Here is a 57,671-nt window from a genome sequence, read left to right as displayed (position 1 = left end):
TGGGCGGCGTCGTGAAGGTGAAGAACTGGTGCGCCTTGGCGATCACCCTCAGGAGGGCGGGCGCCGCCATGACGAAGCCGACCTTCCAGCCGGTGAGCGAGAAGATCTTGCCGGCGGAGCCGATCTTGACGGTGCGCTCGCGCATGCCCTCGAAGCTCATCAGCGGCCTGTGCGCGCGGCCATCGAACATCACATGCTCCCAGACCTCGTCGCAAATGGCGATGGCGTCGTGGCGCACGCAGAACTCGGCCAGCAGCGCCTGGTCCTCGTCGGAGAAACGCGCCGCCGCCGGATTGAGCGGGTTGTTGAACAGCACGACGCGTGTCCTCGGCGTGAAGGCCTCCTCCAGGGCCTCGCGCGTCAGGCGCCATTGCGGAGGCTTCAGAGTCACGAAGCGCGGGACGCCCCCGGCACGCAGCACCAGGGGGAGATAGGCGTCGTACATCGGCTGGAACAGGATGACCTCGTCCCCCGGCGAGACGACCGCCATCAGCGCGTCGGTGATGGCCTCCGTGGCGCCCGAGGTGATCATGACCTCGCCCTCGGCATCGAGGGACAGGCCCTGGAAGCGCTCGTAATGCGCCGCCACGGCCTGGCGCAGTTCCGGCAGGCCGAGCATGGGCGGATACTGGTTCCAGCCGGAGACCACCGCCTCCGCCGCCTTTTCCCGGACGTCCAGCGGCCCGGCTCCATCCGGAAATCCCTGGCCGAGATTGACGGCGCCGTGTTCCCGGGCGAGCCGGGACATGGTCTCGAAGACGCTGGTCTGGAGGTCGGCGAAGATCTTGTTCATGCGGAAGAGACGTCCTGACGGCTCGGAGACAAAATCCGGGAAGACAGCCCTCCTACGTCAGGCGCGCCCTGTTCCGCAAGCGCCGGGCGGAGCGAGCCCCGCCCGGATGACCGGCATCAATTGCCCATGAGGCATCAATTGCCCATGAGGCCCTTGGCATTGTCCGGCGTGATCGCCGTCGTCGCCACCGTCACCGTGGGCGAAACCGAGCTGGCGCAGTCGAGCAGGATGGACTTGGCCATCTCGATGGCCTCCTTGGCGCCTGTCGGATAGGTGAAGGTCGCGGCCCACTCGCCCTCCGCCACGGCGCGGATGCCGCCGGCCGGACCGGGCAGGCCGTCGGTGCCGATGATCTTGATCTGCCCTTCCTTGCCGGCCCCCTTGGCGGCGAGCCTGGCGCCGGCCGCCATCATGTCGTTGCTGGCATAGACCATCTTGATGTCGGGATGGGCCTGCAGCATGGCGGCGAAGGCGGTCTGCGCCTTGTCGGGCAGCCAGTCAGCCGCCTGCTCGGCCACGACCTCGATCTTGCCGTTGCCCTTCACGCCGTCCTTGAAGCCGTTGAGCCGCTCCACCGCGGGGGTCGAGCTCGGCAGGCCTTCCAGCACGGCGACCTGGCCGCCGTCCGGCAGCAGCTTCTCGGCCGTGTACTTGCCCGCCTCGAAGGCGATCTTGTAGTTGTCGCCGCCGATGAAGGCCGTGTAGTCCTTGCCGGGATCGCCGACCGTCTTGCGGTCGAGCTCGATGACGGGGATGCCCGCCTTCATGGCGCGCTGCACGGCCGGCGTCAGCGGCGAGGCCTCGAAGGGCGAGATCAGCAGGAGGTCGACCTTCTGGGTGATGAAATTGTCGACCTGCGAGGTCTGCGTGTTCACGTTGCCGGCGCCGTCGGCGATCTGCAGCGTGAACTGCGGCACGGCCTTGGCGGCGGCCGTCAGCTCGTCGTTGACATGCTGGCGATAGGGCTCGGCATTGTTGGCCTGCGAGAAGCCGATGACGAATTCGCCGTCCTTCGCACAGGCCTTGACGAGCGGGTCGGCGGCCTGCGCCGCGCCGGCCAGGGCGATGAGCGCACCGGCCATCAGCGCGCAGGATGCGGCTTGGGACAGGTGGAGTCCACGTCTTGCGGGCATAATGTTTCCTCCTTTTATGTCTTGTTGACTATCGATGAGGCAGTGCCTTGAAATTCGCCTTCTTCAACGCATCAGGCCCTCGCGGCGACGGACGAGGGACTGAAGAACGGCCGCGAGCACGATGATCGCGGCGGTAGCCAGGAGCTGCATGGCGGGCGTGATGTTGTTGAGCTGGAGGACGTTGGCGAGCGCCCCCAGCATGATCGTGCCGGCGACCGTGCCGACCAGCGAGCCCGAGCCGCCGAAGAGGCTGGTGCCGCCGATCACCACGGCGGCGATGGCGGTGAGCTCGTAGCCGGCCCCGTCATTGGCGCTGCCGAAATTGAACTGGCCTGCATGCACGATGCCGGCCAGGGCGGAGGAGAAGCCGGTGATCGCGTAGACGGCGATCTTCACGCCGGAGACCGGCACGCCGGACAGCCGCGCCGCCCGCTCGTTGCCGCCCACCGCGAAGACGTAGCGCCCGAAGCGCGTGGTGTTGAGCACCACGGTGGCGATGGCCGCGAACACCACGAAGACGATGGTGGCGACGGGAACCACGTTGTTGAAGAGGCGGTCCCCCAGGATCGAGAAGACCGGCGGCGCCAGGCCCGGCCCGTCGCCATAGGAAATGTTGATGTACTGGTTGCCCGACACCACCAGCGCGAGGCCGCGGGCCGCCTGCAGGCCGGCGAGCGTGACGATGAAGGCCTCGAGCCGGAAGCGGGTGGAGATGGCGCCCTGTATGGCCCCGAAGGCGATGCCCATCGCCAGCACGAGCAGGATGGTCGGCACCAGCCCGAAGCCGGAGTTGATCATCATGGTCGCCGTCACCACGCTCGACAGGCCGAGCAGCGCGCCGACGGACAGGTCGATGCCGGCGGTGATGATCACGAAGGTCATGCCGATGGCGATGATGCCGGTCTCGGAGACGGCGCGCACGATGTTGGCGATGTTGTCGGGGGCGAGGAAGAGGATCTGGCCGTGGCGGCGCGGCGAGAAGATGATGCCGCCGATCACCACCACGATCAGGCCGATCAGGCTCTGGAAGCGCACGATCAGCGCCAGGGGGTCGCGCCGCCCGGCAGGCTGAGCGCTCTGGCCGGGCTGGGCAGGAACCGTTGCTTTGGCGTCGGTCATGTCAATTCCCTGTATTGGCGGCGGCAAGCACCGTGTGCTCGTCGACGGAACCCTTGAACTCGGCGACGTCGCGGCCCTGCCGCAGCACGACGATGCGGTCGCACAGGCCGATCAGCTCGGGCATCTCGCTGGAGGCGACGAGGATGCCGAGCCCCTGGCGGGCGAGATCGCGCAGGCGCGCATAGATCTCGCCCTTGGCGCCGACGTCGACGCCGCGCGTCGGCTCGTCGAGCAGGAGCAGGCGCGGCTCGCCGAGGATCTCCTTGGCGAGCACCACCTTCTGCTGGTTGCCGCCCGAGAGGGCGCCCACGGCGATGGCGGGGTTGCGCGGGCGGATGTCGAACTGGCCGAACGCCTTCAGCACGGCGGCGGCCTCGCGCGCCGCCGAGGAGAAGCCGTTGGGCGAGACGCGCCGCAGGATGGACATCACGAGGTTGCGCCCCACGCCCATGCGCAGCATCAGGCCGCTGCCGCGCCTGTCGTCGGTGACGAAGGCGATGCCGGACCGGCGGGCGGCGCGGATCGATTCGAGCTTCACCGGCCGCCCCTCGATCTCCACCGTGCCCTCCCAGCGGCCGGCCAGGCCGGTGCCGTAGAGGGCCGAGAGCAATTCGGTGCGGCCGGCGCCCATCAGGCCGGCCAGGCCGACGATCTCGCCATGATGCACGTCCAGCGAGAGGTTCGTCGGCACCTGCCAGCCGGCGCGCTGGCGCCTGGGGCGGAAGCTGGCGTTCTCGAGATGAAGCAGGCGCGGCCCCACCCCCGTGCTGCGCGCGGGATAGAGTTCGTCGAGCGGCCGGCCGACCAGCAGGCGGACGAGCTCGGACTGCGGCGCGTCGGGCGCGGTCGTGCCGGCGACGAGGCCGTCCCGCATCACCGTGACGCGATGGGCGATCCGGGGCACCTCCTCCAGGCGGTGCGAGATGTAGACGATGCCGACCCCGCCGGCGCTCAGCCGGCGCATGATGGCGAACAGGCGCTCCACCTCGCCCGCCGTGAGGGCCGCCGTCGGCTCGTCCATGATCAGCACGCGCGAGGCGTAGGAGAGCGCCTTGACGATGGCGACCACCTGGCGCTGGCCGATGGAGAGATCGCCCACCAGTCGCTCCACGTCGATGTCGACGTCGATGTCGGCCAGCCGCTTGCGGGCCTCCTCCCGCATGGCCGCCTTGTCGAGGAAGCCGCCGGGCCTGGCGATCTCGCGTCCCAGGAAGAGGTTGGCGGCGACGTCGAGGCCCGGGACGAGGTCCAGCTCCTGGAAGATGGTGGCGATGCCCGCCGCCTGCGCCTCGCGCGGACTGGCGAAGCGCACCGGCCTTCCGTCGATGGCCATGCTGCCGGTGTCGGGCGCGTGCACGCCGGCCAGGACGCCCATGAGCGTCGACTTGCCCGCCCCGTTCTCGCCGAGGAGCGCGTGGATCTCGCCGGCCCGCAGCTCGAAATCGACGCCGCGCAGCGCCTGCACGCCCCCGAAATGCTTGGTGACGCCATTCATAGTCAGCAACGGCGTGCTCACTCACACCTCCCACGCAAAAAGCCTGTTTCGCCCCGGACCGATCGCCGGGGATCGCGAAATGCATCGACCGACAATGAGTTCAGCTTGATCGTCGGTTCCTCCCGGACGCATTTTGCCTTGGTGGGTACGACATCCGGCATCAGCACAGACAGAGCATCCCCAAAGATGACCTCTCCCGCCTTGCAGGTATTCATTTGCCTTCACGGCCCGTACAGCCTCGGAATGACGCAGCCAGATCTAGCTGCAGCACGAAGCGGCCCGGCCATGCGTGATCGTTTCTCCGGTGATTGCTCGGTCCTTGGGAGTTGTTCTTGGTTATGCGCCTTGTCGGCTGTTGCGGTTAATCTTGCACCACGCCGCGCTTCGCGCAATCCATTCTTTGCCTCGCCCTGCCGGCGTATGACGGGAGACACGGGGCTCGCCGCCGGGTAACGCCATCGCGGCCCGGCCTATTTGCGTTTTCCGGACGACCTCCTAGATAGAGGCCAGCATGAGTGAGGTCTCCATGAATTTCGACAACCAGTCCGGTCGCGACAGCGGCCCCCGTTCGCCGTTCCACGCCACCACGATCCTGATGGTCCGCAAGGGCGGCAAGGTGGTCATCGGGGGCGACGGGCAGGTCAGCCTCGGGCAGACGGTGATCAAGGGCAATGCGCGCAAGGTGCGCCGGCTCGGCAAGGGCGACGTCATCGCCGGCTTCGCGGGCGCCACGGCCGATGCCTTCACGCTGTTCGAGCGGCTGGAAGCCAAGCTGGAGCAGTATCCCGGCCAGCTCACACGCGCCTGCGTGGAACTCGCCAAGGACTGGCGCACCGACCGCTATCTGCGCCGGCTGGAGGCGATGATGCTGGTGGCCGACAGGCAGGTCGGCCTGGTGCTCACCGGCACCGGCGACGTGCTCGATCCCGAGGGCGGCGTGATGGCGATCGGCTCGGGCGGCAACTATGCCCTCGCCGCGGCGCGGGCGCTGATGGACACCGATACGGACGCCGAGGCGATCGTGCGCAAGGCCATGGCCATCGCGGCGGATATTTGTGTCTATACCAACCACAATCTGGTGATCGAGAGCATCGATCTCTGATAGGAGTGGGGCAACGCAACGAAACGCAGCGGCGCGCCCCCCATGTCTTTCGCAAGAACTCTCCCTTTCGCAAGAACCCTCCCTTTCGCAAGAACAATCTCCCTGGCGGGAATCGGCATTCCCCTTCTCCTGGCCGGGCTCTCCCTGGCGGGCTGCGCGCAGCAGAAGGAGGAGGTCTTCCCGACGACCAACCCGCTGCAGAAGAAATGCGAGGCGCAGGGCGTGCAGGCCGGCGATGCCATGACCGCCTGCATGCGGCGCGAGGCGGCCGTGGGCATGGGCACCACCGCCTGCGCCCGCAAGGGGCTGAAGGCCGGCACGGCCAGGGGCGATGCCTGCATCAAGAACGAGGCTGACTATGCCGAGGCCGAATCGCTGTGCCAGGCGGCGGGCCGCATCGCCAGCCAGGCCGACTACGATGCCTGCGTCGCCGAGAAGGCGCCCCAGGCCGTGGCGGCGAGGGCCGGCCGGTAGAGCCGAGGCGGGATCCGGCGGGGACGCATGAAGCCGATGCTGGACATCAGCGCGCAGCCCACGGCGACCAGGCTCCTGGTCCACGCCGTGGTGCTGCTCGCCACGCTGGTGCTGAGCGCCTTCTTCTGCTTCGGCCTGTTCGACCCGCCCTTCCCCATGGTGGTGTTCCAATGGGTGGGCTTCCTCGCCCTCGCCAAGCTGCTCTATTTCCTCATCGCCTACCCCCTGCTCGGCGGCTCCTTCGTTGATCCGCTGGAGGAGTTGTTCGAGAACGCGCGGCGGAAGTGAGGGGGCTATCGAGTCGGCGGGCATTGAGGCCTGTACCCGTCTATGTGGGAATTTGCCCCGGCGCGGCCTTCTCGGCACGCTGCTTCAAACGATCGCTAGCGCCCCATACCAGTCATTCGAGACATCGCTGTCAGTTCCTAAAACCAGACGTTCGCGACACGCAGTATTTGAAGTCGGCTTCGGGCCCAGGATTATCATGCGACCGTTTGCATGGGGTGCAAGGGGTCGCAAGTTCGAATCTTGTCACTCCGACCATTTTAAAATCAACGACTTAGCAAATGTTGTTTTGAAAAATAATCGTTCTTTTGAGGGTTTCTGCCACAAAAGCCCACCCCCATAAACCCGCGGAAATCCGCCATTCTCCGGCCTAATCCTTTTCGGTCTGTGGCGAGCTTGTGGCAGGTTTACCAAATCCGTAAACCGCTGCGTCGCTGAGCCCACCGGCAATGTTATCGCCGCACATGAGCGTCACAGCATTATGACGGCAAGGGATATTCGCGTGGCGGGAGCCTTGCCGTGGTAAAAATGCTATATTCCTAGTCCCATGCAAGAAACACCCGAAGTTCATGCGAACCAATGCCCTCTCCGGGCCGTGCATCGCCGATTGGGCGACCTGCACAGGCAATGGCACCAGGCCGAACAGGCCTATTTTGACCCTGATGCTTTTCGAGTCGCCATACAGACCGCGATCCAAACTTCTCGAACCGTCACGTTCATTCTTCAGAGTAATAAGCGCGCCATCCCTGAATTCGACGCATGGTACGGGCAGTGGCAGACACGATTTGCGAACATCCCGCTCATGCGTTGGATGGTGGATGCGAGGAACAAGATTGAGAAGCAAGGTGACCTTGAGGCACACAGTTTCGTTCGAGCGGAACTGGTGGCTTCGCATCTTGATGAGGGCCCCGTTATTGAGGTACCCGCTGAACTCACAGACGCCCCGCTGAAGCTTTTGAGGAGCATTCCCGACAGCGCTTTGGGAACGCATCTTAAAAAAGATGGCTTTCTACGGATTCAGCGGCGCTGGGTAGAAAACTCCCTGCCAGAATTCGAATTACTAGATGCTGTCGCCACGGCGTATGGGCATCTTTCCACCATGTTGTCCGACGCGCACAGGCAGATAGGATTGGAGGAACCCCTCACCATCGATGAGGAGACTGGTGAGGCCTATGACGCGGCTTCAATGGGTGGAAGGATGCCGTGCATGATCGGTCACAGCGACTTGCGAACGTTGGATATATGGCTTGCGACGGGCGAGAAGGTCAAAATAGAACTCGCTCGGACGTCAATTTCGCTGGAAGGCGCTATCGAATCTGCCAAGCGATATCCAATTGAGCCAAAGGAGATATTTGGGAATTCACCTGCCCCCGAAGAGCAACTGAAATCGCTATTTGCGGCTGCACGGACGATGTTTTTGAAGGATGGTTACCATGTGACCATCGCATTTTTGCTCAGAGGGGGGCGACCGGTTCAAACCATAGTACTTAATCCCGACGAGCATGGCGAAAAATATATAATGATGAGAAAAATCGCTCAGGAGGTCACCCGAAAAGGGGCTGAGGCGGTTATCATGTTGGGTGAGGTCTGGTCAGCGCCTTTTGATAGCGCTAACCCTTATCGTCGCGCGGCCGATTCTCCGGATCGGACTGAAGCCCTTCAAGGCACGCTTGTAAGTAAAGCTGGAGAACCACGCCAGCTCTTCGCACAAATTATAAGGAATAAAGATCTCGCAACATTGGGACAAACTGTTGAACGTGATGGAGGCGCTCAGTTTATGTTTGCGCCGATATACGAGGCTTGGGGAAAGCCCATTCCTTCAGAATGGTTTACCGCGAAGGAAATCACCGGAAGTGCGGATCGTGCACGGTGATCTATGACAAATCGGAAGGTCGTCTTCTCTATGTTAATGGGTCCAAAGACGTGGTTGCCCACGTCAACGACCTATTCTATTTTATCTCGGCCAACGCCTAGGCAGTTAAAAGCAACAATAAGCACTGAGGTCACATTGGTTCGAGATTTTTTCCTTCATCACTTAACAGACCGCGAATTTGAGGAGCTTGTAGTTTCAATTTCCAGCCATTGGCTTGGGGATGGAATTATTCCCTTTGCAGCGGGTCGTGACGGCGGTCGCGATGCACGTTTTCACGGCAGGGCGCAAACTTTTCCTAGTACGACAAAGCCTTGGGATGGGCATGTCGTCATTCAGGCCAAACACAGTGCAACACCAGGCTCTTCTTGCTCCGACTCGGACTTTCAGAGATATTTCGATACTAGTGAAAAGAGCGAGTGTAAAAAGGTCGAAAGATTAATCGAAGAAAACGTACTGGATTACTATTTGGTCTTCACAAATAGAAAGTTGACGGCTGGGTCCGACGAAAAAATCTTGAAGACGCTCCGAGGTTACTCACTTAAGGACGTTTCGGTTATCGGATTAGAAAAAATTGGTGAATTTCTCCGAAATCACCCCGAAGTCGCCAGGAAATTGCCGTCGCTGGAGTTCGCTCGCCCATTTGAATTCTCGCCAGATGACATGGTTGATGTGATCACTGCCGTTCATGATGCAATTAAAATGGACGGCTCCACGTTTTCGAGCGCTGACGATTTCGAAGCAGTAAACAAGAAAAAAGTGAAAAATAAAGTCAACCGGATGTCGGACGCTTATTATTCAAGCGTAATCGTCAACAAATATATGCCGCTTTTTGAACGATTGAAGCAGTTTCTTGAAAACGAAAGAAATAGAGAGTTTCGGGATATATATCATGATATTGCTGACGAATTACGTCAGAAAATAATCATGTTCAGGGATCGTTTCGAAAGCTTTGAGCAGATCATTATTTATCTCTATGACGAAATAAAAATTGCGCGGCCAGATCTTCGGGGCAAGCGTAGCTATGTGACGTTTTTGCTCTGCTACATGTACGATGATTGTGACATCGGTGAGCGGGAGGCGGTCGCGTGATCACCCCCAAAAAGCACCTCAATCTTGATACTTCTGTTCTACGTGTCGCAGCTTTGGCTCTGCGCGAAATTAAGCGGCGCCGGACAATCGAGTTTTCCCCGTTAAGGCAGAAAGTGAGCAAGTTGGCTGGGTCTGACGCCGACTTGGTGTTTTTGCCCGCGCTCAGCTTCCTCTATCTAATGGGTCGTATTGAGTATCACCCAAAAAATGACTCGTTTGAGTATACGGAGATCAGCTAATGCAACTGAGCCGTATTTATTCAAATAAGCCGAATATATTTACGCCGATTGATTTCAATTGCCGTGAAAGCTCCGACATCGTCAATGTTATTTATGGTGCAGTGACAGATAGCAAAGACGATAAGAAAGACTCTCACAATCTCGGTAAAACGACGTTAGTGCATCTAATCGATTTTTTATTTTTGAAAGATATCTCTAGTTCAAAACATTTTCTTGAAACCCACGCAGACCGTTTTGAAGGATTCCAGTTTTATCTCGAAATAGCTTTAAATTCGGGGGACTACCTGACAATCCGTCGGGGAGTCGGAGCGGATGGCACTATTTCGATCCACCGTCATGAGGACCGTTCGCTAGACCTAACGTCATTGCCAGCCGAGGATTGGAACCACCCCCAACTGAGCCGAAGTGCTGCCCTTGAATTGGTAGATGGCATTCTCGACCTTCGGATAATTCGGCCATATCCCTATCGTATGGCTCTTTCGTATTTTTTGCGCACGCAAGATGACTATAACGACGTGCTTCAGCTGCAGAAATTTGCTGTCGGCTCACACACCTATTGGAAGCCGTTTGTGATGACCTTGTTGGGTTTCGACGAAACACCGGTTAGTCGCAAATACCAGCTCGACAGCGAAATCACGGATCTCGAAGAAGACCGAGCCAAAAAGCAGGCAGAGCTGCAGGTTCAAGAGAGCGATCTCCTCCGCCTATCGGCCGAGATCCAAAATCTAAGAACCCAGCTTGAAGAGACAGAGGCGCAACTGAACCGATTTGAGTTCAGCGCAGAAGAAAAGCGCCTTACTAGCGAATTGGTTGACGGAATAGAAGCTAAAATATCTGATCTTAACGACGAATTATATAATATTAGAGTCGACATCAGAAATATTGATAGCTCGCTGGCAAACAAAATTGAATTTAAGATTAGTGAAGTTGATGAGATATTTAAGGAGAGTAAGTTATATCTCCCAGATCAGCTCAAAAAATCCTACCAAGATCTTATCGATTTCAATCGTCAGATAACAAATGAGCGCAACCGCACACTGAGACAGAGACGCAAAGAATTGGAGGTTGAGCAAGAGGAGTTGCGGAGTGAGCGTTCGTCCTTGGATCTTCGGCGGCAAGAATTTCAAACGATATTGCGCGGCTCCCAAACTCTTGAGAAATTTAAGGCGCTGCAGCGAAATCTGGCGGAACAGCGGGCGGAATTAACATATTTGGAAGGCCAGTTAGAACGGCTTAGCGCTATCGCCGACCTGGAAACGAAAATAAATGCGTTAAAACGAGATCGCAGCCAGATTGTCGATGAACTCAAGGCTCTAATAGCGAAAGGCACTATCCCGCGTGAAAGGATTGCCGCGAATTTCAACGCCTATTGCAAACGCGTCCTAGATCACGAGGGCCTGTTCTATGTAAGACAAAATTCCAATGGTAACGTGGAATTTCCGGTAGAGTTGAAGGAAAAAGGCACGACCCGCGCATCGAGGCAGTCCGAAGGTAAAAGTTATAAGCAGCTTCTTTGTGCGCTCTTTGATCTAGCCATGCTCAAAGCTTACGAGAATGCGCCCTTTTACCATTTCGTATATCATGATGGTATATTAGAGGGGCTTGATGATCGCAAAAAGAGAATTTTTCTTGAGCTAGTTCGTGAAGTAATAAGTTCCGGTAAGATACAATATATTCTGTCTGTTATCGACGCTGATGTACCCAGAGACGGGGAAGGCGAACGGATCGAGTTTTCTCCAGATGAAATTGTGCTTAGACTAAGCGATGGCGGCGACGAAGGCCGCCTATTCAAAATGCCCGAGTTTTGAGATTCAGCTCTGGGTGCCCCCCAAGAAATGCTGTTGAGCACGCTGGAGGCTATTCGCTGAAACGGCTTTGGTCATAAGCGCCTTGGTGCTTCGTAAAACCGACCCACTCTGAGAGATAAGAAATGCTGAAAGCGAGCGAGGAGGAAATTGAGGAGGTTCGAGAATACTTCGAGTGGCAAGCGCCCGATCTCGAAGTTACCTTTATGCAGAAGGTCTACTCAGAGGCTGTCGTTAATACCCGCCATGACGTATGGGATATCCACACCAATAAGGATCGCTGGTGGGTTATTACTGGTGGCACAAATCTTTATTCCCAGGAGCAGTTTCCGAATATGGACCTCGCTCTAACGTTCCATATTGGCCTTATGCTCCGCATTCCGCGTACCGCGCAACAACAAGAAGACGATCTGCGCATCATTCCATTCGGTCCCGTATTTCAGAAAATTGAGGATGCGGAAAGCGCAGTAACGCAAGCGCAAAACCTCGCCGATTATCAAGCCGTCGGTGTCCGCTGTCGCGAGGCGCTTATTGAGCTGATTGGTGTGGCGCAAGACTCTGCGGTGTGGACCGATTCACCACCGCAACGCGCCAATTTTCGCGCGTGGGCTGAGATCATTTTCAACGATCTTCTCCCCGGCGATACTAACAAAGAGCGTCGCGGAGCTATTAAGAGTGCACTTGATTCCGCATGGGCGTTTTCAAACTGGTTGACGCATTCAAAGTCCGCCACCTGGATCGACGCCGAAATGGCCCATTCGTTGATTCAGCATTCCATCGGTATGGCGACTTCTTTTATCATCCGCGAATTGCGCGGTGTACCCGACGAATGCCCCGACTGCGGCTTACCGCAACTTGAACCCGAGCAAGGCGAGCATTCAGGGGCACCCGGTATATTGTTCGAGCGACCCCGTTGCCCCAATTGCGGGTGGGTAGGCAAGCCGGTCCCAATCCTCGATACCGAAAATAAGCGACCCATCATCACGAGCGAGGGAGAACAATCCGACGAGCACGGCATCATGACAGTGCCGCTGCGAAGGATTCAAAAACCTGGCGAAGAATTTATTGAGCCGCTGAAAGACGCTGTAGTCGGAGCGCCGGAGCCCACCAGCTATTTCGCTTATGGATCGAACATGTCGGTCGCGCGGCTGCGCAGGCGAATGCCAAGTTGCAAGCCGCTCGGCATCGCTACGTTGCCAGGCCACGCTCTTCGGTTTCACAAACGAAGCTCGGACAAATCAGCCAAGTGCAATGCCTTTGCGGCTAGGAGTGAGGATCGCGTGATCGGCGTCCTGTTTAGCTTTGATCCGGCTGATCGAGCGAAGCTCGACAAGGCAGAAGGCATTGGGAAGGGCTACGAGCCTTCTATCGTGACTGTCGTCAATGACAAGGGTCGAAGGCGCAAAGTCCTTACCTACCTCGCGAGTCCCGACTACATTGATGAAACCCTTAAGCCATATAGTTGGTACAAGGATTTCGTTGTTGCTGGCAGCGAGGAACATGGGCTGCCTTCAGATTATATTAAAGAAAGCATCCGCTGTGTTGATGCAATCGAAGATCCTGACAAAACTCGGAATGACAAGCAGCGAGCGACACTCACGGGTGCGACGGAGAAAAAAGATGTGTCGAATTGAGAGCGCCAGCAAAAGAATGAATCCTCAAGCCTTGGTTTGGTATGTTCGGCGTGGTTTGAAATGCGTATAACGCAAGAACAGCGCGACGCCTGGGCGGCGAATACAGCAAAAAGCCCGTTCAATCTCTGGCTCGACACTTTTGTCAAAGCGGACGGCGCTCTCAACCTCGACGTACTTTTTGATATGGCGAGAAAGTACGGTTTCGAGCGCCCGGAACGTTATCAGCATTTGAACCCCGGCCAACAACGAATGATCCTCGGCAATATCCTCAGAAAGTTAGTGCCGGAAAGCGTGTACGTTGCAACCAGCCAGTCAGAGGTTACGAATTCTCGACAAATTAAAGCGGTTAGACCGGATTTCATCCGGAACGCCTCGGTGCGTGATTTACTGTTGATGCAGGCTGAGACTATAAATGAGCTGAGAGACCGGAAAATCGTCCGTACGTCAAACTCGCCGCTAGGCGATTATGCCGAGCTGCTATTCGCAACTGCGTTTGGACTTGAACTTCAGAGCAACTCATCCAGTAGCTATGACGCCCAGGATGCGGAAGAAAAGCGCTATCAGATCAAGGCTCGACGGGTAACATCTTGGAACGCGTCCCGTCAGCTTAGTGCAATCCGCCGCTTGCCAGACGCCCGTTTCGACATCCTTGCGGCGGTGTTGTTCGACGAGGCCTTTCGCGTCACGAAAGCCGCGCTTATTCCGCATTCAGTCGTATTGGCCGAAGCGAAACGGGTGGAGCATACCAATAGCTGGAGGTTCATACTTCATGATCGGATCTGGTCGTTGGATGGCGTGAAGGACGTTAGCGCAGCGATTATTGACGCTGCTGAAAAAATCTAAAGTTTCACGCGTGAGACTGTGAGGTGCGAGGGAGTGCATCTTGCTGCTGATAAAAATTACATAGCACAAACAATAACATACGAGTGCCCAGTTTTATCCTGTCCGGCGCACCGCTTCTGGATTTGCCTCAGTGTACCGCTGTAAGCGGTGCGGCGCCCGGAAGGATTCGAACCGCTTTTCAATCGGTGCCTCCTTGTCGTAGGCCGGCTCCCGATGCCTTGGCCTGGAAGACGCAAATTGCAACCTGATATCGTCAGCGTAATGTCAGCTAGCTGAGGGGATCCGCCATCAGAAGACTGTCCGCTTACGGCCCCAATCCAGCCACTCGTGAACGTCATCTTCCCTGCCTCCTTTCACCCGCCTTCACCACCGCCACTTTCGGCGTGCACATGAACTCGTTGCGCTTGCCGAAGATCACCTCCCGCTGCGCCAAGCCGATCACGGCCCTATTTCGGGCGTTCAAACTCGCGCACTTCAATGTCTGCTCTCGGCGCAAAACCGAACCTTCAATCGAACTCGTGAACGACAATCCCAAGGCTAGAAGGAGCTCTTGAGCTAAAACACGCCTAGAACATAACAAGAACAAATCTTGACAATCGCCTCCCTTCATGCCTTACTCTTCTCCGGCATGAAGCACCTGCGGACCGACCCGGATCCTGGTTGGCCTGCTGCTTCCGCCCACCCCGGTTGATTCCGGTTCATCCCGGCGGCACGCCAGCCGCAGCGCTCCTTCGTCTCGCTCGTCCCGGCTGCAGACCGGGACGGGGCGTGGGAGCGGGGAATCACGCAGGCCGGCTCGCCGCCTTCGGGCGGCGGGGGTTCTCGCCTCCGGCAGCGCCGGAGGTTCGATCCGGTCCGTTCGGCCTGCGCACGGGGCTTTACGAGGAACCTGTTGGATCGGCGGTCCGTGGAACCGCCCCTGCGATCCATGCGCGATGGAAAAGGGCTCGATGGCGGGCGCGGCGGTTTCGCCGTGCCGGCGATCGGGGCCGGCCCTTGCAAGGCCGGCCTGGAGGCCCGCCTGGACTGCTGCCGGCGTTGCCGGCAGCGGCGGCGACGGCAGCGAGGACAGGGCTGTCGGCGCCGGCAAAGGAGGCGAGGAATCGCTCCCTGCGCCCATGCATATCCCGTCGCCCGTTCCGTGGGCGAGGCGATCGATGGGCCGCCGGCTTCCCTGGCCCGGAAGCTTCAGCGGCCGTATCGCCTGGCCGGCATGGCCTGGGCGGGAGAAGCCGCGTCCTCCAGCCCTCGGCATGCCCTCCATCCGGCGGCCTGGGAAGGAAGCATCGGTCGGCCAAAGGGCCGCGCCGATGACGGGCTCCCCGGCGATGGAAAACACGCCCTGCCCTTGCGCGTTTGTCGACGCGCGGGCCGGGGACAAAAGGCGAGGCGACGGCGGCCGCATCGACAGGCTGCCAGGCTCTCCACCGAAACATGATTCGCGGCCGTTCTGCGGCCGCCGTCGCCTCGACCGTCTTCATGCTCCGGCCCGTTCAGGGCGCGGAAACGCGAAGCCGCGCCCCGGGGAGGCCGTGGCGGCGATGAGGCGAGCCGGGACGGCTGCAGGAATGGCGCGCCGCCCGTGCCCCTCGTCCCCCGGCGTCGGGGTGCCCTACCCCGCCGCCTTTTCCAGGCTGGCAAGCGGGGCCACCCAGCCGACGATACCGCCCTGCGCGGTGATCATCTCGATGGCGGAGGCCTTGAACTGCGGGAAATAGCTTTCGGTGGCGTCCTCGACCAGCAGGCATTCGAAGCCGCGGTCGTTGGCCTCGCGCATCGAGGTCTGCACGCACACCTCCGTCGTCACGCCGGCGAAGACGAGATGGGTGATGCCGAGATCCCCGAGGCGCTCATGCACGTCGGTGTGCCAGAACATGCCCTTGCCTGGCTTGTCGATGACGATCTCGCCTGCCACCGGCGCGCAGGCCTCGATGATGGCGTTGCCCGGCTCGCCCCGCACGAGGATGCGGCCCATCGGGCCGGCGTCGCCGATGCGCAGCGTGCCGCCGCCCCGCTCCCGCTTGGCGGGCGGGCAGTCGCTGAGATCCGGCGCGTGGCTCTCGCGGGTGTGGATCACCGGCCAGCCCTTGCGGCGGAACAGGGCGAGCAGGCCGGCCACGGTGGGAATGATCGCCGTGAGCCGGGAGACGTCGTTGCCGAGCGCGTCGCCGAAGCCGCCGGGCTCGATGAAATCGCGCTGCATGTCGATGACGACGAGCGCGGTCCTGCCCGGCGCCAGCGTGTAGGGATAGGGCCTGGCCTCGACTTCCAAACCTGCCTCCTGCATGACGGTCCCTTCCATGCCCGGCCTCCTCAGTGCCCGGCCATGTGGCGGCCGATGGTGGTGCGGTCGGTCTCGCCCACCGGCGCGACATAGGAGATCTTGCCCTCGGACATCACGGCCACCCGGTCGGCCAGCTCCAGGATCTCGTCGAGATCCTCGGAGACGAGCAGCACCGCCGCGCCGCGATTGCGCTGGTCCATGATCTGCGAGCGGATCTCGGCCACGGAGGCGAAGTCGAGCCCGAAGCAGGGGTTGGCGACGATCAGCACGTCGACGTCGTCGGACAGTTCGCGGGCGAGCACGGCGCGCTGCACGTTGCCGCCCGACAGGGTCTCGATGGGCGAGTCGGCCGAAACCGTCTTCACCTTGTAGCGCTCGATCAGCTCCGTCGCCTTGGCGCGGATCGGCGAGGGCGAGAGCCACCAGCCGAACTTCGCCATCGGGGCCTTGTCGAAGGCGCGGAAGGCCATGTTCTCCGCCACGGACATGCGCGGCACCGTGGCGTTCTTCAGGGGCTCCTCGGGCAGGCCGAACACCTTGAAGCGGTCGAAGTCGCGGCGCACCGGCTCGAACGGCTTGTCATGGATGAAGACGCGCCCGTCCCGCATCTTGCGCTGGCCCGCCAGCACCTCCACCAGCGCGGCCTGGCCGTTGCCGGACACGCCGGCGATGCCGACGATCTCGCCGGCCTTCACCTTGAGGCTGACGCCGTCGACGGCGGGCAGGCCCTGCTCGTCGTCGGCGAAGATGCCGGCGAGGTCGAGCACGGACCTGGCGTGATCGTGGCTCACACGCGCCGCCCTCTCGCGGATCTTGGTGTCGCCGATCATCATCCTGGCCATCAGCGTGGGATTGAGATCCTTCACCAGGCCGCCGCCGGTGCGCGCGCCGCGGCGCAGCACGGTCACGGCATCGGCGAAGGCCATCACCTCGCGGAACTTGTGGCTGATCATCAGCACGGTGAGCTCGCCGCGCTGCGTCATGCCGCGCAGGAGGCCGAGGATCTCGTCGGCCTCGTCCGGCGTGAGCACCGAGGTCGGCTCGTCCAGGATCAGGAAGCGCTGGTCGAGATAGAGCAGCTTGAGGATTTCGAGCTTCTGCTTCTCGCCCGCCGAGAGCGAGGCGACCGGCGCATCGAGCGGCACCTGGAAGGGCATGCGCGCCATGAAGGCATCGAGCTCGGCCTTCTCCTTGCGCCAGTTGATGACGGACGGCGCGTCGGCCCGGCTGATCACCAGGTTCTCGGCGGCGGTGAGCGAAGGCACGAGGGTGAAATGCTGGTAGACCATGCCGATGCCGAGCGCGCGGGCCTCGCGCGGGTTGCGCACCGACACCTCGGCGCCGTCGACCAGGAGCTTGCCCCGGTCCGGCTGGTAGAAGCCCATGATGCACTTGACCAGGGTCGACTTGCCCGCCCCGTTCTCCCCGAGCAGCACGTGGAACTGGCCGGCCGGAATGTCGATCGAGACGTCGTCGAGCGCCGTGAAGCTGCCGAATATCTTGGTCATGCCCTGGGTGGCGAGGGCGATCGCCTTCTTGCCCGCCGTGCTCATGGCGTCGCCGCCGCGGCCTTGACTCCCGCCAGGAAGTCGCCCGAGCTCGCCACGGCGCCGAACACGCCGCCCTGCATCTTGACCATCTCGATGGCGGCGAGGTGATTGCGGTGATCGGTGGCGCCGCAACAGTCCGTGAGCATCAGGCACTCGAAGCCGCGGTCGTTGGCCTCGCGCATGGTGGTGTGCACGCAGACATCCGTGGTGATGCCGGTGAGCACGATGTTCTCGATGCCCTTCAGGCGCAGGACCAGCTCGAGGTCGGTGGCGCAGAAGGAGCCCTTGCCGGGCTTGTCGATGATCACCTCGCCGGGGAGCGGGGCAAGCTCGTCGATGATGTCCCAGCCCGGCTCGCCGCGCACCAGGATGCGCCCGCAGGGGCCGGGATCGCCGATGCCCGCGCCGATGCGCCGGGAGCGCCAGCGCTTGTTGGCCGGCAGATCGGAGAGATCGGGCCGGTGCCCCTCGCGGGTGTGGATGATGGTGTAGCCGAGGGGACGCAGCGTCGCCAGAAGCTGCCGGATCGGCTCGATCGGGGCGCGGGTGAGGCTCAGGTCGTAGCCCATCTTGTCGACATAGCCGCCCTTGCCGCAGAAATCGGTCTGCATGTCGATGATGATCAGTGCCGTGTTCTCCGGCTTCAGCCTGCCGTCATAGGGCCAGGGATAGGGTTCGGCGGTGACGGCGGTGCTGGCCTCGATGTCCTTCACGGGAGCGTTCATGGCGGCGTCTCACTTGGTTATCGACAATTCGCCGGGTGCTGCCAGCAGCGCCTGCTTGGAATTCGACGAAGCGATCATGATGAGGAGGGTGAGGATGTAGGGAGCGGCGTTGAACAGGTAGTAGCCCTGCACGATGCCGACGGATTGCAGCGCCGGGCCGAGGGCGCCGGCCGCGCCGAACAGGAGCGCCGCCAGGAAGCAGCGGATCGGGTCCCAGCGGGCGAAGATCACCAGCGCCACCGCCATCAGGCCCTGGCCCGAGGACAGCCCCTCGTTCCAGGAGCCGGGGTAGTAGAGCGAGAGGAAGGAACCGCCGACCCCCGCCAGGAAGCCGCCGGCGGCGGTGGCGAGGAAGCGCACGAGATCGACCGAGACGCCCATGGCGCGGGCGGCCGCGGCGCTGTCGCCCGTCATGCGCACGATCAGGCCCCATTTCGTGTTGCGCAGCGCCCAGGCGAGGGCGAAGGCGACGGCGATGCCCACGAAGAAGAGCGGATTGATGTCGAGGGCGACGGCCAGCTCCTTGCTGCCGGTCCAGTTGCCGAGCGGCACGGAAGGCAGGTGCGCCGCCTGCGGCTGGATGTAGGCCTTGCCGAAAAAGAAGGCGAGGCCGATGCCGAGCGACATCATGGCGATGCCGATGGCGATGTCGTTCACCTTGGGCAGCTTGCAGATGTAGCCGTGCATGGCACCGAGCACGGTGCCGGCGACGCCCGCCGCCAGCACGCCGAGCCAGGGCGAGCCCGTCTCGTAGCACACCGCATAGCCGACCATGGCGCCGAGGACGAGCGTGCCCTCGAGGCCGAGATTGATGCGGCCGGACTTTTCGGTCAGGCATTCGCCGAGCGCCACGAACATGAAGGGCGTGGAGACGCGGATCGCGCCGCCGAGCATGGCGATCAGGACGGTGACGAGAGCATTGTCCATCTCAGCCTCACGATCTGAAGATTTTGAAGCGGCCGTAGAGTGTCTCGGACGTCAGCAGCGTCACGAAGATGAAGCCCTGCAGCACGAGGACCGTGGCGTCGGGCATGCCCATGCGCCGCTGGATCAGGCCGCCGGCCGCCGACAGTCCCCCGAACAGCACGGCGACCGGAATGATCGCGATCGGGTTGTGGCGGGCGAGGAAGGCGACGAGGATGCCGGTGAAGCCGTAGCCGGCGGCCAGAGAGGCGTTGGCGCGCCCCTGGATGGCGGCGACCTCGAAATAGCCCGCGAGCCCCGCGCAGGCTCCGGCGATCATGCAGCACACCAGGATCAGCCGACCGACCGGCAGGCCCTGCGCCAGCGCCGCCCTGAGATTGCCGCCCGTGACGCGGGCCGCGAAGCCGAACGTCGTGCGCGCCATCAGGAAATAGAGCACGATCGCGAGGACGATGCCCCACACGATGCCCCAGTGCACGCCGAGATCGGGGATCACGCCGACCTTGTAGGCATCCCCGATCGGCAGGGTGGACGCCTTGTTGGGCTGCCCCGGGTCGCGCAGGGCGCCCTCGACGAAGAAGTTCATGATCGCGATGGCGATGTAGGAGAGCAGCAGCGAGGAGATCGTCTCGTTGACGCCGCGCCTGTAGCGCAGCCATCCCGCGAAGCCGAGCCAGACGGCGCCGGTGGCCGCCGCGGCCGCGATCATCAGCGGCATGACGATCCAGGCGCTGACGCCGCTGCCGACGAAGGGGACGGTAATCGCCGCGGCGGTGAAGCCCGAGAGCACGAGCGCGCCCTCGCCGCCGATCATGGTGAGGCCGAGGCGGGCGGGTATGGCGACCGCCAGGGCCGTGAGGATGAGGGGCGAGGCGCGCTGCAGCGTGTTCCGCCAGGAGAACGCGGAGCCGTAGCCGCCCGTCCACAGCAGCTCGACGAAGGTCAGCGGCGACTTGCCGACCGCGAGCAGGAAGAGCGAGAACAGCACGAAGGAAGCAAGCAGGGCGAGCAGCGGAATGGCGGCATATTCCGCGCTGGCCCGGAGCCGGGAGAGGCTCCCGGCTCGCAGCTTCACGCCGGCGGTCTGGGTTGGGAGGCTGGCCATTTCCGTCATCGGGCCGCCCTCAGCCCGCCGATCCGATCACACCGTCCACGAGATAGGTCATGCTGTTCAGCACCGGCGCCATGTTGTCGTAGGAGGCGTCGGGCAGCACGACATTGCCCTTGTTGTCCTTGACCGGCCCCTTGAAGATCGGCGACTTCGCCTTGAGGGCGGCGATGGCGTCGTTGGTGACCTTGATCGTCTTCTCGTCGGCGCCGGCGCCGAAGGGCGTGTTCTGCACCATGTCCTCGGCATAGCCGCCGAAGGTGATGTTGGGCAGAGGCTCGCCCTTGGCGAGGGTCGCGGCGAACTGCTTGTAGATGGTCTCCCACTTGTACTCGGCGCCGGTGACGAAGCCCTTGGGAGCGAGGCTCGCCTGCGAGGCGTTGTGGCCGCAGGTCTTCACGCCGCGTCCCTCCGCCGTCTGGATCACGACCTTCGGGCCGTCGACATGGCAGGTGATCAGGTCGCAGCCGGCGTCGACCAGCGCATTGGTCGCCTCCGCCTCGCGCACCGGCATGGACCAGTCGCCGGTGAAGATCACCTGTACGGTGGCGTTCGGATTGACGGTGCGCGCGCCCGTCAGGAAGGAGTTGATGTTGCGCAGCACGATGCCGATCGGCTTGGCGGCCACGAAGCCGAGCTTGCCAGACTTGGACGCCGCGCCCGCGGCGACGCCGTCGATGTAGTGGGCCTGGTCGAGGAACGCGAAATAGGAACCGGCATTCTTCGGATCCTTGTCCTTGTCCCACAGCGGCGCCGCGTGGCGGAAGGTGACATCGGCATATTGCTTGGCCATGTCGACGACGAAGGGCGAATAATAGCCGAAGGAGGTCGCCAGGATGAGGTTGGCGCCGTCGAGGTTGATCATGGATTCCATGGTCTTGGAGACGGCGTCTGTCTCCGGCACGTTCTCTTCCTCGACGATCTTGACCCCGGGGACGTCCTTGAGAGCCTTCACGGCAACCGCATGCGACTGGTTCCAGCCGAAATCGTCCCGGGCACCGACATAGATGACGCCGATGGTGAGGTCCCCGGCCGCCCTCGCGGCAAGAGGCAGGCCGCCGAGCGCAAGGCCCGCAGTGGCGGCGGTGCCCTGCAGAAAACGGCGCCGTGAAATCTGGTTCGTGAACAGCTGGTCGCGCAACATCTCTCTAGTCTCCCGCTCGGAATGTGCCACTTGCGTGATCAAACTTGGCCGGACGAGGCGGGCGAACTGCCGCAGACCGGCTTCCTGAGATTTGATTCGCAAGCTTTGTGCCAAACTCCGAAGAGTCCGGGAGAAAATGCTGACTTCCGGATTATCTGTTATTATTCAGATGGTTATAATTGACCAAAGAAATCGGCAGACATCCCCCGCTCCCGCCCGGAAAGCGGGAAAGGGGCAATTGCATGCAATTTTGCTTTATATGATCAAAACTTAGGCATGCCTGAAAAAGCAGAGGGCGCTCCCGTGCCGGAGACTTTCGTGACCGCGTCGACCTGATCCCGCACGATGGCGAGATGCGCAAGCATGTCGCGGGCCGCACCCTCGGCATCGCCGCGCTGTATGGCCTGCGTCACCCGGCCATGCTCGAAATGGGAGCGGGCGATACGCCCCAGCGTCTCGAACTGGGCGCGGCGGAACGGCGCCAGGCGCTGGCGCACCGATTGGGCCATCTGCGCCAGGAAGCCGTTGTGGGCGCCGGCATAGATCGCCTCGTGAAAACGGATATTGGCCTCGACGTAGGAGGCCCTGTCGCCGGTCGCGACGAAAATCGCGCTTTGATCATGGATCGCCTGCAGGCCGCGACGCTCCGCCGCCGTCATCTGCAGCGCGCTCCATCGCGCGCAAAGGGCTTCCAGTTCCGCCATCACCGCAAACATGTCGTCAAGCTGGCGCTCCGTGACGTCGGCGACGACGGCCCCCCGCCGCGCCCTGCCCTCGACGAGGCCGATCGCCTCCAACTGGCGCAGGGCTTCCCGGGTCGGCGTCCGCGAAACGCCGTAGGCCGCGGCCAGCGAAACCTCGTCCAGCGGAGCTCCCGGCGGATAGCGGCCATGCACGATGTCGTCGGCGATCGCCTGAACCATCGCCTGCGCCTTTGTCTGTCTCGTCAAGTTCCTACCCCTTCAACTTCACCGAAGGTGCGGTTCGCCCAGCCCGAGCCATTCCCTTGCATGGTGACGCCTCTCAACCCAATGCCGAGGCAGATTTCCTGACAATGAAGCCATTCTCCACGAAAGTGCGCCATCCGCCCAATGCCGAGATGTCCTCCGCGCCCTCGGTACCGATATTTTCGCACAGGAAACCCTTGGGCCGCGTGCCATCAGCGAGATGCAGCGTACCGATGCACAAAGGCGATGGCACGGCGGCGACGAAGCGCCCGAAACCCTCCGGCGGCAATCCCCACACCTCGACGGTGATAGGAGTGCCCTGCCCCGCCGGCACGCGCACGAGCCCGGGCCGGCGCGGTCCGCTGCCCTGGAGCGCATAGAGGCGATAGTCGGGCCGGGTCTCCCCCTGGCGAAGCAGGCGCGCACCGACGGCCTGCAGTTCGTGATTGAGGGCCATGCCCGAAAGATGCGCGCCGACGACCACCAGTTCGATCTCATCCTTCGACGCCGTCGAAATGCGAGGACGCGACGCAGGAAGGGCATTGCCGGTCGCTCCCATCGACACGCCGGCGGCACGGTGGAAGCGGTCGCCCAACTCGGCGATCAGCGCATCCTTGCCTGCGGGCGCGATCAGGGTGATGCCGGCGGGCAATCCATCCCTCCTGTATACACCGGGAATAGATATTGCACACAAATTAAGCAGATTGACGAAATTTGTATACACACCGGAATTGCTGTTCGGCCCGATGGGGTCGGCCAGGAGCTCCGCCTTGCGGTAAGCGCGCGGTACGGTGGGGACAGCCAGCGCCCGGACCTTCTCCCAAAGACCCTCGGTTTTCACACGCAGTTCCGCAAGACGATAGAGGCCGGCGAACGCGTCGGCAGCCGAGAATTTGCGCGCTCCCTCAATGATGCCCCGTGTGACGGGCAGCAGCGCGTCCGGCGTCTCCTCGAGGAAAGAGCGGATCGCAGCATAACGCTCCGCCACCCAGGCCCCCTCATAAAGCAGGCGGGCAACTTCGAAGAAGGGCTGGAGATCGACGGGCTGCAAGGTCACGCCCTGGCGCCCGAGCAGGGTCAGCGAGGCCTCGAAGGCTTCAGCCATGGCGTCATCACCGAAGAACCGACGGCTCGCCGCGTCAGGCACCGCGACGACACTGCCCGACGGCAGGGCCGCGAGCTCGCCAAGGCCGACGTTCCGTGACCAGGGATCGCGGGAATCGGTGCCGGCCATGACCCTGTAAGCCGTCCAGCCGTCATCCACGGCGAGAGCGAAAACCGAAACGCAATCAAGGCTCTTGCAGGCAGGCAGCACACCGTGGACGGGAATGGCGCCGAGGCTCGGCTTGATGCCGACGATGTTGTTGAGACCGGCCGGGACCCGCCCCGATCCGGCCGTGTCCGTGCCGAGCGCAAAGGTCACCAGGCCGCGCGCGACCGCCACCGCCGAGCCCGAGCTGGAACCGCCCGGCACCAGTTCCGGATCGAAGCTGTTGAGCGGGATGGGATAGGGCGAGCGCACGCCGACCAGGCCCGTGGCGAACTGGTCGAGATTGGTCTTGCCGATCACGATGGCGCCGGCGGCCAGCAGGCGCTCCACGGCGCTGGCCGTCTCCGCGGGCGTCCTGGCAAAGGCAGGGCAGGCTGCCGTCGTGGTGAGACCCGCAACGTCGATATTGTCCTTCACCGCAAAGGGAATGCCCCAGAGCGGCTTGGCAACGGGATCGAAAGGCCCCAGCGCAGAGGCGGCCTTCAATGCCTCTGCCTCGTCCACCAGCGAGATGAAGATGCCAGGGTCGCCAAGCTTCCGGTGGCGGGCATAGACCTCCCTGACGACATCCGTGGGGCTGAGACCCGCGCGGTATGATTCATGCAAGGACGCAATATCGAAAGAGACCGGAACCATTGTTCAACCCGAGTAAGGAACGAAGCGGATATGAGCTCCAAGCAAGCAGCGCGCCAAGTCGAGAACCAGGACGAAGTCGCCGTCAACGAGCCAGGCGTGCTCGCCGAAGTCACCGCCATCTTCGAGCGCTACGAGGAGGCCCTCGTGAGCAACGACGTGGCCGTGCTGGACGAGCTGTTCTGGAAGGACGGCCGCACCATTCGCTATGGCATTGCCGAGAATCTCTATGGCTTCGAGGAGATCGCCGCCTTCCGGGCCAGCCGCCCCAGCCAGGCACTGGCCAGACGCCTGGAGAAGACGGTGATCACCACCTATGGCCGCGATTTCGCCACGGCTTCCACGCTGTTCGTACGCCCGGACACCCCCGGCCGCTGCGGGCGCCAGATGCAAACCTGGCTGCGCACCCCCGAAGGCTGGCGCGTGGTGGCCGCGCATGTGAGCGTGATCGCCATCGATTGAGACGCCCGCGGGCCCTAGCCGCAGAAAGCGGCCCGGCCCTTCGCGCCTACTCCTTCACCGCACCCGTCATCGAGGAAACGTAGTAGTCCACGAAGAAGGAATAGAGGATCACCACCGGCAGGGACCCGAACAGGGCGCCCGCCATCAGCGAGCCCCATTCGTACACGTCGCCGCGCACCAATTCCGTGAGCACCCCCACCGGCACCGTCTTGTTCTCGGAGGACTGGATGAAGGTGAGCGCATAGATGAACTCGTTCCACGACAGGGTGAAGGCGAAGATGCCGGCCGAGATCAGGCCCGGCACCGCGAGCGGCAGCACCACCTTCACGAGGATCTGCCAGCGAGAAGCGCCATCGACCATGGCGCTTTCCTCCAGCTCGTAGGGGATCGAGCGGAAATAGCCCATCAGGAGCCAGGTGCAGAAGGGGATGAGGAAGGTCGGATAGGTGAAGATCAGCGCGAACTTGCTATCATAGATGCCCAGCTTGAAGACGATGAAGGCAAGCGGGATGAACAGGATCGATGGCGGCACCAGATAGGCGAGGAAGACGAGGAGCCCAATGGTGCGCGAACCCGAGAAGCGCACGCGCTCGATCGCATAGGCCGCGAAGACCGAGGCCGCCAGCGACAGGATGGTGGCTCCGGCCGAGACATAGAGCGTGTTGAGCAGCCAGCCCGGATAGGAGGTCTCGAACAGGAGGTACTTGATATGGTCGAGCGTCGGGCCGACCACCCAGAACGGGCTGTAGTTGTCATAGTCCGTGAGCTGGTCGTCGGGCTTCACCGCCGTGATCGCCATCCAGTAGAAGGGGAACAGCAGCACGAAGACGAAGACCGCGAGCGGCAGGTAGAGCACCAGGATCCGTCGCGGCAGATTGTTCAGGTAGCCCATGCCGACGACGTTGTCGGTCAGCGGCGCGTCTTGCGAAATGCTCATGGCCGCCTCCTCAATCGCTGCCTCCCTGCTGCCACCTTCGGCGCTGCAGGCCGAAGAAGCTGAACAGGATAGCGGCGAGCAGGAAGGGGATCATCGCCACCGCGATCGCCGCGCCCTCGCCGAGCTGGCCTCCGGGAATGCCGCGCTGGAAGGAAAGCGTCGCCATCAGGTGGGTGGCGTTCACCGGTCCGCCCTTTGTGAGCACGTAGATGAGCTGGAAATCGGTGAAAGTGAACAGCACCGAAAAGGTCATCACCACGGCGATGATCGGCGTCAGCAGCGGCAGCGTGACAAAGCGGAAGCGCTGCCAGCTGGTCGCGCCGTCGAGCGAAGCGGCCTCCTGCAGCGAGGGCGAGATGGTCTGGAGGCCCGCAAGCAACGAGATCGCCACGAAGGGAATGCCGCGCCAGACATTGGCCGCGATGACGGATATGCGCGCATTGACGGGATCGCCGAGGAAATTGATGGGCTGGCTGATCAATCCCATCTTCATCAACGACCAGGAAATGATCGAGAACTGGGCATCGTAGATCCACCAGAAGGCCAGCGCCGAAAGCACCGTCGGTACCACCCAGGGCAGCAGCACGATGGCGCGGAAGAACGACTTGAACGGCAGGTTCTCGTTGAGGAGCAGCGCCAGCCAGAGGCCGAGGGCGAATTTCAGGGCGGACGCGACGATCGTGTAGACGACGGTGTTGAACACGGAGAGCCAGAAGACCTTGTCCGTCCACAGATCCTGGTAATTCTCCAGACCGATAAAGACGCCCTCGCGCCCGATCCTGGTGTCCGTGAAGCCCAGCCAGACGCCGAGACCGAGCGGATAGGTGAGCAGGCAGATGAGGAAAGCCGCCGCCGGCAGCATGAACAGCAGGCCGAGGGCGTTGCGATTCTGCAGCAGGGACGCCATGAGCGAGGGCCTGGGCCTCGACAAGGTGACGCTCATACGACGGTCTCCAGCCTGGTGTGCCGACATGGAATCCGGCCCCTCGGGTCACTCTTCGTGGAACGCATCCGAAGGATCGCTCCACAAGCTGGGAGGGCGCCGGCCTTGTCATGCCCGGACTCGTCCCGGGCATGAGGCCATCGCCCCCGTATTGCTGCGGGATTGGCGGATTGCCGGGACGAGCCCGGCAATGACAAGGATCGCGCTTCCCGCTGGCAGGCGCTCACGTCCGGTAATACCGGTTGGCGCGCTTCTCGGCTTCCGCGGCAGCATCCTCGGGCGAACTCTGTCCCGTCACCGCCGCCGCATACATGTCGACCAGCACGTAATCCGCCATTACGCCGGCAGAGGCCGGGCCGAGGGGGCCGGCATAGCCGTTCGGGCGCAGCGTTTCAGAGGCGTGCGAATAGGGCTCGTGGATGGGATTGGCGGTCCAGACCGGATTGGAGGCGAAGGCCTTGAGCGGCTGGCAGCAATAGGCATTGGAGCCGGTAATCCAGGCATTCATCTGCGCCGCGTCATACATGAACTTCATGTAGGCCTTGGCTGCCTCCGGATATTTGCTGTGCTTGAACAGGAAAATCGAGGTTGTCTGGTGCAGCTCGACCTTCTTGCCCACCGGCCCGACCGGGAAATTGGTGGTGCGGATGTCGGCGGCCAGATCCGCGAGCTTTGGATCCTTCTTGGCCGAGTAGTAGAGGGAGACGCCGTTCGCGGTCAGCGAAACCTGGCCTGCCAGGAAGGCGCGGTTGTTGTTGATGTCCAGCCAGCTCTCGGTGCCCGGAATGAAGTTCTCATAGAGCTGCTTGGCATAATTGATCGAGGCGATGGTCTCAGGGCTGTTGATGGTGACCTTGCCGCTCTCGTCGACCATTTTGCCGCCATGGCTCCAGAGCAGCCAGTGGGCGTAGTTGTTGCCATCGCCCACCGCCTTGCCATGAGCAAAGCCCGCCGGCGTGCCCTTGGCCTTGAGCGCCTTGCACAATTCGAGGAAGCCGGCGGTATCCTTCGGAAACTCGCTGAAGCCGGCCGCCTTCATCTGGCTGTCGCGGTAGCATATGGCATTGCCGATCGTTGCAAGCGGGAGGGCGATGAACTTGTCGTCGCGCACGGCATAGCCCTTCATGCCGTCATACCAGCCGCCATATTTGCCGCCGAGATAGGTGCCGAGTTCGGAGAGGTCTACCAGCTTGTCCGGATATTGATGGGCATCGTCGAACCAACAGAACACGATGTCCGGGCCCGAACCGACATTGGCGGCCACGGCGGCCTTGGGACGGATGTCCTCCCAGCTCTCCTTGTCGATGCGTACCTGGACACCCGTCGCGTCCGTGAACTTCTTCGTATTGGCGAGCCAGGCATCCTCGTCGCCCTGCACGAACGGCGTCCAGCGCAGGACGCGAAGGCTTGCGCCCTCCTCCGGCTTGTAGGTCGGCTCGGCGGCCTGGGCGAAGGCCGGCGACACGCCGATCTTGCCGAGCCCGGCCACGGCTGCAAGTCCGGCGGATGCGGCGAGCAGATCTCTGCGGTTGATCGTCATCGATTTCCTCCGTGTGGTCATGCGGGTATTTGCTTCAATTCGGCATGGCGCCGTCCCGTGCCGGCGCGCCGTTGTTCCAGGCTCGTTCAGGCCGCGGGCTGGAGCCTCAGGCCGCTTTCGGCATCGAAGAGATGGGTGGCGCCGGTATCGATGGCGACCTTGAGAATCTCGCCGGGCTGGGCCGGCACGCGATGGTGGAAGATGCAGGAGATTTCCGTGCCGGCGAGCTTCGCCATCATCTGCGTCTCGGCGCCGGTCGGCTCGGTCACCACCACCGACATGGGAATGCCGTCCGGATCGATGCTCAACGCCTCCGGCCGCAGGCCATAGATCAGCGTCTTGCCGGCTGCGGCCTGTCGCGGCGCCCGGGCCGGCAGGATCGTGCCGTCCTCGGCGATGAACTTGCCGGCGTCCGCCGGATCGAGCCTGCCCCTGATCATGTTCATGGCCGGCGAGCCGATGAAGCCGGCCACGAAGAGGTTGACGGGCTGATCGTAGAGTTCCAGCGGGGCGCCGATCTGCTCGACGATGCCGTCATGCATCACCACGATCTTGTCGGCCATGGTCATGGCCTCGATCTGGTCGTGCGTGACGTAGACGGTGGTCGTCTTCAACCGCTGGTGCAGTTCCTTGATCTCGGCGCGCATCGCCACGCGCAGCTTGGCGTCGAGATTGGAGAGCGGCTCGTCGAAAAGGAAGACCTGCGGGTCGCGCACGATGGCGCGGCCCATGGCGACGCGCTGGCGCTGCCCGCCGGAGAGCTGGCGGGGATAGCGATCCAGCAGGTTGGCAAGGCCGAGGATTTCGGCGGCAGGCTTCACGCGGGCCTCGATCTCCGTCTTCCCCGTGCCCTTCAGCTTCAGCGAGAAGGCCATGTTGTCCGCCACGGTCATATGCGGGTAGAGCGCGTAATTCTGGAACACCATGGCGATGTCGCGCTCTTTCGGCGGCAGGTTGTTCACCACCTCCTTGCCGATGCGGATCTCCCCGGCCGAAATGTTCTCGAGGCCAGCCAACATGCGCAGCAGGGTGGACTTGCCACAACCGGAAGGGCCAACAAGTATTACGAATTCGCCGTCGGCAATCTCAATATCCACGCCCTTGATTACGGGGTGTGTTCCGAACGATTTCCTGACGTTGACGAAGTCGACCGATGCCACCGCGCTCCTCCCGGAACTATATCAACACGCCCGTTATAATTATATTTCAGGCTATTCTTTCAATCCCGACCTCTTGCGGGCCATCGGGAAGCATTACTTCTTGTCTGAGCTATCGCCGCCGGACGAAGCGTTCAGACAGCGCAAGCGCCCGAACTCATCCTGACGGCTCGACAAGACCGCTGTCAAGCGCGCCGGCAATCGACCCCGCACAAATCCTCAGACCAATGCTTCGCCACACGGCGAATGATGAGGCACGTACATCGCGCCGTTCGCGCTGGGAAGGCTATCACGGCGAGAGGCACCTCGCGGGAGGTGCGACAGGGAAATGGCATGCCCTCCAGAGGGGAACGACGACATCCGGACCTCCCGTGACGCTGGATTTTCTCGGCCCAGCCATTATGTAGCAGCTCTGTACCTGCTCCGACTGCCCAATTCCCACCGAGTGCCAATGTCCAATTTCTCTCCCCGCGAAATCGTCTCCGAACTCGACCGCCATATCGTCGGTCAGCATGACGCCAAGCGTGCCGTCGCCATTGCGCTGCGCAACCGCTGGCGCCGCCTGCAGCTCGACGAGACGTTGCGCGAGGAGGTGATGCCCAAGAACATCCTGATGATCGGGCCGACCGGCGTCGGCAAGACCGAGATCTCCAGGCGCCTCGCCAAGCTCGCCAACGCACCCTTCCTGAAAGTGGAAGCCACGAAATTCACGGAGGTCGGCTATGTCGGGCGCGACGTCGAGCAGATCGTGCGCGACCTCGTCGACATCGGCATCGCCCTGGTGAAGGCCGACAAGCGCAAGGAGGTCCAGGCAAAGGCCCATCTGGCCGCCGAGCAGCGCGTGCTCAACGCCCTCGTCGGCGCGACGGCGAGCCCCGCGACGCGCGACAGCTTCCAGAAGAAGCTCAGGGCGGGCGAACTCGACGACAAGGAAATCGAGATCGAGATGCGCGACACTGCCGCGCCGAGCTTCGAGCTGCCGGGCCTGCCGCAGGGCCAGATGGGCGTGGTCTCCATCGGCGACATCTTCGGCAAGGCCTTCTCCGGCCGCACCAAGGTGAAGCGCACCACCGTACGCGACAGCTACGACCAGCTCATCCAGGAGGAGGCCGACAACCTGCTCGACCAGGACCAGATCGTCCAGGAGGCGATCCGGCAGGTCGAGAACAACGGCATCGTCTTCCTCGACGAGATCGACAAGATCTGTGCCCGCGAGGGCCGAGGCGGTGCCGATGTCTCCCGCGAGGGCGTCCAGCGCGACCTGCTGCCGCTGATCGAGGGCACGACCGTGTCCACCAAGCACGGCTCGGTGAAGACGGACCATATCCTCTTCATCGCGTCCGGCGCCTTCCACGTCGCCAAGCCCTCCGACCTTCTACCGGAACTCCAGGGCCGCCTGCCGATCCGGGTCGAGCTCAAGGCACTGACCCAGGACGACTTCCGCCGCATCCTCACCGACACCGAGGCCAGCCTGATCAAGCAGTATGTGGCGCTGATGGGCACCGAGAACCTGACGCTGGAGTTCTCCGCCGACGCGATCGACGCCATCGCCTCGATCGCCGTCGAGGTCAACGCCTCCGTGGAGAACATCGGCGCGCGCCGCCTCCAGACCGTGATGGAACGCATTCTCGACGACATTTCCTTCACCGCCCCCGACAAGGGCGGAGAGAGCGTGACCATCGACGCGGCCTATGTGCAGAAGACGGTGGGAGACCTCGCCAAGAACGCGGATCTGAGCCGCTTCATCCTGTAGCCGCATTCCGGCCTCCCTTTCGGCAGCATAACTGTCGAATGGGAGGTCATATTAATACATAAAATATATAGAATTTGATATCTTTCGGATTATGCTGGATGGACCGACGCCGAGAGCGTCCGCCACAAGGATCATCCATGCAGGCCTTCCCCGCAGTCTCCCGCCGCACCCTCCTTCTTCTCGGTGCCGGTTCGCTCCTGGCGCCGGCCACCGCCGCGCGAGCAGCCCCCATCTCGATCCGGGTCGGCGCCACACCAGGCCCCCTGGCGGAGACACTGGAAGCGGCAAGGCCGGTCGCTGCCCGGCAAGGCCTCGACATCCAGGTCGTGGAATTCTCCGACTATGTGATTCCGAATGCTGCGCTCGATGCGGGCGAGATCGAGGCAAACGCCTTCCAGAATCAACCCTATCTGGACAACCAGGTGAGGGACCGGGGCTACAAGATCGTGGGCGTGGGCCAGATCGTCAATTCGCGCCTCGGCGTCTATTCGCGCAAGTACAAGGACTGGGCGTCCGTACCCGACGGCGCCACGATCGCCATCCAGAACGACCCCACCAATGGCGGGCGCACGCTTCTGCTGCTGCGCGACAAGGGGGTGATCACCCTCAAGGCCGATGTCGGCTACAAGCCGACCGTGGCCGATGTCGTGGACAACCCCAGGCACCTGCGGTTCATCGAGGTGGAGGCCGCGCAGACGCCGCGTTCCCTCGACGATGTCGATGCCGCGGCGGTGAACGCGAACTATGCGGTGACGGCCGGCCTGGATCCCACCAGGGAGGCGATCCTGATCGAGGATCTCAAGCCGCAATATACCAACCTGATCGCCGTCCGGGCGAGCGACAGGGACAAGCCGTGGGTAGCCCAACTGGTCGCGGCCTACCGCTCTCCCGAGGTCAAGGCGTTCGTCCTGGAAAAGTACAAGGGCGCCTACGTGCCCACCTGGTAAGGGCGGGCCACGGCATTCCCTCGCCGCCGCCCGGCGCGGGGCTTACCCCTTCTTCCTGTCCTGCAGGCCGTAACTCCGGAACCCTTCCACCACGCCGGCGATCTCCTCGTCCGGCAGGATCTTCGGCCCGCCGATCACCAGGGAATGGTAATATTGCCGGGCGAGCGTCTCCAACTCCACGGCGAGCCACATCGCCTTTTCCAGATTGGAACCGACGGTGATCATGCCGTGATTGGCGAGGAGGCAGCCATTGCGGCCGTCCAGCGCTTCCATGGCGTAGCGCGAGAGTTCCTCGGTTCCGTAGCGGGCATAGGGGGCACAGCGGATGTCGGGCCCGCCGAAGGCGGCGATCATGTAGTGCACGGCCGGGATCGGCTTGTGGGCGATGGCGAGGATGGTGCACCAGGTGGCGTGCGTGTGCACCACCGCCCCCGCATCGGGACGCGCCTTGAGAATGTCGAAATGGAAACGCCATTCCACTGACGGCTTCAACGGGCCCTGCCACGCGCCATATTCGCCGTCGAACGGCATGGCGGCGATCATTTCGGGTTCCATGTCGTCATAGGGGATGCTGGACGGAGTGATCAGCATCCGGTCTTCATGGCGTACCGAAATATTGCCGGAGGTCCCCTGGTTGAGGCCGATGGCATTCATCCAGCGGCATTTGTCGATGATGGCCCGCCGCAGGTCCAGTTCGTCTTGCTTCATGGCGCTTCCTCGGATTCGCGTTGCGCCTACCGATGCAGAAGAAGGCTTGCGCCTGGCAAGATGAAATCGCCGCCTGAGCGAAATTGAGCGCGCTTGGGGATGCCCGGAGCCATGGCGGGGGAAAGCCTTGCCTTCATCGTCGGCCGACGCGCCGGGTCGGCCGGAGCTGGCCCGAAAACCAGCGCGCCCCGCCTCCCTCCAAGGGAAGACGGGGCGCGCGATCCTCAAAAGCCTGATTGGGGGCCAAACCCGGCCCCACGCCTCAGCGGCGACGCTGGGCGCCGCCGCCACGCTGGGGCGGACGGGGGCCGGAGGAGGCACGCTCGTCCTTGTGGCGGAAGATGATGCGGCCCTTGTCGAGGTCGTAGGGCGACATCTCGACGGTCACGCGGTCGCCCTCGATGGTCTTGATGCGGTTCTTCTTCATCTTGCCGGCCGTGTAGGCGATCATCTCGTGACCATTGTCGAGCTTCACGCGGAAACGGGCGTCGGGCAACACTTCGGAGACCGAGCCTTCAAATTCCATCAGTTCTTCTTTTGCCATATCCAATTCCTGTTCAGGGCTTTTGGGAAGGGCCGTGCCGTCAGGCGGCGCGGCGCTGATTGTTGCGGCCGCCCGGACGGCGCGGACGCGCGCCCCGGGACGGCTTGCCGGGCTGGCCGGAATGCGCCTTGTCCTGAGGCTTGCCGGAGGGCTTGCCCTGATGCGGATGACGCGGGCCGCGCTCGCGAGGCTGGTCGGCCTCCAGCCCCTGGATCGGGGCGGCCACCGTCAGCGGCTTCCTGGTGAGGCGCTCGATCGCCTTCAGTTCGTCGCGCTCGTTGGGATCGCAGAAGGAATAGGCGATGCCGCTGCGGCCGGCACGGGCGGTGCGGCCGATGCGGTGCACATAGCTCTCGGCGTCCACGGGCATCTCGAAATTGACGACATGGGTGATGTCGTCGACATCGATGCCGCGAGCGGCGATGTCGGTGGCGACCAGGATGCGCGCCGCACCCGAGCGGAAGTCCTCCAGCGCTCGCTGGCGGGCATTCTGCGACTTGTTGCCGTGGATGGCGGCAGAAGCGATGCCGGCACGGTCGAGATGGTCGGAAACGCGATTGGCGCCATGCTTGGTCCGCGTGAAGACGATGACGCGGCTCATGGCAGGATCGTTCAACAGGTGCAGCAGGAGCGAGCGCTTCACCGAGGCCGGCACATGGAAGACGTGCTGGTCGATCTTGTCGACCGTGACCACCTCCGGCGTCACCTCGACATGCACGGGCTCGAGGAGGATCTCCTCGCCCAGCTTCTTGATCGCCTTGGGCATGGTCGCCGAGAACAGCAGGGACTGGCGTTCGAGCGGCGTCTCGTCGACGATCTTCAGCACGTCGCGCGAGAAGCCCATGTCGAGCATGCGGTCGGCTTCGTCGAGGACGAGGATCTCGACCTTGTCGAGTCGCACCTTGCGCTGCTGCTGGAGGTCGAGCAGGCGGCCCGGGGTGGCCACGAGGATGTCGACACCATCGGCAAGAGCCTTGACCTGCGGCACCTGGCTGACGCCGCCGAAGATCACGGCGATGCGGAAGCCTAGATGGGCGCCATAGGCGCGAAAGCTCTCGTCGATCTGGATGGCGAGCTCACGCGTCGGCGCCAGGATGAGGGCGCGCACGCCCTTGGGGCCGGCGCCATGGCGGGAAGCCGACAGGCGCTGCAGGATCGGCAGCGCAAAGGCGGCCGTCTTGCCCGTCCCGGTCTGCGCAAGGCCCATCATGTCGCGGCCTTGGAGCAGGGCCGGAATGGCCTTGTGCTGGATCGGGGTGGGGTTCTGGTAGTTGGCGGCGTCAAGCGCACGCAAAAGAGGCTCGGCCAGGCCAAGCTCTGCAAAAGTAACGTCGGAAGTCACATCGAATCCTTCATGCCACGCTCATCGATCAGGCGGCAGCGCGGCCACCGCCTGGGTCCGCGATCGTCCGTCCGCCCTCAGGGAGAGAGCGGCACGTCGATATCGCGACCCACGCGCGGATGGGAGCAGCGGAATGTTGTTGGGGACGGCCGTGGGAAGAGGCGCTGCTTCTCAAACAAAAAACCAGCGCGCCGCGCGAACCCTCGGCGGTCGATACATGGGGGTTGCTGCGCTTTTTGCAACAGCAAGTCAAGGGAAAAGGCAAAGAATTAGACCGGAAGAAGAGTTCACGCCGCTTGCAGGCAGCGGAAGGAGGTCCTCGAAACCGCCCCGGCGCGGCGGGCCGGATGACGGCAAGCCTGGCAGTCAAGGCAGGCGATACCTCGTCCCGGCGGCGGCGTTCATGAAATATCAACCACGTGACGCTACGTGATGGACATCATAGCAGGTTGCTGCTTTCATGCAGTGACTACAGCCTTGCTCGAAAGTCATGCGGAGAGGCTAGCAACCAGATGTCCGACAGCCGGAATCCAACGGCTCTGATCGCCAGCGGCAACACCTATCTGCACGAAGGCCGCCACGATCTTGCGTTCGCCGCCTTCGAGCGCGCCCTTGCGATCGAGCCCGACGCCAGGGCCTTCTACGGCCGCGCCCTCGTCCATCAGCACCGAAACGCCCTGGATCAGGCGATTGCCGACTTCGGACGGGTCCTCGACCTCGATCCGACCCATATCGATGCGCTTTTCAAGCGAAGCGCAGTACATCGCCTGAAGGGCGCCTTCGACGAGGCGGCGGCCGATTTCGACCGGGCGATCCAGTCTCTCTGGCGCCATCGCGAGCGCCCCGGCTCGTCGGCTCCGGCCGATCCGCAGGCGGCCGGGACGGGCGCGCCGAAGCTCGGAGCCGCAGCCTAGCGGCTACGCGGGTGCAATCCCGAAGCCAAGAATTCCCCTCCCGCAAAGGCAGAAACGCGCAGATTCCGTAACGGCCGCCTGCGTATCCGCCGCTCTCATCTTTCCCGCTGTCATTCCAGCTTCACGAAGGACGCCTAAGCCTCGATGGCTTATACGACCGCGGGGATTTTTCAGATGACAGATATGACTTCAGGTCAGGGGATGGGACATCCTCTGGAGAAGCCGAGCACTCTTGGCAATTGGCCGAATATTGTAGTGGTCCTGATTCTGCTGGGGGGCCTGGGCTATGTCTGCTACGCGCTTGCGGCCGATCTCACCGGCGCCGTGGCGGTTCCCTGGATCCTGCTGGGACTGGCGTTGCTGATCGCCCTGGGCTTCGAATTCGTCAACGGCTTCCACGATACCGCGAACGCGGTGGCGACGGTGATCTACACCCACTCGCTGCCCGCCGAGATAGCCGTGATCTGGTCCGGCTTCTTCAACTTCCTCGGCGTGCTCACCGCGAGCGGCGCGGTCGCCTTCGGCATCATCTCGCTGCTGCCGGTGGAACTCATCATGCAGGTCGGCTCGGGGGCCGGCATGGCGATGGTGTTCTCCCTGCTGGTCGCCGCCATCATCTGGAATCTCGGCACCTGGTACTTCGGCCTGCCGGCCTCGAGTTCGCACACCATGGTCGGCTCGATCATCGGCGTCGGCCTCGCCAACCAGTTCCTGGCCCCGGCCGGCTCGGCCACCAGCGGCGTGGACTGGTCCCAGGCCCAGAACATCGGCATGTCGCTCCTCGTCTCGCCGCTGTTCGGCTTCTTCCTCGCCGGCGGCCTGCTGCTCGTGATGAAGGTCCTCATCCGCAACAAGACGCTCTACGAGGCGCCCAAGACCAACGCGCCGCCGCCACTGTGGATCCGTGGCCTCCTGATCCTGACCTGCACGCTGGTGAGCTTCTTCCACGGCTCGAATGACGGCCAGAAGGGCATGGGCCTGATCATGCTTATCCTGATCGGCGTCGTGCCCACGGCGTTCGCCCTCAACCGCACGCCGGACATCAACTACCTGGAGACCTACAAGGCGGCCTCCGCCGCTGCCGGCAATGCGCTCGGCAACTACATCAAGCCCGGCGTGACCGTCGCTCCCGCCGATGCCAGGGAGAAGGTTGCCCAGGCCGTCCGCACCCGCACCTGGTCGGACGAGACGACACCGGCGCTCAAGCTCTTCATCGACCAGACCAATTCCGAGATCTCGCCCTACGGTTCGGCTTCCGCCGTGCCCTCGAACCTCGTCACCAATACCCGCAACGACATGTACCTGATCAGCGAATCCCTGAAGCTGATCGACTCCAAGAAGCTGCTGCCGGTTTCCGACGTGGACCTCAAGGCGATCAAGGCCTATCACGTGGCCGCCGACAACACGACCAAGTTCATTCCGACCTGGGTCAAGGTCGCCATCGCCCTGGCGCTCGGCCTCGGCACGATGGTGGGCTGGAAGCGCATCGTGGTCACCGTCGGCGAGAAGATCGGCAAGACGCATCTGAGCTACGGCCAGGGCGCGTCGGCGGAAATCGTGGCCGCCGCCACCATCGGTGCGGCCGACTACATGGGCCTGCCCGTCTCGACGACCCATGTACTCTCCTCCGGCGTCGCCGGCACCATGGCGGCGAACGGCACGGGCCTTCAGATGTCGACGGTGCGCAACCTGATCATGGCCTGGGTCCTCACCCTGCCGGCTTCGATGGCGCTGTCCTTCCTGCTCTTCGTGCTCATGCGCCAGTTCGTCTGAGCTGGAACCTCCCCGACGACGGAGAAGGCGGCCACCCGGCCGCCTTTTTTCATGGCGTCATGGCCTTCCTGAAGGCGAGCACCGCCTCGCTTGTCGTCACACGCCTGGTCTCGCCCGCGAAGCCGAGCCGGATCGCCGCGACCCCGGCTGTCCGGAGCCCGACGGAGCAGGAGCTGTGGACCTCGAACACCGGCACCGCCTCGAGCACGCCGGCGATGGTCGCGGGCGTCAGTCCCGAACCTGGCATGACGCCGATCCGGCCCTCCGCGGCATCGATCGTCTCCCGCAGTCCTTCGATCCCGGACGGCGCAGACGATGCGCCACCCGATGTCAGGATACGCTCGAAACCGAGGGCGATCGCCTCCTCGACCGCCTCCGCACGGCCGGGCACCAGGTCGAAGGCGCGATGCAGCGTGCTGCCGAGCCCCTCGGCCCTTCGCTGCAACCGCTCCAGCACGGCGAGGTCGAGGCGGCCATCATGGCGGGAAGCACCCAACACCACGCCGGCCAGGCCCGCCTGCCGGACGGCGTCGATATCGCCGAGCATCGTCTCCGCTTCGGCCTCGGAAAAGACGAAGTCACCGGGGCGCGAGCGGACCATGGCGTAGACCGGGACCGGCAGGCTGGCCGCCAGCCGCATCAGGCCGGCGGTCGGCGTGAGGCCGCCGACCTCCAGTGCGGAGCAAAGCTCGATCCGGTCGGCGCCGCCCTCGAAAGCGGCCAGCAGGCTGTCGGCATCGGACACGCAGACTTCGAGCAAGGGAATGGTCACCGTCACTGTCTCCCGGAAATGATGTCAAAGCGTGGCTGCTACTCTGGGTCTTGTCGGGACCATCCCACATATCAAGCCGGGGCTGGAGATGATCCTGCCGGATCCGGCTCCAATCCCAGGAGGGCTGCCCCGATCAGGCCGGGCTCGACCTTCGATACCGAGGGAACCACCAGGTGCCTGTCCGTCCTGCGCAGGATTCGGCCCCGGACGAGTTCGTCTATCCGCGCTACGAGGCGCGGCACCCGGCCCAGACCGCCACCCACCGGTACAATGCCGGCGCCGACGATATTGACGGCCAGGGCAAGAGGCCCCGAAACCAGATCCACGTAGCAATCGATGGTTCGCGCCGCCGCACTGCCGCCCTGCAGCCAGGCCTCGACGATATCGGCGCTGCTGCGTTCGGCGCCGTGAAGGTGGCGGTGGAGCCTTTCCATGCCACGCGCGCCCCCGACTGTGTCCAGGCACCCGGCGAGCCCGCAGCCGCAGGCAAAACGAGGAATCTCGGCCGGAGGGCTCCCGGCAGCGCTCGCCACGATGAGGCCATGCCCCCATTCTCCGGCATAGCCTCCGGCTCCCGACACGATCCGGCCGTCGATGACGAGGCCGCCGCCGACACCCGTGCCAAGGATCGCGCCGAAGACGATGCGATGCCCCCTGCCCGCACCGACCATGGCCTCGGCGAGGGCGAAGCAGTCTGCATCATTGGCAATGACGACGCGGCCGCCGAGCCTGGCCTCCAAATCGGCCGCGAGCGAGCGACCGTCGATGCAGGGAATGTTTGCGCAGGTGATGAGGCCGGTTTCGGGATCGACCACGCCGGTGATCGACAGCGCCATGGCACTGCGAGCCTCGAGGGGCGCCGCGGCCAGTTGCGCACCGAGCGCAGCGGCGAAGGCATCGAAATCGTCCAGGGGGGTCGGGGTTCGGGTCAGCGGCCGGATATCCGAGGGGGAATGGGCGACGGCGCTCTTGATTGCGCTGCCTCCGATGTCGAAACAGGTGATCATGCCGGCCGAGTGCCTTCCAAAGCGCGAACGGGCGCTATAACGATGGATTCACCGCCTTTGGGGCGGACTGTCATTGTCGCATTGCCGGCACCGGGTCCCGGCGTCCGTTCCAGGCGAGGGTGGGTGGGTCGGCGCGGGCTTGTGAGCGCATCGGCCGAGGGAGCGAGGGAGAAGGCGAAACCATGCCGACCATTGCCGATGTGGCCAGACTTGCCGGCGTCTCGCGCGCCGTCGCCTCGCGGGCCCTTTCGGCCGACAAGCGGCCCGTGTCCCAGGACAAGCGGGAGCGCGTGCTCGCGGCGGCAGAGGAACTCGGCTATCGCGCCAACCTGCTGGCGCAGAGCCTCACCACCAAGACGGTCAACCTCATCGCGGTGGTGGTCAATCACATCCATGATCTCTCCGATCTCGATCTTTTCGATCTGCTCCTCGCCGAAATCCAGGCGGCGGGCAAGCAGACCGTGCTCATCCGCGTCGGCTCGGAGGAAAAAGTCGGCGAGTTCCTGCGCAGTGGCATCGCCTATCACGTCGATGCGGCATTGGTGTTTTCCGATTTCGCGGACGCCGCAACGGTCCGCCGGATGTTCCGCTCCGATCTCGTGGTCATGCTCAACGGGCGCCATGACCGCCTCTCCCCCGTCGTCATCCCGGACGAAGCGGCGGGCATCGGCGAGGCGGTCGCCGATGCCGCTGCCAAGGGCGTGAAACGCGCAAGCCTCGTCACCGGTCGCGCGACCTCGCAGGTGGAGCGGGCCCGTATCGCCTCCTATCGAAGCGCCTTCGAAAGGCATGGCATCGAACTCGTACTGACGGAACAGGGCGACTATTCCTATCACAGCGGCCATGCCCTGGCCGCAAGGCTGACCGGCCGCGACTGTCCGCAGGCGATCTTCTGCACCTCGGACGCCATGGCTATGGGCATCCTCGACGCCTGCCGCGCCGACTTTCCCGGCAACCGGCCAACGCGATTTCGCCTCTACGGCTTCGACAATATCTCGCTTCTCGATTTCGACGCCTATCCGATCTCCTCGATCGGCTATGACAAGGCGGCCTATGTCGAGCGGATCCTGCAGATCCTTGCCGATCCGCCCAGTGAAGGCGAGATCGCACCGGACCTCATCCCCTCCCGCTATGTGCCGCGGCTGACCGGATAGGCGCCGGCAGCTGAGCTGGCGCGGCGCGCGCCTCACCAGATCGGATCGAGCCTCGGCGGATTGGCCTTGTCTCCCCACCATTTCCTGTAGTTGGCCTCGTAAGCGCCCGACTGGATGTAATCCGACACGAACATGTCGAGCCAGCGCACGAATTCCGGATCGCCCTTGGCGACGGCGATGCCGATCGGGTCGTTGGAATAGAGGCCCGGCAGCGTCGCCAGCGAAGGGTTCTTGGTGGCGAGATAATCGAGAAGCGAGGAGTCTTCGATCGCCGCATCCACGCGTTTCTGCTGCAGCTGAAGAACGCCATCGGGTGCAAACTGGTCGACATAGACGAGGCTGGCGTCGGGGACAGCCTTCTTGATGAAGGTCTCGCCGGTGGTGCCGCGACCGACGACGATCGACTTGCCGGCAAGATCCTTCAACTCCTTGATGCCGGAATCCGCCTGGACGATGATTCGCAGGCCGGCCCGGTTGTAGGGAATGCTGAAATCGACGCTCTTTGCGCGTTCCAGCGTCGCCGAGGTGTTGGCGACCACGATGTCCAGCTGACCCGAGACAAGCATGGATATGCGGGCATCGCCGGAGACATCAGTGAACTCGACGGGCACGCCGAGCTTGGCGGCCAGCAGGGTGGCGACATCGACGTCATAGCCCACCGGGTTGTTCTGCGCGTCGCGAAAGCCGATCGGCTCGCCGCCCAGCGAAACGCCGATGCGCACGGTGCCGCGCGAACGGATATCCTCGATCATGCCGGCCAGGGCCGGGGCGGCGAGCACGACGCTGAGCGCCGCGGCAGCCAGGAAGGTCAGGATGGGTCTCATGGCTAGTTCCTCTTGCCTCGTTATGCTTGCTTCCTCTTGGTCGGTCAGGCCACGCGGGCCCACCGAAGTTCGGGTTCGGGCATGGTGTTGTCCCAAAGCCAGTATTTGATCTCCCCGGAGCAGCGGAAATTCGCCACGTCGTGGTTGCCGCCGGCATCGACGGCATGGATCACCACGCCGCCGAGGAAGCCCTCCTTGAGTTCCGCAAGTTCTTCCACAGCCAGGTCCACCGCCTCGCGGAGAGAAAGTCCAAGCTTCATGCCGAGCACGACCGTACGCGCGGTGGCGCAGCGCATCGTCATCTCACCCGTATGGGTGCAAACCGCCCCGCCATAGCGGCTGTCTGCGTAGAAGCCGGCGCCGGGAATAGGACTGTCGCCCAGGCGGCCGGGATATTTCCAGGCCCAGCCCGACGTGGACGTGGCGGCGTGCACTCCGCGCACGCTGTCGGCGCTCAGGAAGACGGTGGTGTCGCGCACCCGCTCGGGATCGGTGATCGCGCGCGATAGGGGCGCGAGCGGGATATCCGGGAATTTCCGCAGATCCTCGGGCGTAAGTTCCCCCTGCAATCGCTCGAACCACACCTTCCTGCTGTCCTCCAGCAGGATATTCTCGGCGGGGAAACCGATTTCATCGGCGAAGCGACGTGCGCCCTCCCCCGTCAAGGTCACGTTCGGCAGGCGTTTCATGACCTCGTGCGCGAGTGCAGCGACATGGAGCGTATCGCGCACGGCCCCGACCGATCCCACCTGGCGGGTCGTGCCGTCCATCACCGCTCCGTCGCATTCCATCACGCCGAGCATGTTGGGCCAGCCGCCATATCCGACGCTACGCACAGCGGGCTCTGCCTCGACACGGTCGATGCCGGCCACCAGCGCTCCGAGGCTGTCGGCCCCGGCTCGCAGCATCTCGACCGAGAGGAGGAAGCCGGGCCAGGCCTCGGCATTGGCGACAAGCAGCATCAGGATCAGTCTTTCCGCATCTTGGAGAGAAATTGCGCGACACGCGGATGATCGCGTCCGACTTCCGGGGCGAAGAAGGCCTCGGTCGGCAAGTCGACCAGGAGCCGGCCGTGTTCGAGGAAGACGATGCGGTCGGATATCCGGCGCGCGAACTCGACCTCATGGGTGACGAACACCATCGTGGTGCCATCTCGGGCAAGCGTGGCGAGGATGGCGAGCACCTCCGCCGTCATCTCCGGATCGAGGGCGCTGGTCACCTCGTCAAGCAGGAGATAGCGCGGCTGCATCGCCAGAGCCCGGCAGATACCCACGCGCTGCCTCTGCCCGCCCGAGAGCTGCGCCGGATAGGAGCCGGCCCAATTGCCGAGCCCGACGGACTCCAGCAGGGCGAGAGCTTCCGCCTCGGCTTGCGCCTTCGGGCGCTTCAGCACTTCCATCGGTGCCAGCGTGATGTTCTGCAGCGCCGTCATATGCGGATAGAGGTTGAACAGCTGGAACACCGTGGCCGAGCGTTTGCGGGCTTCGGCGAGGTCGCGCGGCCTCGAAACATCGAACTCGTCGATGAGGATGCGACCGCCATCGAGCCTCTCCAGTCCATTGATGCAGCGGATCAGGGTCGACTTGCCGGAGCCCGACGAACCCAGAATGGAGACGACCTCCCCCGGCTTGACCGCGAGATCCACCCCGTCGAGGACGGTGAGGGTGCCGAACTGCTTCCTGACACTCTCGACCACCAGCATTTCAGCCCCCCCTCCAGGCGCTGTGCGCCCGCAACTGCGCCTCGTAGCGCGCACCGAGCCAGGCGACCAGCTTGGCAACCAGGTAGTAGAGCAGGCCCACGACGCTCCACACGATGAAAGGCTTCAGCGTGCGCAGATTGAGGATGTTGCCGACCTTGGTGAGGTCCATCACTCCGATCACCGAGATGAGCGAAGTCACCTGCAACTGGTTCACCATCAGCCCCGTCAGAGGGCCGATGGCGAAGGCCGCAGCCTGCGGAGCGATGATGTGGCGCAGCACCTGCCAGCGCGTCAGCCCGAACACCCGGGCCGCTTCTACCTGCTCGCGTCCCACCGCCTCCATGGAGGAGACCGCGATCACATAGATGAAGGCGGTCGTGTTGCCCGTCAGGGTTATCATGGCCGCCTCGATGGGCGTGAGGTTCAGCCGGAAGAAGGCCGGCACGCCGAAGAACACCAGGAAGAGCTGTACGAGTACCGGCGAGTTCTTCAGAAGCTCGGTAAGGAAGCCAACCACCTGCCTCAGCGCGGGAATGCGGTAGAGACGGATGATCGCCAGAGCCGTTCCGATCATCAGCCCCATCAGGGTCGTGGCGATGAAAAGGTAGAGCGAGATACCCAGGCCCTGAGCCAGCAGGACGAGATCATAGGGCGTGAAATCGGTGTAGCGCATCAGAGCCGCGCCTCCGCCATGTCCCGGTTGAGCCTGTGGTGCAGGCGCGCGATGGCCAGTGAGACGAGGTAGGTCAGGCTGGCATAGGCGATGAGCAGCACGGCGTAGACCTCGAAGGGCCTGAACGTGTCGGCTGCCACGATCTTCGCCGAGCCCGTCAGCTCGTTGAGCGTGATGGTGGACAGGATCGACGAGGTCAGCACCAGATTGATGAACACCGAGCCCAGCGGCCGGATCGAGGTGCGCAGGGCGATCGGCAGCACGATACGGCGCAGGATCGTACGCCTGGAGAGGCCGCTCACCTCTGCCGCCTCGACGATTCCGGGTTCGATGGCCAGGATGCCGGAGCGGATGACATCTGACGCGAACGCGCCGCCTGCAATCGAAAGCGAGATCACCCCGGTGAAGAAGGCGCTCGGATAGAGCCCGAGCTCCGGCAACCCGTAGTAGAAGAAGAACAGCTGCACGATGAACGGGATGTTGCGGAAGAGGTCGACATAGATCGATGCCGTCCTGCGCAGCGAGGCCAGGACCGAGGTGCGGGCGATCGCCACCAGCGCGCCTGTGATCAGGCTGCCCAGCAGCGCCAGTGCGCAAGCCTCGACCGTCAGCACCGCTCCCTTGGCGAGGAAGCCGAGATGCGGCACGAGGACGGAGGGATCGAAGCGCATGAACGGCCTCTGTGAAACCGGTTTCACTCTGTTGTGACGACGAGATTATGTCAAGAACGGGATGCGCCCCGAAGGTCCTGCAACCACCGCTCGAACATCACGCCCCACTATCGCCCAAATGCCTCGGCTACGAAATCGATGAAGAGACGAATGCGCGGCGGCAGCGGCTTGCCCGGCAGGAAGGTGGCAAAGAGCTCGATGCTGTCGCACCAATAGGCGGGGAGGCATTCGACCAGCCGGCCGTCGGCAAGATCCTCCTCCACATCCCACAACGCTTCCAGGGACAGCCCCCTGCCTTCGAGCGCCCAGCCATGCAGGACGTCCCCGCTCGACGATGAAAGGGCGCCCGAAACCTTGATCTCCCGGTCCTGCCCGCCCACGCGGAAACGCCAGAGGTCGAGCAGCCTGTAGCGGCGAGCCAGGCGCAGGCAGTCATGGGATGCCAGGTCGTCAGGCGACTGCGGAGTTCCTCTCGCGGCCAGATAGGAGGGCGCGGCGCAGACGACGCGCCGTATCGTGGCAATGCGGCGGGCGATCAGCGTGGTATCGGCCGGCCGGCCGAAACGAAGCGCCACGTCGAGCCCTTCTTCGCCCACCTCAATGCCCGCATCCGAGAGCACCAGATGAGCTTCGAGGCCGGGATGGCGGGCGGTGAACTCGGCAAGCAGCGGAGCGATGCGGCGGCGCCCGAGTTCCATCGGGGCACCGACCTTGAGGAGGCCCCGCGCAATGTCGCCCCGCGTCGTCACCTCTGCTTCCGCATCGCGCAGACCCGCCAGTAGTTGCCTTCCCCGAGCATGATAGAGCATGCCCTCATCGGTCAGGCGGAAGCGACGGGCACTGCGTTCGGCCAGGCGCACGCCGAGGCGCACCTCCAGCGCCGCAAGCCGCCGGCTGACGGCAGGCGGAGAGGAACCGAGTGCTTCGGCCGCGGCGGATATGCCGCCGGCATCGACCACGGCCATGAAGAGTTCGAGGTCGCCGACACTGTTCATATTCATGCTTCCATTTTTCGGAAGCACATTATCCGAAATTGGCGATTTCGGACAACGAAGACCCGAATTACTTTTCAATTATGAAATCATAGAGGAAGAACCATGAAGGCCCTTCAGATCCGGCAGTTCGGTGCCCCCGACACCTTGGAACTCGTGACTCGCGCCATGCCGGCGCTTGCGACGGGGATGGCACGGGTGCGCGTCGAGGCTGCGTCCATCAACCCAAGCGACGTCAAGAATGCCGCGGGCGCGATGAAGCAGACCACGTTGCCTCGCATTCCCGGCCGCGACTACGCAGGTGTCATCGAGGAAGGACCGGCCGAATGGATCGGTGTCGAGGTATGGGGCTCCGGCGGCGATGCCGGCTTCACCCGTGATGGGACCCACGCCAGCCATATCGACGTGCCGGTGGCGAGCCTTCGCCGCAAGCCAGCCGGCCTCGGCTTCGCCGAAGCGGCCTCGGTCGGCGTGAACTTCATCACGGCCTGGATCGGCGTCGTCGAGGCCGCCCAGCTCAAGGCCGGCGAGACGCTGCTGATCATCGGCGCCGGCGGCGGTGTCGGCGGCGCCGCCGCCCAGATCGCCCATCACCTCGGGGCGCGGATCATCGGGGCAGACCGCCATGCGCCACGCGCGGACGCACCCGTGAACCGGCTTGCGGAGCACCAGATCATCGGAGAGGAGAACCTTCCGGCTGCCCTGAGAGCTGTCACGGGCGGCAAGGGCGCGGACGTGGTTTTCGACACGGTGGGCGGAATCATGTTCCGGACGGCCCTCGATTGCCTTGCCCTGCGCGGCAGGCTGATCGAGATCAGCGCCACGGGGCAACGCGAGGTGACCTTCAACATCGCCGATTTCTACCACAACGAGAGCCGGCTCCTCGGCGTCGACTCGCTGAAGCGGGACCTCGTCGCCTCGGCCGGGATCCTCGAATCTCTGACGCCGGGCTTCGAGGCCGGTGTCTATCGCCCTGCGCCGATTGCCGAGACCGTGAGCCTCGAACAGGCCCGGGAAGGCTATCGCAAGGTTGGCGACGGCATCGCCGGCCGCGTCGTCATAGCCCCGAACCGGTGAGGCCAGCCATGACCGGCTTCCTGGTTTCGCTGGCGATGGGTCTGGCCGTCGGCATCGCCTACGGACTGACCGGCATCCGCTCCCCTGCCCCGCCGATCATCGCGCTTGTCGGCCTGCTCGGCATGGTGGTGGGCGAGCAGGCCGTGGTCGCGGCCAAGGTGCGTCTCTTTCCCGTGCAGCACGAAACGAAAGTGGACGACATTTCCCGCAATCGCTGAAGATCGCATCCTCCGGGCAGGACAGATGCACTTTTCCCACGCCGGGCGGCCACCAAGGCAGCCGCCCGGTGATTGTTCCGGGCTGGCCTCAGCGGGCCGCCTCCCATCCCTTGTAGGTGGCGATGTTGTCGCTGGTGATCAGCACGGGATCGAGCAGGATCACATTCTTCTCCGGCTTCTTGCCGTCGAGTGCGGCAGCGCCGAGTTCGAGCGAATGGCCGGCCATGGCATACGGGTCCTGAGAGGCGGACGCCTTGATCAGGGACGTGCCCGACTTCAGCTCGTTCTCGATGTCGGGAGCGCCGTCCACCGAGGTGATGATGAATTCGCTGCGGTTCAGCTGCTTGGCGGCCAGCGAGACGCCGATTGCGGTCGGATCGTTGATGGCAAAGATGGCATCGACCTTCGAGAAGCGCGTCAGCAGGCTCTGGCCGACGGCGAGACCGCCGTCGCGCGAGCCCTTGGCGTCCTGGTCGTCGGACAGGATCTTGATGCCGGGGTTCTTGGCGAAGACGTCCTTGCAACCCTTGACGCGATCGATCACCGAGGAGACCTGCGGGCCGTTGACGATCAGCACGTCGCCCTTGCCCTTGATGTGATCGACGATGTACTGGCAGGCGAGCGTACCGGCCTTGACGTTGTCCGTCATCACGGTGACGTCCGCGCCCGCAGCCGCCACGTCGAAGGCGGCGACCACGATACCGGCGGCCTGCGCCTTCTTCACGGCTGGCAGAATTGCCTGGGGATCGACGGCGTTGAGCATGAGCACGTTCACGCCCGCCGCGATGAAGTTGTCGACCTGGGTGAACTGCTTGTTGAGGTCATAGTCGGAGGACACGGAGGTCACTTCGACATTGGGGTTGATGCCCTTGGCCTTGTCGGTGATGCCCTTGATGGTGGCGACGAAGAAGGGGTTGCCGAGCGAGCCGACGGAGATGCCTACCTTCTTGAGGCTCTGCGCCGAGGCCGGCCCCGCCGCCAGCGCCAGGGCGAGACCCGCCAGTACCGAGCCGGCAAAGATTCGCGAGAATTTCATGTAGTTCTCCTTTGGATTCGTCCCTTGTGACGGATAGGCTCCGCCTTGGCCAATTGTCGCCCGAGCCCTTCAGCGGCGCGGCAACTCATAATGGCTCATTAATCTGACAAATCAACAGGCTGCATGGGACGACGTACGGGCGCAATCGGCCGGCCAGCCTGCTTCTCCGACGCAGGACGCCTTCGAGGAAAATGCGGCGAGGAAGGTCTCACGCATTGGCATCTTTGAGCCATGTCAATACTCTGGCCCGGCATCCGTGCTTTGTGTTGAAAAAGGCAGCCCGCCCGGTCCATTTGGCCGGAGGCCATATGAAACGAGACAGGAGATTTCCATGCGCATCGCCGACATCATGACGAGAAAGGTGATCAGCGTCCGGCCCGAAGCGACCATCGGCGAGGCCGTCGACCTCATGGTGAACTCCAGATTAAGCGGCCTGCCCGTCGTCGGCGAGGACGGCACGCTGGTTGGCGTCGTCACGGAGGGCGATTTCCTCCGCCGCCCGGAGCTCGGCACCAATGCACCACGCGCCGGCTGGCTTTCCGGCCTCTTCCGCGCCGGCCATTTCGCCGAGGCCTATGCCCGGACCCACGGCCGGCACGTCAGCGAGATCATGACGTCGGACGTCGTGTCGATCGACGAGCATGCCCGCATCGAGGAGGGCGCCAGCCTGATGGAGAAGCACGACATCAAGCGCCTGCCGGTCCTGCGCGACAACAAGCTCGTCGGCATCGTCTCCCGGGCGGACTTCGTGCGTGCCCTGGCGGGTTTCGTGCGCGAGCCTTATGAGGAACAGCCCGTACGCGACACCGCCATCAAGACGGCCATCATGGCAGAGCTCAAAGCGGAACCGTGGGCGCCGGTCGGCACCATCGACGTGGTGGTCAAGGACGGCGTGGTGGAGCTGAACGGCGTGATCACCGACGAGCGGCAACGCAAGGCCGTGCGGGTCATCGCCGAGAACACGCCCGGCGTGCAGTCCGTCCGCGACAATATGAGCTGGATCGAACCGATGACCGGCATCGTGATAAGCACCTCGGAGCGCACGAACTGAGTGCACCAAAGAGAACACGCCGGGCCTGGGACCGGCGGAACTCCTTTTCCCCGCGAGGCCTGCCGATGAAACAGACCCTCAGTTGACCCGGTATTCCACCCGCCGGTCGAAGGCATAGAGATCGTCCTGGCTGTATTTCGAGCGGTCATCGGCAGCGAAGGGTTCGTCCTCGCCGTGGCCCTCGATGCGGATGTCGACGGTCAAGCCGCGATGGCGCAGGGCATCGGCAACGGTGCGGGCGCGGTCATAGGAGAGCTGCATGTTGTGCTCGCGGCCGCCGCGCTCGTCCGTGTGGCCGACCAGCACAAGGCTCGTGACGGCCTGCGTCTTCAGGAAATTGTAGAGGTCGTCGACAGCCTTCTCGCCGTCCGGCGTCAACTCCGCCTCATCGGTATCGAAGCGGATCGGCACCGGCACCGACACCGCGGTGAAGTTGCGGAAGGTCGGCACCATCACGCCTTCGGGCTCGCCTCGGAAACCGCGGGAAGCGATATAGGCGGGCGCAAGGGACTTGGCCTGATAGGCGCGCTTGGCCAGGTATTCCTCGATCTCCCGCGCGGGGGGCTTCGGCACCTGCCTGGCATCGCGGATCTCGTTGATCGCAGCTTCATAGGCCTCCACCGCCGCAGGGTAGTCCTTGGCGTCGTATTTGAGGTCGCCGAGCGCCATAGCGACCTGCCACGGCCGCGCGATGGCGGCCGCCCCCAGCACGAACTCGCTTTTATAGCTGCCGTCGGGCTGCTCGCCGGCAAGCATGTAGGCAAGCGCCATCGAACGGCGGGCATTGTTGACGTAGGAGCCGTCGCAGCTCGCATCCCGGGCAATCGTGTCGGCCAGCCCCGGCAGTGCGGTGACATTGCCGGCACTGATCGCGGCCTTCACCTCGGTATCGAGGCTTGCGCAATCGGCGAGGGCTGGGCAGCAGGCACCCGCCAACAGGCCGGCGGACACGAGCAGTCTGGCACAGAAGAGACGCATCACTTGCACTCCGTCACGGTTCCGGCGGAAAGTTTCATTTCGCGGGCACCAGTATGAAATCGTCCGGGGGCAGGGAACCGTAGACGAAGGGCTGCTGGCGGTTTCCGGTTTCGGTGAGTACATCCCGCGTTACCAGGCGGAAGACCTTGTTGATCTCGACGCCCGGCTCGAGAATCCGCTTCGAGATCGAGGCTGCGAACACACTGTTGGTGCCTTCGCCATCCTCCGCCGTAGTGCCTTCCTTGGCGGAATAGACGACCAGGGTGGCGTCCATCGGCTCGACACGCGACAGACCTCGCGTGACGGCCCGCGTAGCGACGGTGACTCTCATCTGCTGGGCGAAGGGATTGTTGCGGCAGGCATCCAGGATGACGAGCTTGAGCTGACGGGCGCCGCTGACGGCCGAGAGCATCCTGTCCAGGGACAGGGTCTCGTCGGGCACGTCGCGATCCGTCTCCAGAGCGGCGTCGACGGGGATGAGATAATTCTTGCCGTCCAGCTCGATGCCATGCCCGGCATAATAGACGACCGCCCAGTCCGCCTTGTCCGCCTTGCGCGAAAAGGCGCGGAGGGTGCTGACCATGGCTGCCCTGTCGAGATCGACCGCCACCGTGACATCGACGCCGGCATTGCGCAGCGCCTCGCCCACGAGCTGAGCGTCGCCCGCCGGATTGGGCAGGTGCGCCACGGAACGATAGGCAGAATTGCCGATCACGAGTGCCACCCGGCGGACTTCGCCGACGACAGCCACTTTCGGCCCGGCGGACTTCGAGGCGTCCGTCACGGGCGCCGCCACCGCTTCCTTGGGTGCATTGCTGCCGGGGGAAGGCGTGGCGGTATCGGTACCGGCCGGCGGTTGCGCGCCGATCGCTTCTGCCAGACCTCTCTTCGCGTCGGCATCCTCGGGTGCAACCGCCAGAGCGCTGCGATAATCCGCGATTGCCCCCGCCGCTTCGCCCTTCTTGAGATGGGCACCCGCCCGCGCATTGAAGAAAGCCACGTTCGCTGGCTGCAACTCGATGGCCTTGTCGAGATCCGCGATTGCCTTCGCGTACTCGCCCTTGTCGCTGTAGGCCACGCCGCGATTGTAGAGGGCGTCCGCGTCGGCCTTGACTGCGAGCGCCTGGTCATAGTCGGCGATCGCCAGGTCGACTTCGCCCTTTTCCTTGTGGGCGAGGCCACGATTGAGCAGCGTCAGGAAATCGTTGGGGGTCAGCTTCAATGCGGCGTCGTAGTCTGCGATCGCCTCGTCGAACTGGCCGTTGTTCCGGTATGCGAGGGCCCGGAAATAGAAATAATCGGCGTCGCTCGCATCGATTTCGATCGCCTTGGTGAGATCGGCGATGGCCAGATCCGGCCTGTTCTGCCTGCGGTAGATGTTGCCGCGATTGTAATAGGCGACGCCGTATTTCGGATTGAGCTCCAGCGCCCGACCGTAGTCTGCGATCGCTTCGTCGACCTGATCGTTGCTGCGGTAGGCCATGGCCCGGTAGAAGAAGTAGTCGGCATCGGTGGCGTCGATCGAAATCGCCTTGGTGAAGTCGGCGATGGCGAGCTCCGGCTTGTTCTGATTGCGGTAGATGTTGCCGCGATTGTAATAGGCCGATGCGTAGTTCGGGCTGAGTTCGAGGGTCTTGACGTAATCGGCGATCGCCAAGTCGTTCTGGTCATTGTTCTGATAGGTCAATGCACGATAGAAGAAGTAGTCGGCATCGGTGGCATCAAATGAAATCGCCTTGGTGAAGTCGGCGATGGCAAGCTCCGGCTTGTTCTGCTTGCGGTAGATATTGCCGCGATTGTAGTAGGCCGTCACATAGTTCGGGTTGAGTTTCAGCGCCTTGTTGCAATCCGCCAGCCCAAGGTCGAACTTCTCCTGCCGCCTGTAGGTCGAGCAGCGGTTGTTGTAGTAGAGCGCGTTGTTGGAATCGAGCGAGATGGCCTTGCTGTAGTCGGCGAGGGAGCGGTCCAGGTCGCCCTTGTCTCCATGGACGTTGCCGCGGTTGTTGTAGGCGGTGCTGGAGGACGAATCCAGTTCGACGGCCTTGTCGAGGTCGCTCAAAGCCTTGTCCAGTTCGTCCCTGTCGCGATAGATCGCGCCGCGATTGGCATAAGCGGAGGCGTAGCCGGGATCGAGGGCGATCGCCTGGCCGTAGTCCTTGATCGCGAGATCGACCTGTCCCTTGTGCTTGTAGGAGATGGCCCGGTTGTAATAGGCCCGCACCCGGCTCGCCTTGCCCGTGCTTTTCTTGGCGATGACCCGGCCGCAGGCCGGGATGGCGAGATCGTCGTTGCTGCCGGCGCAGACGGAGGCGTCATCCGCCCAGGCCGGCGAGGAGGCGGTCCAGGCAAAAGCGAACACCAGTGTGACCCATATACGCCGCATCTCCCCGCCCCCTTCAGCGAATGCCTATAATGCCGATCAACTACCGCACCGGGATCACGATGGCGGTCGAGGCTACGGACTGCTTGGCCGCATCGGGGGCACCCGGCGCAACCTTCTGGCCGGTGGCCTGCGCGATCTTGGCGAACTGGGCCTGCTTCCTGCTGTCGGTATCGAGGCCCGAGGCCTGCTGCCTGTCCTCATTGGCCTCGACGATGATCTGGCGTGTGAGACCCTGGTCGAAGTTGGGGATGGCTGCGAAGCTGTTGTTCACCGGATCGACCTGGAAGCCGGCAATGTCGCGCGTTGCACCGCCGACGCGGCAGACGGCCACCACCTTCTCCTGCCCGATATCGGCGAGGCGGAACTTGAACCGGGAACCCTGGCCGCCCAGGACCACCGGCTCGCCCGCACGCACGGCGTTGTCGGCCTGGAATTTATTGGGGAAGATGATGGTGCCGGTGCCCGCCTTGTCGACGTTGACGACGAAGAGATTGCAGTCCCGCGTCGCGACGATCTGCAGCACGGCCGCCTCGTTCTGGCGATACTCGCTCTTGTCGGAGGTGAGCTGCAGGTCGAAGGAGCCGCCGGATGCAGGCTTGAACACGGGCGGCGCCACGGACTGCGCTCCCGCCAGATTCGATGTATCGAGCACGCGGTCCTCCGTGGCTCCTTCCACGAACTTCAGGAAGAGTTGTTCGAACTGGTCGCGCGGCACGATGCCCTGGTCGAGGCGGCGCATCAGGGCAATGGCCTCGGGACCGGCATCGATGAAGCGCTCCTTGAACACCTCGGGCGTGTAGCCGTATTCGGCGGCCGCGCGGCGCAGGGAAAGATCGTCCTCGTAGCGCTTGAAGAGCGCGTTGGTCATTTCCACGCCGGCGAGCTTGAGGGTCGGATCGAGTCCGGCCCGCTTCATCGCCGAATTGAAGCGCTGGAAGTCATCCTCGATGACCGCGTCCATCTTGGCATTCTCGGGATAGAGCGATGCCACCGTCTCGCGGTCGTCCTTGGAGAAGGAGCGGTCTGCGAGCACCGCCTTGCGCACCTCGTCCTTGGCCTTGCGCATGCCCTGGTCATGGCAGCCCATGCAGGAGATGCCGTTGGTTACCGCGAGGTCGCGGCGCGAAGGGTCGCGCACGATCTGGGTCGGTCCCTTGTCCAGGCGGGTGCCGTCCGACTTGTTGAGATAGTAGCCCTGGAAGCCGTTGGGCAGGGAGAAGATGCTCTCGCCGCCGTCATGATGGAAGCCGTTGGCGATACCGTCCTGCTCCGGGCCAAGCGGATGGAGGAACAGGCTCTGCCTGCCCTTGGAGCCGGCAAAGTCGTAGGAGGTCCAGAAATACCCGGTGGTGATCGGGTGGCGCTCTATGAGGCGGTTGTTCTGCGACACGCCCGACTTCTGGAAGCCGGCGCGCTGGGCCACGAATTTGGCGATGTCGTCCGCCATGTCGACGCCGAGCTTGTTCGTCAGGCCCGGAAAATCGTTCGGCAGCTGCAGCAGCGTATCGTAGAGCGGGGGTTGCGAGGCCGTGAAGGCGAACCAGTCGCCGCGCACATAGGGCAGCGCCGAGTCGGTCTGCTGGGCGATGAAGTCGAAGACCTTCACATCCGGCTTGGTGGCATAGGGATAGGTAGCCAGCACGGTGTTCCAGTCGCTTTCCTCCCAGCCCATGTCCTCGAGATTCACGGCGATGACCGTCTGCGCGGGATCAATCGTGGCAAGCTTGATCACGTCGGAACGCCGTGCGAGGCCGTTCAGCAGCTTCACGAGCCCTTGCCGATAGACGTTCATGGCCTCGTCGGTTGCGCAGGCGTTGTAGAGATTGGTCAGCGTGAAGTAGCGCATGCCGCGCACGCGGTGATCGTCCTGCTTCTGCAGATCCGACGAGATGGCGCCGACGACGTCCTCTTCGGTGATGAACTTGCGGTTGGCGCAGGCCGCCGCCTCCTGGTCGCCGGTCGCCTTGATCCAGGTGCGCAGAGCTTCGATGTCGGCCGTCGTCACTTCCGGCTTGGTCGTATCGAACTCGTAGTTAACGTCATACGGCATTTCCTTGTTGATGATCTGCTGGAAGAGCTTGGAGCCTTCAGGATTGCCGGCCTGGATCAGGTGCGGATCGGCGGCGATCTCATCGAGATGGAGGATGTTGCCGAAATTCTTGGCGGGCTTCTCGCGGTTCAACATGCCGGCCTGGTGGCAGCGGGAGCAATGCTTCTCGAGCACGTCGAAGGCGGTCTTGGCGATCGGATCCGTCGGCACCTTGATATCGGCGGGAACGCTTGCGGCTGCAGCGGCAGGTTCAGGCGCTGCGGGGGTGGCCGCAGGCTGGGCAGCTGGCGTCGGCGCGGGAGCGGCGACCGGTTCAGGCGCCGCGGGAGCAGGCGCGGGCGCCGGCGCGGCGACCGGTTCGGGTGTGGCCGGCGCGGCTGCGGGTGCGGGAGCCGGCGCCACGGCAGGCTCGGCTGCCGATGTGGGGGGTGTCGTGATGGGCCCGGCGGCAGGCGCAGGCGCGTCGCCTGAAGGCGCGGCAGCCGCCGGCTTGACATCCTCGGCGCCAGCCGGACCTGCCGGCATCGCCAGCCCCGCCGTCAATATGGTTCCCGCGAGCATCAAGCCTGCGATGCGCATCGTATTGCGGTAGATCATGACGGGTTCCTCACGGGACGATTTCATAGCGCAGGGTGGCGACGGAGCGCCCCACCGCCTTGGCGTTGGCCTTGACGCTGTCCGCATTGGCGGGCGTGGCGAGGCTTTCAGCAAGTTCGGGCAGGACGGACGTATTGACCTCGTCAGTCGGGATCACCTGGATCTGACGCGTGACGAAGCCCTTCGACAGTTTGAGAGGATCGATTGCAACGAGAGCGAGCACTGTACCTTTTGTCACAGAGGTCGCATCGAAGCGAATGCCGTAGCTCGGATCGGGCACCATGATCGGACTGCCGGCGCGAATGCGGCCTTCCTTGCCATGGGCGGCGGCAACGGCGTTGGGGAAGAGCTGCACCACCTCCCCGTCGTCCGACACCGAGAGCAGAATGAGAAAACCGTCCTGCGCCGAGGTGACGCGGAACTTCATGTCGCGGGTACCGAGCTTCACGGGGGAAGGCGGGATCTGCTCCACGCGCACATTGTCCGAAAGCCGGGCGCCGAGCACGTCGAGGATCTTGTCCGCCGTCGGCCTGCCCTGATTGAGCGGTTCGGCGGATCCCGTTTGGGTGGCCGCGACCTTGAGCGCCGCCCCTTCCCCGGTGAGAAGCGGGGTCAGCCCCATCTCGCAGCGGTCGCGATGCCGGCTGCAATAGGCCGAGGATTGTCCCCGCACATAGTCGAGCAGTTCCTGGTTCGAGACGGTGCCGTTCCTGTTCGTGTCGGCCAGGCCCTTCTCGATTCCGTCGGCGAAGGCGGTGGTGAAGACGCCGCGATAGCTTGGCGCCCCGTCCTCATCCACCAACGCGGTCTGGGCGGGAGAAACCGCCTCCCATTTGACGAAATCAAGCCCCGGAGGCTCCGGCGGGCCGGCCGCCTCCTCTCCAAGGGCGGGCTCGACGACGATCGAGCGCGTGGCGCCGTCGATCTGCGGCGAACGGGCGGCCGGATTGCCGTCATTGCCGGAGGCTTCGACCACGATCGCCCGCGTCACGATGCCGGCATGGCTGGAATCGATCACCTCCGTGATGTGGCGGCCCGGCAGCCGTGCCAGCAATCCATCGATTCGGCTCCTGGAGAGCACATTGCCGACGCCGCCGGGCTGCCGGGTGGCATCGAAGGGCAGAATGGTGTCTTCGCGCCCTGCCGAGGTTTTCTGGAAATAGCCCTGGCCGGCAAAATAGAACCAGACGCGCTCGCCGGGCTTGGCCTGGCCGAGCCAGTCCTGCAACCCGTCGAGAATGGCGGCGCCGCTTGCCTGGTCATCGAGGAGGAGCTTGACGTCGGATGGCCGGTAGCCGAGCGAGCCGGTGAGCAGGCCCTGCATGCGCATGGCGTCGGCCCGTGCACCGCCCGGCAGTTGCGCCGTGAGTGCACCTGCCCGATAGGTGTCGATACCGACGATCAGGGCGCGGTCCGCCATCGCAGGGGTTGCCGACAGTCCCATAGCGGCGACGAGAAGGAGCGCCGGCCAAACGCTGGGCCGGCATGCCGGGGATCCGCTCGGCGAATTTGTCACGATCTCCCTCATTGAGAACCCGCGCTGGTAAAGACATTGGCGATTGCCACTGTGACGGACTGGCCGCTAAGGGCGTTCTTGAGCGTATCCGGCAGGTCCGCGGCCGCGTCGGGCTGGGACATGCCCTGCAGGGCCGTGTGCAGCTGGTCAAGCGGCTGGTCCGACAGGATGGCGATGAGATGCTCCGCGCCGAAAGGCGGATCGCGCACCTGGAGCGGCAGCGAGAAGGGCTTCCCGCTCCAATCCTCGTCGCGCTCAGCCTGGGAAGTCGGATAGAGAAATTCCACCTTGCCGTTCGGCGGCAGGTTGAACAGCGTCATGAAGCGATGGCCCGACGCACCGAGGCCGACCGTCAGCCGCTCTCCTCGATTGAACGTGCGCGAGCCGCCGGCCACCTCGAAAGGCTGGATCGCACCGCCCGCGAAGGCCTGCAGGAAAGCAATCGCCCGCCACTTGGCGACAATGCCCGCCAGCCCCTGCGGCTGCACGCTTTCGGCCACGACGCCGGCAACACGCTTCTCCACCGTGCCGCTGGCGGCGTCATAGACGAGATCCGCCTCGGCTTCGTCGGCGACGATCTCCGCGCCGGGAATGGCGCCGGCAAGCTGGCCATTGCGCACGGCGAGCTTCAACGCAGCATTGGCCCCGACAGTCTGCTTGGCGATAGCGATGGCATTCTGGGCATCCGGACCGGGCGCCCCGGCACCATCGGCCGCCGAGCGGAAGACGGGAATGTCGCGGCTCACGGCCGGGAAGGATTGCGAGACCTGCTGGCTCTGCGTGGCCTGCAGGACAAAGGCGCGCACGAAGGAGACGAGCTCCTTCTCGGTGGTGACGCCGTCGTGATTGGCATCGGCCTGGCCTTCGATCGCCCGCGCGAAGGCAAACGACAGGGCGCCGCGCTGCTGGCCGTTGATCGCTATCTCCGGAACCAGCTTGTCCTCCGCGACGCCGGCGAGGAAGGTGAACTGGTCGTTGGGGGCCACCCTCGTCGAGACCACCGGCGGGGGCGGCGCGAATTGCAGCAGTTCGTCGCGGTCGATCTTCGGCTTGGGCGCCATGCGATAGGAGAGCCCGAGAGAGACCGAGCGGTACATCGTGCCGGAATGGCAGGCGTCGGTGACGACCACCGCGTAGACCTTCTTGGCCTCTGCATCCTTGAGCCAGACCGCCACCTCCTTGTCGACGATGCGGTCGGCGAGGCCCGGCCCCTGCGGCGCGAAGTTCACCAGCGGCAGGTTGTCGTCGAGCCCGTCCGGCTCATCCGGATCGTTGGGGGCGGCGGGTTCCTGCGAGCCATGCCCGGCATAGGTGAAGTAGATGGTGTCGCCAGCCTGGGCTTGCTTCAGCAGGCTCTCCCAGGCATCGACGACCGCCGGCTTGGTGGCCTGCTTGTTGGTGAGCAGGATCAGCTTCTTGATGCCGGCCTTCGTGAAGGCCTGGGCCACGTCCTGCGCATCGTTGACCGCCCCATGCAGGGC

Annotated in this window: 50 protein-coding genes and 1 pseudogene (2 of these 51 running past the window's edge); 18 read left to right on the top strand and 33 right to left on the bottom strand. The window is 63.6% G+C overall.

All coding sequences use genetic code 11. The features are described 5' to 3' along the window. From AC6H34_RS14555 to AC6H34_RS14540, 4 genes are all read right to left on the bottom strand, one after another. On the bottom strand, positions 1–793 hold the 5' portion of the coding sequence (locus AC6H34_RS14555) for an aminotransferase (protein WP_497539242.1). The gene continues 368 nt to the left of window position 1, outside the view; 793 of the gene's 1,161 nt are visible here — the first part of the coding sequence; it begins with the start codon at positions 791–793; its stop codon lies beyond the left edge, outside the window. A gap of 134 nt (positions 794–927) precedes the next feature. Further along, positions 928–1,926 (bottom strand): substrate-binding domain-containing protein, encoded by a 999-nt coding sequence (locus AC6H34_RS14550; protein ID WP_448149281.1) that lies wholly within the window; start codon positions 1,924–1,926, stop codon positions 928–930. A gap of 63 nt (positions 1,927–1,989) precedes the next feature. Beyond that, positions 1,990–3,045, bottom strand: a complete 1,056-nt coding sequence (locus tag AC6H34_RS14545; RefSeq protein WP_448149282.1) for an ABC transporter permease — start codon at positions 3,043–3,045, stop codon at positions 1,990–1,992. A 1-nt stretch (position 3,046) separates the two neighbouring features. Then, a complete protein-coding gene (locus AC6H34_RS14540; protein WP_497539241.1) occupies positions 3,047–4,561 on the bottom strand; it encodes a sugar ABC transporter ATP-binding protein in 1,515 nt (504 codons plus the stop codon). A 505-nt stretch (positions 4,562–5,066) separates the two neighbouring features. Between AC6H34_RS14540 and hslV the strand changes: the two genes are divergently transcribed. The 9 genes from hslV to AC6H34_RS14495 all read left to right on the top strand — a co-directional run bounded on the left by hslV (position 5,067) and on the right by AC6H34_RS14495 (position 13,884). Further along, positions 5,067–5,642, top strand: a complete 576-nt coding sequence (gene hslV, locus AC6H34_RS14535) for an ATP-dependent protease subunit HslV (RefSeq protein ID WP_448151352.1) — start codon at positions 5,067–5,069, stop codon at positions 5,640–5,642. A gap of 42 nt (positions 5,643–5,684) precedes the next feature. Next, entirely contained in the window at positions 5,685–6,116 is a 432-nt protein-coding gene (locus tag AC6H34_RS14530; RefSeq protein ID WP_497539240.1) for a hypothetical protein, read from the top strand. A 27-nt stretch (positions 6,117–6,143) separates the two neighbouring features. Next, positions 6,144–6,404 carry a hypothetical protein gene (locus tag AC6H34_RS14525; protein ID WP_497539239.1) on the top strand — a complete coding sequence of 87 codons (261 nt, stop codon included), beginning with the start codon at positions 6,144–6,146 and terminating at the stop codon, positions 6,402–6,404. A 544-nt stretch (positions 6,405–6,948) separates the two neighbouring features. After that, entirely contained in the window at positions 6,949–8,274 is a 1,326-nt protein-coding gene (locus AC6H34_RS14520; protein ID WP_497539238.1) for an Ea47 family protein, read from the top strand. 135 nt (positions 8,275–8,409) lie between these two features. After that, positions 8,410–9,363 carry an ABC-three component system protein gene (locus AC6H34_RS14515; protein WP_497539237.1) on the top strand — a complete coding sequence of 318 codons (954 nt, stop codon included), beginning with the start codon at positions 8,410–8,412 and terminating at the stop codon, positions 9,361–9,363. Then, positions 9,360–9,602, top strand: a complete 243-nt coding sequence (locus AC6H34_RS14510; RefSeq protein WP_497539236.1) for an ABC-three component system middle component 8 — start codon at positions 9,360–9,362, stop codon at positions 9,600–9,602. The genes AC6H34_RS14515 and AC6H34_RS14510 overlap by 4 nt, the downstream gene beginning before the upstream one ends. Then, the gene (locus AC6H34_RS14505) at positions 9,602–11,410 is read left to right on the top strand and encodes a DUF2326 domain-containing protein (protein ID WP_497539235.1); all 1,809 of its coding nucleotides are present in this window, start codon (positions 9,602–9,604) and stop codon (positions 11,408–11,410) included. Before AC6H34_RS14510 ends, AC6H34_RS14505 begins: the two co-directional genes overlap by 1 nt. Before the next feature lie 122 nt (positions 11,411–11,532). Next, positions 11,533–13,041, top strand: coding sequence for a gamma-glutamylcyclotransferase family protein (locus AC6H34_RS14500; protein ID WP_497539234.1), 1,509 nt, complete (start codon positions 11,533–11,535; stop codon positions 13,039–13,041). Positions 13,042–13,101: 60 nt separating this feature from the next. Then, positions 13,102–13,884 (top strand): hypothetical protein, encoded by a 783-nt coding sequence (locus AC6H34_RS14495; RefSeq protein WP_497539233.1) that lies wholly within the window; start codon positions 13,102–13,104, stop codon positions 13,882–13,884. A gap of 1,612 nt (positions 13,885–15,496) precedes the next feature. Here the strand turns inward: AC6H34_RS14495 and AC6H34_RS14490 are convergent. The 8 genes from AC6H34_RS14490 to atzF form a co-directional block, all read right to left on the bottom strand. Further along, positions 15,497–16,186 carry a cysteine hydrolase family protein gene (locus AC6H34_RS14490; RefSeq protein WP_497539232.1) on the bottom strand — a complete coding sequence of 230 codons (690 nt, stop codon included), beginning with the start codon at positions 16,184–16,186 and terminating at the stop codon, positions 15,497–15,499. 11 nt (positions 16,187–16,197) lie between these two features. Next, positions 16,198–17,721 (bottom strand): ABC transporter ATP-binding protein, encoded by a 1,524-nt coding sequence (locus tag AC6H34_RS14485; protein ID WP_497539231.1) that lies wholly within the window; start codon positions 17,719–17,721, stop codon positions 16,198–16,200. After that, positions 17,718–18,443, bottom strand: coding sequence for a biuret amidohydrolase (gene biuH / locus AC6H34_RS14480; protein ID WP_497539230.1), 726 nt, complete (start codon positions 18,441–18,443; stop codon positions 17,718–17,720). Before biuH ends, AC6H34_RS14485 begins: the two co-directional genes overlap by 4 nt. Before the next feature lie 9 nt (positions 18,444–18,452). After that, positions 18,453–19,370: an ABC transporter permease gene (locus AC6H34_RS14475; RefSeq protein ID WP_448149293.1), complete on the bottom strand. Its 918-nt coding sequence runs from the start codon at positions 19,368–19,370 to the stop codon at positions 18,453–18,455. Positions 19,371–19,377: 7 nt separating this feature from the next. Next, entirely contained in the window at positions 19,378–20,481 is a 1,104-nt protein-coding gene (locus AC6H34_RS14470) for an ABC transporter permease (protein WP_497539229.1), read from the bottom strand. Positions 20,482–20,491: 10 nt separating this feature from the next. After that, positions 20,492–21,619 carry a BMP family ABC transporter substrate-binding protein gene (locus AC6H34_RS14465; RefSeq protein ID WP_448149295.1) on the bottom strand — a complete coding sequence of 376 codons (1,128 nt, stop codon included), beginning with the start codon at positions 21,617–21,619 and terminating at the stop codon, positions 20,492–20,494. A gap of 263 nt (positions 21,620–21,882) precedes the next feature. After that, positions 21,883–22,569 (bottom strand): GntR family transcriptional regulator, encoded by a 687-nt coding sequence (locus AC6H34_RS14460; protein ID WP_448149296.1) that lies wholly within the window; start codon positions 22,567–22,569, stop codon positions 21,883–21,885. Between the two features lie 73 nt (positions 22,570–22,642). Next, positions 22,643–24,472 (bottom strand): allophanate hydrolase, encoded by a 1,830-nt coding sequence (gene atzF, locus AC6H34_RS14455; protein ID WP_497539228.1) that lies wholly within the window; start codon positions 24,470–24,472, stop codon positions 22,643–22,645. Positions 24,473–24,502: 30 nt separating this feature from the next. On the opposite strand from atzF, the gene hpxZ reads away from it, so the two are divergent. Further along, positions 24,503–24,931, top strand: a complete 429-nt coding sequence (gene hpxZ, locus AC6H34_RS14450; protein WP_448149298.1) for an oxalurate catabolism protein HpxZ — start codon at positions 24,503–24,505, stop codon at positions 24,929–24,931. 46 nt (positions 24,932–24,977) lie between these two features. Here the strand turns inward: hpxZ and AC6H34_RS14445 are convergent, their stop codons facing one another. The 4 genes from AC6H34_RS14445 to AC6H34_RS14430 form a co-directional block, all read right to left on the bottom strand. Beyond that, complete coding sequence (locus tag AC6H34_RS14445) at positions 24,978–25,868, bottom strand: carbohydrate ABC transporter permease (RefSeq protein WP_448149299.1); 891 nt, start codon at positions 25,866–25,868, stop codon at positions 24,978–24,980. 10 nt (positions 25,869–25,878) lie between these two features. Then, positions 25,879–26,811, bottom strand: a complete 933-nt coding sequence (locus AC6H34_RS14440) for a carbohydrate ABC transporter permease (protein WP_497539227.1) — start codon at positions 26,809–26,811, stop codon at positions 25,879–25,881. A gap of 223 nt (positions 26,812–27,034) precedes the next feature. Then, positions 27,035–28,351, bottom strand: a complete 1,317-nt coding sequence (locus AC6H34_RS14435; RefSeq protein ID WP_448149301.1) for an ABC transporter substrate-binding protein — start codon at positions 28,349–28,351, stop codon at positions 27,035–27,037. Between the two features lie 86 nt (positions 28,352–28,437). After that, positions 28,438–29,511, bottom strand: a complete 1,074-nt coding sequence (locus AC6H34_RS14430; protein ID WP_497539226.1) for an ABC transporter ATP-binding protein — start codon at positions 29,509–29,511, stop codon at positions 28,438–28,440. A 448-nt stretch (positions 29,512–29,959) separates the two neighbouring features. On the opposite strand from AC6H34_RS14430, the gene hslU reads away from it, so the two are divergent. Then, entirely contained in the window at positions 29,960–31,261 is a 1,302-nt protein-coding gene (gene hslU, locus AC6H34_RS14425) for an ATP-dependent protease ATPase subunit HslU (RefSeq protein WP_497539225.1), read from the top strand. A gap of 137 nt (positions 31,262–31,398) precedes the next feature. Beyond that, positions 31,399–32,208, top strand: coding sequence for a MetQ/NlpA family ABC transporter substrate-binding protein (locus AC6H34_RS14420; protein WP_497539224.1), 810 nt, complete (start codon positions 31,399–31,401; stop codon positions 32,206–32,208). A gap of 42 nt (positions 32,209–32,250) precedes the next feature. On the opposite strand, the gene AC6H34_RS14415 is transcribed toward AC6H34_RS14420, so the two are convergent. The 3 genes from AC6H34_RS14415 to AC6H34_RS14405 all read right to left on the bottom strand — a co-directional run bounded on the left by AC6H34_RS14415 (position 32,251) and on the right by AC6H34_RS14405 (position 34,802). After that, positions 32,251–32,916 (bottom strand): class II aldolase/adducin family protein, encoded by a 666-nt coding sequence (locus AC6H34_RS14415; RefSeq protein WP_448149305.1) that lies wholly within the window; start codon positions 32,914–32,916, stop codon positions 32,251–32,253. A 262-nt stretch (positions 32,917–33,178) separates the two neighbouring features. Next, positions 33,179–33,460: a translation initiation factor IF-1 gene (gene infA / locus AC6H34_RS14410; RefSeq protein WP_448149306.1), complete on the bottom strand. Its 282-nt coding sequence runs from the start codon at positions 33,458–33,460 to the stop codon at positions 33,179–33,181. 40 nt (positions 33,461–33,500) lie between these two features. Then, positions 33,501–34,802: a DEAD/DEAH box helicase gene (locus AC6H34_RS14405; RefSeq protein WP_448149307.1), complete on the bottom strand. Its 1,302-nt coding sequence runs from the start codon at positions 34,800–34,802 to the stop codon at positions 33,501–33,503. Positions 34,803–35,314: 512 nt separating this feature from the next. Here AC6H34_RS14405 and AC6H34_RS14400 point away from each other — a divergent pair. Then, complete coding sequence (locus tag AC6H34_RS14400; RefSeq protein ID WP_497539223.1) at positions 35,315–35,716, top strand: tetratricopeptide repeat protein; 402 nt, start codon at positions 35,315–35,317, stop codon at positions 35,714–35,716. Positions 35,717–35,890: 174 nt separating this feature from the next. Continuing rightward, positions 35,891–37,489, top strand: a complete 1,599-nt coding sequence (locus tag AC6H34_RS14395; RefSeq protein WP_497539222.1) for an inorganic phosphate transporter — start codon at positions 35,891–35,893, stop codon at positions 37,487–37,489. Positions 37,490–37,538: 49 nt separating this feature from the next. Here AC6H34_RS14395 and AC6H34_RS14390 read toward each other — a convergent pair whose 3' ends face one another. Both AC6H34_RS14390 and AC6H34_RS14385 read right to left on the bottom strand, forming a co-directional pair. Continuing rightward, positions 37,539–38,261 (bottom strand): copper homeostasis protein CutC, encoded by a 723-nt coding sequence (locus AC6H34_RS14390; RefSeq protein ID WP_448149310.1) that lies wholly within the window; start codon positions 38,259–38,261, stop codon positions 37,539–37,541. Positions 38,262–38,332: 71 nt separating this feature from the next. Further along, entirely contained in the window at positions 38,333–39,268 is a 936-nt protein-coding gene (locus AC6H34_RS14385) for an ROK family protein (RefSeq protein WP_497539221.1), read from the bottom strand. Between the two features lie 182 nt (positions 39,269–39,450). On the opposite strand from AC6H34_RS14385, the gene AC6H34_RS14380 reads away from it, so the two are divergent. Beyond that, positions 39,451–40,422 (top strand): LacI family DNA-binding transcriptional regulator, encoded by a 972-nt coding sequence (locus tag AC6H34_RS14380; protein ID WP_497539220.1) that lies wholly within the window; start codon positions 39,451–39,453, stop codon positions 40,420–40,422. A 32-nt stretch (positions 40,423–40,454) separates the two neighbouring features. Here AC6H34_RS14380 and AC6H34_RS14375 read toward each other — a convergent pair whose 3' ends face one another. The 6 genes from AC6H34_RS14375 to AC6H34_RS14350 all read right to left on the bottom strand — a co-directional run bounded on the left by AC6H34_RS14375 (position 40,455) and on the right by AC6H34_RS14350 (position 45,293). Further along, on the bottom strand, positions 40,455–41,246 hold the full coding sequence (locus AC6H34_RS14375) for a transporter substrate-binding domain-containing protein (protein WP_448149313.1): 792 nt from the start codon (positions 41,244–41,246) through the stop codon (positions 40,455–40,457). Positions 41,247–41,290: 44 nt separating this feature from the next. After that, complete coding sequence (locus AC6H34_RS14370) at positions 41,291–42,208, bottom strand: glycosylasparaginase (protein ID WP_497539219.1); 918 nt, start codon at positions 42,206–42,208, stop codon at positions 41,291–41,293. Between the two features lie 5 nt (positions 42,209–42,213). Beyond that, the gene (locus AC6H34_RS14365; protein WP_448149315.1) at positions 42,214–42,948 is read right to left on the bottom strand and encodes an amino acid ABC transporter ATP-binding protein; all 735 of its coding nucleotides are present in this window, start codon (positions 42,946–42,948) and stop codon (positions 42,214–42,216) included. Position 42,949: 1 nt separating this feature from the next. After that, positions 42,950–43,621, bottom strand: coding sequence for an amino acid ABC transporter permease (locus AC6H34_RS14360; protein ID WP_448149316.1), 672 nt, complete (start codon positions 43,619–43,621; stop codon positions 42,950–42,952). Further along, the gene (locus AC6H34_RS14355; RefSeq protein ID WP_497539218.1) at positions 43,621–44,292 is read right to left on the bottom strand and encodes an amino acid ABC transporter permease; all 672 of its coding nucleotides are present in this window, start codon (positions 44,290–44,292) and stop codon (positions 43,621–43,623) included. The genes AC6H34_RS14360 and AC6H34_RS14355 overlap by 1 nt, the downstream gene beginning before the upstream one ends. A 107-nt stretch (positions 44,293–44,399) precedes the next feature. Further along, on the bottom strand, positions 44,400–45,293 hold the full coding sequence (locus AC6H34_RS14350; protein ID WP_497539217.1) for a LysR family transcriptional regulator: 894 nt from the start codon (positions 45,291–45,293) through the stop codon (positions 44,400–44,402). Positions 45,294–45,389: 96 nt separating this feature from the next. Between AC6H34_RS14350 and AC6H34_RS14345 the strand changes: the two genes are divergently transcribed. Both AC6H34_RS14345 and AC6H34_RS14340 read left to right on the top strand, forming a co-directional pair. Then, the gene (locus tag AC6H34_RS14345) at positions 45,390–46,361 is read left to right on the top strand and encodes a quinone oxidoreductase family protein (RefSeq protein ID WP_497539216.1); all 972 of its coding nucleotides are present in this window, start codon (positions 45,390–45,392) and stop codon (positions 46,359–46,361) included. Between the two features lie 8 nt (positions 46,362–46,369). Then, positions 46,370–46,519, top strand: a pseudogene (locus tag AC6H34_RS14340) (DUF1427 family protein); the annotation flags it as partial. Between the two features lie 148 nt (positions 46,520–46,667). On the opposite strand, the gene AC6H34_RS14335 reads toward AC6H34_RS14340, so the two are convergent. Beyond that, entirely contained in the window at positions 46,668–47,615 is a 948-nt protein-coding gene (locus AC6H34_RS14335) for an ABC transporter substrate-binding protein (RefSeq protein WP_497539215.1), read from the bottom strand. Positions 47,616–47,946: 331 nt separating this feature from the next. Between AC6H34_RS14335 and AC6H34_RS14330 the strand changes: the two genes are divergently transcribed. Further along, on the top strand, positions 47,947–48,666 hold the full coding sequence (locus AC6H34_RS14330) for a CBS domain-containing protein (RefSeq protein WP_448149321.1): 720 nt from the start codon (positions 47,947–47,949) through the stop codon (positions 48,664–48,666). A 78-nt stretch (positions 48,667–48,744) separates the two neighbouring features. On the opposite strand, the gene AC6H34_RS14325 is transcribed toward AC6H34_RS14330, so the two are convergent. The 5 genes from AC6H34_RS14325 to AC6H34_RS14305 all read right to left on the bottom strand — a co-directional run. Continuing rightward, the gene (locus AC6H34_RS14325; RefSeq protein WP_497539214.1) at positions 48,745–49,644 is read right to left on the bottom strand and encodes an OmpA family protein; all 900 of its coding nucleotides are present in this window, start codon (positions 49,642–49,644) and stop codon (positions 48,745–48,747) included. Between the two features lie 34 nt (positions 49,645–49,678). Then, the gene (locus AC6H34_RS14320; protein WP_497539213.1) at positions 49,679–52,027 is read right to left on the bottom strand and encodes a tetratricopeptide repeat protein; all 2,349 of its coding nucleotides are present in this window, start codon (positions 52,025–52,027) and stop codon (positions 49,679–49,681) included. 40 nt (positions 52,028–52,067) lie between these two features. Then, on the bottom strand, positions 52,068–54,674 hold the full coding sequence (locus AC6H34_RS14315) for a DUF4384 domain-containing protein (protein ID WP_497539212.1): 2,607 nt from the start codon (positions 54,672–54,674) through the stop codon (positions 52,068–52,070). A gap of 10 nt (positions 54,675–54,684) precedes the next feature. After that, positions 54,685–56,094: a DUF4384 domain-containing protein gene (locus AC6H34_RS14310; RefSeq protein WP_497539211.1), complete on the bottom strand. Its 1,410-nt coding sequence runs from the start codon at positions 56,092–56,094 to the stop codon at positions 54,685–54,687. A 104-nt stretch (positions 56,095–56,198) separates the two neighbouring features. Then, positions 56,199–57,671, bottom strand: partial view of a caspase family protein gene (locus AC6H34_RS14305; RefSeq protein ID WP_448149326.1) — the 3' portion only. 138 nt of this gene lie beyond the right edge of the window; 1,473 of the gene's 1,611 nt are visible here — the last part of the coding sequence; its start codon lies off the right edge, out of view; the stop codon is at positions 56,199–56,201.

The sequence above is a fragment of the Labrys sp. ALF-8 genome (assembly GCF_059699065.1).
Note: the sequence above shows the minus strand (reverse complement) of the source record. Positions and strands in the feature narration are given on the sequence as shown.

Coding starts and splice junctions, on each gene's coding strand:
- AC6H34_RS14525 (WP_497539239.1), top strand. CDS start 6,144: ATGAAGCCGATGCTGGACATCAGCGCGCAGCCCACGGCGACCAGGCTC.
- AC6H34_RS14325 (WP_497539214.1), bottom strand. CDS start 49,644: ATGCGTCTCTTCTGTGCCAGACTGCTCGTGTCCGCCGGCCTGTTGGCG.
- AC6H34_RS14500 (WP_497539234.1), top strand. CDS start 11,533: ATGCTGAAAGCGAGCGAGGAGGAAATTGAGGAGGTTCGAGAATACTTC.
- AC6H34_RS14395 (WP_497539222.1), top strand. CDS start 35,891: ATGACAGATATGACTTCAGGTCAGGGGATGGGACATCCTCTGGAGAAG.
- hslU (WP_497539225.1), top strand. CDS start 29,960: ATGTCCAATTTCTCTCCCCGCGAAATCGTCTCCGAACTCGACCGCCAT.
- AC6H34_RS14495 (WP_497539233.1), top strand. CDS start 13,102: ATGCGTATAACGCAAGAACAGCGCGACGCCTGGGCGGCGAATACAGCA.
- AC6H34_RS14400 (WP_497539223.1), top strand. CDS start 35,315: ATGTCCGACAGCCGGAATCCAACGGCTCTGATCGCCAGCGGCAACACC.
- hslV (WP_448151352.1), top strand. CDS start 5,067: ATGAATTTCGACAACCAGTCCGGTCGCGACAGCGGCCCCCGTTCGCCG.
- infA (WP_448149306.1), bottom strand. CDS start 33,460: ATGGCAAAAGAAGAACTGATGGAATTTGAAGGCTCGGTCTCCGAAGTG.
- AC6H34_RS14545 (WP_448149282.1), bottom strand. CDS start 3,045: ATGACCGACGCCAAAGCAACGGTTCCTGCCCAGCCCGGCCAGAGCGCT.
- AC6H34_RS14505 (WP_497539235.1), top strand. CDS start 9,602: ATGCAACTGAGCCGTATTTATTCAAATAAGCCGAATATATTTACGCCG.
- AC6H34_RS14440 (WP_497539227.1), bottom strand. CDS start 26,811: ATGAGCGTCACCTTGTCGAGGCCCAGGCCCTCGCTCATGGCGTCCCTG.
- AC6H34_RS14335 (WP_497539215.1), bottom strand. CDS start 47,615: ATGAAATTCTCGCGAATCTTTGCCGGCTCGGTACTGGCGGGTCTCGCC.
- AC6H34_RS14435 (WP_448149301.1), bottom strand. CDS start 28,351: ATGACGATCAACCGCAGAGATCTGCTCGCCGCATCCGCCGGACTTGCA.
- AC6H34_RS14355 (WP_497539218.1), bottom strand. CDS start 44,292: ATGCGCTTCGATCCCTCCGTCCTCGTGCCGCATCTCGGCTTCCTCGCC.
- AC6H34_RS14310 (WP_497539211.1), bottom strand. CDS start 56,094: ATGGCGGACCGCGCCCTGATCGTCGGTATCGACACCTATCGGGCAGGT.
- AC6H34_RS14520 (WP_497539238.1), top strand. CDS start 6,949: ATGCAAGAAACACCCGAAGTTCATGCGAACCAATGCCCTCTCCGGGCC.
- AC6H34_RS14330 (WP_448149321.1), top strand. CDS start 47,947: ATGCGCATCGCCGACATCATGACGAGAAAGGTGATCAGCGTCCGGCCC.
- atzF (WP_497539228.1), bottom strand. CDS start 24,472: ATGGTTCCGGTCTCTTTCGATATTGCGTCCTTGCATGAATCATACCGC.
- AC6H34_RS14490 (WP_497539232.1), bottom strand. CDS start 16,186: ATGGAAGGGACCGTCATGCAGGAGGCAGGTTTGGAAGTCGAGGCCAGG.
- AC6H34_RS14345 (WP_497539216.1), top strand. CDS start 45,390: ATGAAGGCCCTTCAGATCCGGCAGTTCGGTGCCCCCGACACCTTGGAA.
- AC6H34_RS14350 (WP_497539217.1), bottom strand. CDS start 45,293: ATGAATATGAACAGTGTCGGCGACCTCGAACTCTTCATGGCCGTGGTC.
- AC6H34_RS14380 (WP_497539220.1), top strand. CDS start 39,451: ATGCCGACCATTGCCGATGTGGCCAGACTTGCCGGCGTCTCGCGCGCC.
- AC6H34_RS14360 (WP_448149316.1), bottom strand. CDS start 43,621: ATGCGCTACACCGATTTCACGCCCTATGATCTCGTCCTGCTGGCTCAG.
- AC6H34_RS14370 (WP_497539219.1), bottom strand. CDS start 42,208: ATGCTGCTTGTCGCCAATGCCGAGGCCTGGCCCGGCTTCCTCCTCTCG.
- hpxZ (WP_448149298.1), top strand. CDS start 24,503: ATGAGCTCCAAGCAAGCAGCGCGCCAAGTCGAGAACCAGGACGAAGTC.
- AC6H34_RS14470 (WP_497539229.1), bottom strand. CDS start 20,481: ATGACGGAAATGGCCAGCCTCCCAACCCAGACCGCCGGCGTGAAGCTG.
- AC6H34_RS14465 (WP_448149295.1), bottom strand. CDS start 21,619: ATGTTGCGCGACCAGCTGTTCACGAACCAGATTTCACGGCGCCGTTTT.
- AC6H34_RS14365 (WP_448149315.1), bottom strand. CDS start 42,948: ATGCTGGTGGTCGAGAGTGTCAGGAAGCAGTTCGGCACCCTCACCGTC.
- AC6H34_RS14530 (WP_497539240.1), top strand. CDS start 5,685: ATGTCTTTCGCAAGAACTCTCCCTTTCGCAAGAACCCTCCCTTTCGCA.
- AC6H34_RS14315 (WP_497539212.1), bottom strand. CDS start 54,674: ATGATCTACCGCAATACGATGCGCATCGCAGGCTTGATGCTCGCGGGA.
- AC6H34_RS14550 (WP_448149281.1), bottom strand. CDS start 1,926: ATGCCCGCAAGACGTGGACTCCACCTGTCCCAAGCCGCATCCTGCGCG.
- AC6H34_RS14485 (WP_497539231.1), bottom strand. CDS start 17,721: ATGAGCACGGCGGGCAAGAAGGCGATCGCCCTCGCCACCCAGGGCATG.
- AC6H34_RS14420 (WP_497539224.1), top strand. CDS start 31,399: ATGCAGGCCTTCCCCGCAGTCTCCCGCCGCACCCTCCTTCTTCTCGGT.
- biuH (WP_497539230.1), bottom strand. CDS start 18,443: ATGAACGCTCCCGTGAAGGACATCGAGGCCAGCACCGCCGTCACCGCC.
- AC6H34_RS14415 (WP_448149305.1), bottom strand. CDS start 32,916: ATGAAGCAAGACGAACTGGACCTGCGGCGGGCCATCATCGACAAATGC.
- AC6H34_RS14375 (WP_448149313.1), bottom strand. CDS start 41,246: ATGAGACCCATCCTGACCTTCCTGGCTGCCGCGGCGCTCAGCGTCGTG.
- AC6H34_RS14445 (WP_448149299.1), bottom strand. CDS start 25,868: ATGAGCATTTCGCAAGACGCGCCGCTGACCGACAACGTCGTCGGCATG.
- AC6H34_RS14475 (WP_448149293.1), bottom strand. CDS start 19,370: ATGGACAATGCTCTCGTCACCGTCCTGATCGCCATGCTCGGCGGCGCG.
- AC6H34_RS14320 (WP_497539213.1), bottom strand. CDS start 52,027: ATGCGGCGTATATGGGTCACACTGGTGTTCGCTTTTGCCTGGACCGCC.
- AC6H34_RS14385 (WP_497539221.1), bottom strand. CDS start 39,268: ATGATCACCTGTTTCGACATCGGAGGCAGCGCAATCAAGAGCGCCGTC.